Here is a 56,646-nt window from a genome sequence, read left to right on the forward strand (position 1 = left end):
AACGCAACAGGTTGTAAGGGTCGGCGCGGCATAAACCGGAGCGCGGCATTATGGGCCAGCTCATGGGCCCAGACCCCGTAGAAATTGCGCGGGTCCTGGAACCGCGTGATGGATGGCATGTAGACCTTGTCCACGGGGGGCAAATAGTACGCCTCCGTGCCCGTGAAGACGGTCATGATGTCGATGGCATCGAAAAACGCCTGCATGTGCGGGATGGGCTCGGACGGGGGATTTTCAGGCGCTGGAGCGGGGTCCGGATAGAAACTGTCGGGCAGGCCCTCGATCTGGCAGGCATTGAACACGCGGTAGGATTTCTGGAAGCGAAAGACGCGGGCTTCCTCAGAGCTATCATCCCCATCGCTGCGACCGTCCTCATCGGCGGCGTTCGTCCGGCTTTGTCCGTAGTAGACGACGACAGACGACTTCTCGCCCTTGCGGACCTTTGCGTCCAACGCATTGGCCTGCGGCAGCGTCATCCAGAAGGGAGAGCTGTGGCCCGCCATCACGGTCCGCATGGTCAGCAGGAAATTGTTCACGCCCTGGTAGGGTTCCCCGCCCACGCGCAGGGGGCGACAGCTGCCACCTGCGGTCCATGGCTTGCGCCACGGCAGGACGCCGCGCTCGATGATGCGGATGATTTCGTTTGTGATGACCTCGGAGGCATCGAATTTGGGCGTACGGGATCGGGCCATGGCTGGCCTCCTTTTCGAGTTTTGGTGAGAGGGAGTGGTGACTAGGTTGACCGACGGGGCCGCGGATCGTTGGCGATCTTGGCACCGAGGGCTTCGACCATGTCGATGTAGGTGGTCAGCGAGACGGACCTGCCAGGACCGCAAGGGTCAGGGTCGGTCGATCCGTCCCGCGCCACCCGCGGCAGGTTCGCGAAGACGATGACATCGGTGACGGTTCGGATATCGATGAACGGAGTCCCTCGTGCGACCGCAAGAGCGGCCAAGGGAAAGCGCTCGATCGGCGCGAAGGTCGAGACGGTGGTCCAACCGAGATGGAGGAATGTCCCACCCTCCCCGCAGATCACATGCGCGTTTGGCAATGACGCCGCCTGCTTCAGATAGCCGAAATCACGCAGGACGGTCTGGCGTTTGAGCCGCTGTGCCAGCGCCGTTTGGCCAGTTCGGCGCAGCTCTCTATGCCGCCACCAGGAGGCGGCGGTTGCGCGGAGCACGCGCAAGACACCTGATTGCATAGGAATGCCCTTCATCCGGAACGGCAGACCGGAACCCGGCCCGGACCCATCTGCGGGACCCCAAAGGCCCTCATCCGTCAGTCACAAAACCCGAAGAACACTTTCACTTTCCAACCGCCAACTGGACCGCGGAAACTGACAAGGGTCCGACACCACCGCGATTCCCAAGGACTTCATGCAGTCAGTGCCGGTTGGGGTCCAAGATCGGCAAGGTATATCGGCAACCCCAGCCCGACCGCAGCAGTCTTTGGCATATTATCAATAATTTATCTGATGTTCTCGATCGGCAAAAAACGCGCCTACTGCGACTTTTCAGGCCCAAAAATCAGGATTTCCGGCGTTCAGAGCAATGCAGCGTTACGGATTAGCATGGGAAACGAAGGCACAGCGCCTCCTGACAGCTTGAAATTCAGCAATATTGTCGCTATATACCGTCAGTATCACTGTAGGAGCATAGATCATGCACATCACGAACTTTGCTGAAGCTGGGCAATTCGAACCGCGCAAGATCGCCGCGGTGCTACGCACGTCAGCAGAAGAGATCGCATTGACCGTCGGCTTGGGCAAAGACGCGTTGCAGAGGCGAACCCGCATTGGTTCGGACAAGACGCAGCGCCGCCTGCGCGAATTGGTAGAGGTGCTGAACAAAGTCGAGCCCCGCTTCGGCTCAGAACTGATGGCCTATGCATGGTACCGGTCAGAGCCCCTGCCCGGCTTTGATGGCCGGACAGCCATGCAGCTGGTGCAGGAAGGCAAAGCTCAGCAAGTTCTGGAATACATCGATGCGGTCGATGCGGGTGTCTTTGCCTGATGCCGCTGAAAGATGGGCGCTACACGGGGCCACTCTATCGCGCCCTGAACCCGGTCTATGCGCGTGAACCTCTGTCCGGACGAGGCGCTGAACTCTATGGAGGGCGCTTCAATGCCAAGGGCACCCCTACCCTCTACACCTCGCTGGATCCCGCGACCGCTCTTAGAGAAGCCAACCAGGTCGGCAGCCTGCAACCCACGATCCTGGTGTCCTACAAGGCCGACCTTGGGCCTATTTTCGATACCCGCGATCAGGACGGACTTGACCGGTATGGCGCGACCGAGGCGATGCTTGCCGACCCTGCATGGCGCATGAAGATGCTCGATGGCCAATTGGTGCCGACACAGGAGTTAGCACGGGCCCTCATAGCAGATCGGTTTGCGGGGCTCCTGATCAAGAGTTTTGCGAAGGGTGCGTCGTTATCGGACTTCAACATCGTGCTGTGGGCCTGGACTGACAACAACGGTTCTTTGGAAGTGGTGGATGACGAAGAGCGGCTGTCACGCATGTGAGTTGTGAGACTTGGTGCCGGATCTGTCCACCGCGGTGGACATCGGCCGGTCGGAGGAGCACGGAATGACCGCGCAGTATCGCCCTATTGGAATTTGGCTCGGTGGCTTTGATGCATGTGGAGAGACCGCGCGTCATTGGACTAGGTGTTTAGTCCCATCGTGTGCTGGTCTAGTTATCTGTGACCATCAGAAGGACGCACTATGGGACAAATTCTTCACGGCAGCGCCACGACCACGCACGCGATCCGAACAGCAATACAGCGATCGTGCGCTTCGAACGCGGCGCTGAGCCGGGAGTTGGGCATCAACGTCAAGACCGTCGCCAAGTGGCGCAAGCGTCAGACGGTTGAAGACGTGCGGATGGGTCCGAAGGAAGCGCATTCGACAGCTCTCAGCGTCGAGGAGGAAGCCGTGATTGTCGCTTTCCGGCGCCACACGCTGCTGCCGCTCGATGACTGTCTCTACGCCCTGCAGCCGAGCATCCCACATCTGACGCGTTCTTTGCTGCATCGATGCCTGCAGCGCCATGACATCAGCCGTCTGCCGGGCATGGAGGGCGACAAGCCGAAGAAGAAATTCAAACGCTACCCCATCGGCTACGTCCACATCGACATCGCCGAGTTGCGCACGGCCGAGGGCAAGCTTTACATGTTCGTAGCCATATACCGGACCTCAAAGTTCGCCTTCGTGCGGCTGGAGAAAAAGGTCGGCAAGATGGCCGCTGCCCAATTCCTGCGCGATCTCATCGCGGCGCTGCCCTGCAGAATCCACACGATCCTCACCGACAACGTCCTATGTCGGGAATTTCCGGCTGCTTAGGTCAGCAGGTCATGGAGCATCCGGAGCCCCGGACGCCCTGACAGGTTTGCCCAGACGGGCTCTGCCGTCAAGAAATGATCTCTTCCATAGCAAACACAGGGTACGCGCTCCGGCGGCCCTCACCGTCCTTAATACGAGATCCCAAATCCCAAGCAGAAAGCCCGAACATTATCTACGAGGTCAGCGAACTGCCTCCACGGCCATTACAGAGAGAGGTACTTCCGCCTGGGCTCACCCCTCGAAGAAGGGGCGATAAGGTTCACCGTGTTTGACCACAGCGTGAACGGTGCGCGCCATCTTGGCAGCAATCGCGGTATAGGCCTTGCGGCGCAGGTGAGCATTGTGCCGGTCCTTCGAAATGTAACGCTCGAACTTGTCGCGGAAGCTGTTTGTCTTCTTCAACGCGGCCGTCTGACCCGCCATCCAGAGCGTGCGCCGGAGCCGGGCATTGCCATATTTGGAGATCTTGCTTTGTCCGCGGACCATCCCGGATTGCACGGTGGCGAGATCCATGCCGCAGAACTTAAGGAACTGGCGGTGATGCCGGAAGCGGCGCAGATCACCCGCCTCAGCCAGGATGGTCATTGCGTTGATCGGGCCGATGCCAGGGATGGTCGTCAGCAGCTGATAGTCAGGCAGGCCGGACAGGAGTTCGACGGATCTGGCCTCAATCTCATTGCGCTGTCGGATCAGGCTGCGGCCTTCGGCGAGAACGAGGCGGAACATACGCACGGCGTCGGAATCCGGGCCGACAGGAAGCCCGACTGAACCCGCAGCAGTCGTGTAAATGTCTGAAAGCAGGCGTTCTTTGGCAACCTTGCGGCCGACGACTTGCCAGGCATCGGCGATGAATGCCTGTCGGCTCATGGCCGAGATCATGTGAGGGGACGGGTACTTATCGAGAAACGCCAGGAACCAATCCGTCCGGGAGCTTCTGTGAAACCGCTCGGCTTCGGGAAAATAAAGAGGCAGGTAATGGGTCAGGATGCGATGCCAGAGTTCGGTCTTCGACCGCGAAACGATCTCATGGGTCTTTGACAGTTCCTGAATGTCAGCGGTTCCGGTGGCCAGCGGATCATGGAAGAACTGCACGGCTCCGATCTCCAGCATGTGAAGGATGACCTGGGCGTCCTTCGGATCGTTCTTGTCCCAGCTGTTATGCAGGGCCTCGCGTGTCCGGGCCAAACCCACGGAGGACACGAGCTTCAGTTCGAACCCCGCTTGGCCGAGATAATGCGCCAGTGCCCGGTGATAGTTGCCGGTTGCTTCGAACCCGATACGAACCGGCAGGCCGTAACCGGAAAGAGCCGCCACCAAACGTTGAAAATCGTCCAGGGTGTTGGTGATGGTCATGCGGCGGCGGCGTTTCTTGCCGGGAACGCCAATCAGCACTTCATGGCGGTGTTTGGAAATGTCGATGGCGACCAATAAGGTCGAGACGGTAAAATCAAAAGCGGTCATAGCCGGTCTCCTCAGCGGTGTGGTCTACGCAAAACCACTGTTGAGACCTGAGACCCGGTTATGGCCACCCGCTGCGCGGTTTGAGGGCTGCGCGCGTGGCCATAACCTCTCAGCGGCCAATCTTCCCGACGTGCTACGGCATCCAGTTCACAAACCGCAAACAGGATCGCTATGCGATGGAGCACATCTTCGACCGGGTCTGCTCAGAGCACGGGATCGAGCATCGCCTGACAAAGGTGAACCATCCCTGGACCAATGGCCAAGTCGAGCGCATGAACCGCACGATCAAGGAAGCGACCGTCAAGCGCTACCATTATGAGGCACACGCTCAACTCGAAACCCACCTCGGCGACTTCATCGCAGCCTACAATTATGCGCGTCGCCTCAAGACGCTGCAGGACCTAACGCCATTCGAGTTCATCTGCAAAATCTGGACAAGAGAGCCAGAAAGATTCACTGTCGATCCAACCCATCACACGCTGGGACTAAACACCTAGTTGCCAGTCAGACGTCCACCGCGGTGGACACTAGGCGGTTTGCATAGCAGTTTTGGATAGTCGCTTGATCAAAGCCACTGGATCAAACTGGTCTTGACGTTGGCCCAAGGTAATACTGTGAAAATACGCTCCAAAGTCCCTGATGCGTTTTCCAAGTTGTAGCATGATGAAGATCGCGCATGACGCTTTCTGAGCTCCTACTGCATTCATGGCTTTCTCGAATGTATCTGGGTGAATCCCCATCATGGGTGCAAGTGTTCGAGCATGGTTTTCAATGTCCAACCAGTTTCTAAGTCTCTCTGTGGAGAACGATGTCGCTTGATCGCAAACTGAGGTTAGCAAGTCTGGTTTCAGAGCTTCATTGCCTATGTTGCTTTCTAAATCTTTTTTTTCTTCTTCAGACTTAGATTGGTGTCGGACAGTTTGTCCGTCATTGGCGGGCAATTCTACAGTTTCTGGTGGGTCATCTGGGGTATGCAAACTCTGGCATTCTCTGTCTGTGTCTGCGAGTAGCGCGTGGTATTCAGGGAGGCTCAGCTTCCTGCGCAGAGCTTTCCGTGCGTGGTTGATGAATGTGTTGCTGGGATCATGCTCTTCCAAATGGGCGAGCTTTGTAAGGATCTGTTTGCGGGCAAATATCCGATCCCGCCGGTTATTTTCCATCTCATGTGCGATGGCGACAAGCTCGTTCGCGCGTTGGAGGAGGGGGGCTAGAGACAGTCCATAGCTGATGCATTGACCGTCGGATGAGCGAACGCGGTAGCGCTTTCGGTTCGAGCTGTCATTGCGCTTGATGAAACCGAGTTCAACGAAACGGTTGATGTGTCTGCGGAGGGTCCGTTCGTCGATACCGCCGACGCGCTGGCAAATCGAGTTGTTGGACGCGAAAACCGTTTCGCCATGGCCTGGTTTCAAGAAACTGAGCATTGCTTGAAGTGTTTGGATATGGCCAGGACGTAGACCGAACACGCTGCGTGCATCTCTCAGTGCCCTGAAGATGGTCCAAATGTCGGTTTCAGCCGCAGAAATTGGACCGCGTGATGCATCAGCACCAGCGGTTCCGATCGATAGTTTTGTAAATGCCATGGTTTGTTCACGACGACCGTTTGGCCCACAACTTCCCAGTCTCTTCCCAAGATTTCGCTCAGAAAAAGGCAATAAAATCCGTCCACCGAATCGGTGACTCTTGACCGGTTTGCTGGAGGTTGCTACATCATGAGTGCTAATCGAATGATGAGGGCTCTCCAGGGGAAACTTTGGGGGGCTCTTTTCTTTCTGGTCTTCGCTTTTCTCCTCTGCTCGCGTTACTCTGTGTGGCTTGGGTTAGGACCCAGAGCCGCTCTCATTCCGCCACTGTTCGAAGAGCTGCAAAAGCGTTGCCTCCGCGCGCTCTTCGAGCCATCGGCCGAATTCTGGGTTGTCCTTCTTGGCGATCTTGATGGCGATCGTTTTCTGATCGACTGTCAGCGTTCCCACAGAGCTACCGTCCCCATCTTTGACGACGGACGTTAGGCTGCGGTTGGCTTGCTTATTGTCGCTACGCGCCTTGTTCGAGCAAGCCGAGTAGACTGCCTGAAACTTCTCCGCGCTTGGAGTGTCGTCGGGCAGGGCGGCAATCGCCTCTTTGGCCGTGTTCACCAGATCTATCTTTTTCGAGAACGCCGCCAGGTCACCCCATTGCCGTCGTCCGATGCCATGTGCCGGCCCGATCAGCTGTACAAGCCCTTCTGGCAGTTGCTCTATGACGACGCGATGGTTGGATACGCCCTGCCGTGTCAAGCCTAGAGCATCCTGAATAACGTTTGGCTTGTAACCTGATTCCTGCATCTCTTTGATAAAAAGAGATTTCTCGATAAAAGACGGGTCTAGTCGGAGGTTGTTCTCTTGGCCCTGTGCGATCAGAGATGCGTCGTCATCCAAGGTTCGAACGATCGCCTTGACCGTTCCGCCGACCATGCGGATTGCTGCAAGTCTGCGTCGGCCGTAGATGATACGGTATCTGTCCGGTTGGGCCGATGGACGGACCATAATTGGCACTTGTTGCCCATGCTTGCGAATGCTTTCGGCCAACTCATCAATACTGGAATCCTCCAGCACCAACCGATCGCGCAGACCATCCATGTCAATCTGATCGGGCTCGATGTCCCGAATGGAATTCGCGGTGATCTCGCGCAAAGAGTCGCGCAAGCCGCCAACAGATCCTGGCAGTTTTGCCGCTTTTGGCGGGGTAGGGGAGGGGGCCGCGCTCTCCTTCTCGTCCTTTGGAGGCTGATTGAAGATATTTCGGGCCATCAGCGACGCCCCCATGCCATTTGGATTGTTTGCTCCAACTCATCGCCAACGCCGTTCACGCTGGTCAGAGCGCGATCAATCGTTTTCCTGATGAACTGGCTCGGATCAACTTCGTAGACGGTTTGCTGGGTCATACCGGCGTCCGAGATTGCTGTAGACTTCAGCATTGGCTCAGTCATGACCTGTCCGGCCAAGATCGATCTCAGGTAGCCCGCCATCTGGGTCTGAGGCCCGTCCGACGGCTCGTATCTCGTGATCAAGAACTTTACGAAGTCCCATGTAACGCGCCGGCCAATGGCTTCTTCGACAGCCTTTACCGTTTCCGAAGCAAGTTTCAGGAACTGGCTCATTGAAGCAATGTCGAGCATGCCTGGTACGACCGTTACCAGGAGTCCCGTCGAGGCTGCCAACGCCGTTAGGGTCAGAAAGCCAAGTTGAGGCGGGCAGTCGATCAGAACGATGTCGTAACGCGCCTCAACTTCCTCAAGCGCTAAGGCGAGGCGCTCCGCAAATATGGGCTGCACCCGACGGGCGAGGGCGTTTGCCGTCTCAGTTTCGTATTCCGAGAGCATTAGGCCCGCCGGAACCATATCGAGCTTATGGAAGTAGGTCGTTTGGATGACGTCGGCGAGTGGAACTTGCTCCTCATATCTCAGAGCATCATAGATTGTGCCGCCTTCAGCGAACTCGAGCTCAGGCCGAAAACCGAAAAAAGTGGTCAAACTTGCCTGCGGATCGAGATCCAAGACCAACACTCGGTAACCTCGCAAAGCATACCGTTGTGCAAGATGGATCGTCGCTGTTGTTTTTGACGATCCGCCTTTGAAATTGACGACAGATATCACCTGGAGACGATCGCCTTCACGTCGACCGGGGCGGTAGCTTTCTGCGTTCTTTCCGGTGCGCCCCAGAATGTCGCGCAGCTTATCGATCTCTTGGGCTGTGTAGAACCGGTGTCCGCGGTTGTCTGTATGAACTTCCGGGAAGCTGCCGTCCTTGTGCCGGTTGCGCAGGTTAGATGTGCTAACGCGCAGGAGGCTGGCAACTTCGGTAGAACTGAAACGGCGCAGGGACTTTCGTTCTTCGGGCTCGAAAGCGATCTTCATCTGGCGATCCAAAGATTCAGCCAGATTGTCGGCAAATGCTCCGATGTCAGAAGAGCCTATGCCTTGCGCGTATCCAACGTTACGATCATCCATGTCCTGCCGCCCACTCTCGGCCTCTGTTGAGGCTCTTGGTCATTCTGACGGTGTACAGCGCGTCTGACGCGCTTTGCCGTCAGAACGGGAATGCCACGATCAAGTGAGTCCGGCAAGAGGAATCTAGATGTAGTGTGAAAGTTATCCACAGCACCAATACGTACAGTCACATCAAGATAACCGCAAGTTGTTGATTTTATGGCAATAAGTCCACAAGACCGTGCTTCAAGCCACTCATGAGGATTGTTTGGACGGTATTGGCTAAACCCATGCAACCAATGGCACAATTGACCTTCTGACGGTGTTTGGAGCGATAGATCCAGCTGTTTGAGCCTCTGCTAGTTACAGTTGGGAGTGAGCCGATTCTGATGAAATTAGGCCAAGCCGCTCCGCTCGTTCGAGCAACATTTTGACCGAAGACGGCTGCCAGTTGGCACGACCTCGAGGGGTCCGTTCGCGCATCGATTCCAGCCGGTCGCAGATCGCCTGCAGCGTGATCTCGGGGTCCGCGCCTTTGATCGCGGCGACAATCGCCGGCAGGCGGTCGTCGGTGTAGCGGCGCCCGGCGCGGGTCAGCACCTCGGCGGGCAGGAACCCGTCGCGCACATAGGCGCGCACGGCGCGCAGCAGGCGGCCCTGGGTCCAGCGCCGATCCGGGGGCAGGGGGGCGTTGATGATCCGCAGCACGTCCTCCCAGGCCATGTCGGGCCGCAAGCGGCGCACATGGGGCACCCAATCCTGCGCGGTCTCGTTCAGGCGCTCCATGTAGCCGTCCTGCCGCGCCAGCCGCACCTTGCGCAGCGCGGCGGGATCCTTGGCGCGTAGCCCAGGATTGCCACCAACGCGCCCTTTGGCGCGCGCAGAGGCAAGCCCGGCCTTGGTGCGTTCGCGGATCAGAGCGCGCTCGAACTCGGCCGCGGCACCCAGAACCTGCAGCGTGAACTTGCCTTGCGGGGATGCGGTGTCGATGGGATCCTGCAGGGAGCGGAAGAAGGCGCCCTTGGCCTCTAGACGTTCGATCACCTCCAGCAAGTGCGACAGAGACCGCGCAAGCCGGTCGATCCGCACAACGACCAGCGTATCGCCGCTCTGGACGCGTTCGAGCACGCGTGCCAGCACTGGTCGCGCGCGATTGCCGCCCGAGGCGTGCTCTGCAAAGATCTCGACGCAACCCGCAGACTGAAGGGCCTCAGACTGGGGCAGGGGGGTCTGATCCTCTGTGGAAACACGGGCGTAGCCTATCAGGGGCATGAAATCGGGCCGTTTGCAATTTAAGGTATCGCTACTAAACGACCGTTTGTAAGCGAATGCAAGTGCGGGCTCTGTGGGGCTGTTCAATACAAAGCCCTTGGTTCCCTTACGCTGAGCGCGATCAGCGAGCTCTCGCAGACCATTGCGCGCGCGTGCTATATAAGGTGTGCAGGCGCACCCTGACAAAACCCTTGGATAAAACGCAAAAGTACCATATTTTGCACATATGGAGCCTCAAGCATGTATAAATTATAGTATTTTTGATGATCCTCTTGAGGATGCGGAGGAGCTTGAAGAGACTTCTGAGGACGACCTGTGGTTCCTGCCCGGTCCGATGGAAGAGGAGCCGCATTTTCTGCCGCCCGGACCTAGGGCCGAAGTGCGTGAGACCGCTGTTCTCGACGATTGGCGACATGCCGAGGCGGGCCATGCTGCCCGCCTTGCCCGTGTGGCCTGCCGGATCGGGGCGTTAGACGACCGTCTGAAGCGTGGCCCGGAAGGCTGGCGGCACAGGCTTGCGTTGATCGAGGCGGCAGACCTCAGCTGGTTTGCAGGCGACCGAATTGGCCCGGATCGGCTGGCGCTCTGGATATCCATGCGCTTGTCCGGCGTGCAGGACGACACCGCAGCGCTTGCGCGTGTCGGATGGGCGGTGCGGCGTCTTACAGGCGGTCCCGGCCCAGAGGTGGACCTGTCCGCCTTCCTCGATCGCCGTGACCCCGAGAACATGGTGGATGAAGCCGAGCCCTTCGCGGATCGCGCGGGCGGGTGGCTTGACCTGATGGCGCAAGCCGCCGACCTGCACCCGATCACGCGTGCCTGCATGGGGTTTCACCTCTGGAGCCTCGCGGGCCTCGGACAGCAGAGCAACCGCATGGAAGCGGCGGTCACGGCGTCGCGCATTGCCGCGCATGAGGGCGAGGGGGCAATATTCGCACCCCTGGCCATGGGTGGGGCGGGGGCGCTGCGCGCCGGCGGCCCCCCGGCTGAACGTTTGGCGCGATGGCTCGAGAAAATGGAAACGGCCTGCCTGACCGCGATGCGGCACCTCGACGATATCGAGACATGGTCGGCGCTGGCGGAAGCCGAAATGACCCCACTCTCGGGCAAGACGCCGCCAGCCCTGCGCGGAGTGCTGACCGAATGGCCCCTGGTCTCTGCCCCTATGGCCGAGGCCCTGACCGGAGCCAGCCGCGCCGCTGTCCAGCGCAACCTCGCCTGGATGGAAGCGCGGGATCTGGTCCGCGAGCTAACAGGGCAAGGACGGTTTCGAATGTGGCGCGCCACAAACTGATGGTCGAACCGATCTGTGCGGCGGCCATGTTGCGTCTATCCGCAGCGCAGCTGAAACGGTGAGGAGCGCCGTTTTCCAGATTCTCGAGGTCAAAGAGTTCGGCTGATCGGCTGAGACAATTCGGCTTTCGCCGCGTCCCCAACTACCATGAAAGCATTGTCGACTGGGTCGTGACCGGTCTGCGGGTATAAACCGGACAGACCATACAACGCTCCAAGCGACGAACGTGCCGTTGTCGTAACGGCCTGTCTAATGATGTCTTTTTGAAAATCGCCGACGAAAAGAGCAGGGGCAGGACATGAAGCTGCAAAATCTCGAACGCCATCAAGCCTGGATCTATCTCGCTGCCATCCTCTCCGGTCTGGTCTTGGGCGCGCTCGCGCCCAGTATCGCGGGGGTGTTAGAAGCACTGCTGTGGCCGGTGCTGGGATTTATGCTTTTCACTACCTTCGCTCAGATGCCGCTCGCGCACTTGCCGCGCGCGACGCGCGACCGGCGTTTCATCGGCACCCTGCTGATCGGCAACTTCGTCCTGGTGCCGCTGCTGGTCTGGGGGCTGATCGCGTTCCTGCCTGACGATCCTGCGCTTCGGCTCGGGGTGCTTGTCGTGCTGCTGGTGCCCTGCACCGACTGGTTCATCACATTCACCTATCTCGGTCGCGGCGATGCGGTGCGTGCCGCGACCGCGACACCGATCCTCCTCGCGGTTCAGTTCGCCTGTCTGCCGCTCTTCCTCTGGCTCTTTCTGGGCAACGCATTCCTTGAGCTTCTCGCCGCCGATCGCATTGCCGCCGTCTTTGCGGCGCTTATCCTGCTGCCGCTCACAGCGGCTTTCCTGCTGGAGCGTTGGGCAGAGGCGCGCCCGGAGCGGGCCACGATAGTAAATCGCCTCGCCTGGCTGCCGGTTCCGCTTCTGGCTGTCGTGGTGTTCCTGATCGCGGCCTCGCAAGTCGACGTGGTACGGGATGCGCTACCGGTTCTGGCGCAGGTGGCGGGCGTCTACGTCGCCTACCTCGTCGCCGCAGCACTTCTGGGTGCGGCGACCGGGCGGGCGGCCGGATTGCCCACTAGCGTGCGACGAACGGTCATCTTCTCGCTCGGAACCCGCAACTCCTTCGTCGTACTTCCGCTGGTGCTGGCGCTCGGACCGGAGTGGAACGTGGCGGCCGTGGTCATCGTCTTCCAGTCGCTCTTCGAGCTCTTCGGCATGGTCGCCTATCTGTGGATCGTGCCGCGCTATCTGGTCCCCGAAAATGCGGCGAACACGCAGGACTCCGCGGCGAACGAATGATCGCAAACAACGGCGCTGGCACCATTGCCCGCTTGGCTGACATGCGTGGGCGTCCTCAACTATGGCCCTTCAGGTCACCTCCGTCAGCGCGTCGATCACAGGGCATTCAGGGACATCGTCACCGGTGCATTGCGCCACGGTGGAGGACAGCACGCGTTCGATGCGTTTGAGATCGTCGATCTTGGCGCGGACCGAGGCGAGATGCGAATTTGCAAGACCCTGCACCTCACCGCAGGTCTGGACCCCGCCATCGACCAATGCGAGCAGATCGCGGACTTCGTCCAGCGTGAACCCCAGCTCGCGTGCCCGCATGATGAAGCGCAGGCGCCCGACATGGCTCTCGTCATAGGCCCGGTAATTCTTCGACGTGCGCGGCGGCTCGGGCATGACGCCGATGTTCTCGTAGTAGCGGATGGTCTCGAGGTTGCATCCGGTCAGTTTGGCCAGATCGCCGCGCCTGAGGACCTTCACCGATCTGTGATGATTATTCACACCAAACCCCCTTGAGCCTGTACCAGCTACAGACCCTAGATTGAGATCATCATTGAGGCAAGGATGATTCGAACCATGACTGAAACCACATCTGCGGGCCGCCAGACGGCAATGGGCGAAACCCCGGCTGCCGACAAAAAGACATGGGCGACAACCGGGCTCGGCGTACTCGGCGCGCTGGCCATGACCTCCTGCTGTATCCTGCCGCTGGTGCTGGTGAGCTTCGGCGTCACCGGCGTGTTCATCGCGCAGCTCGGCGCGTTCTATCAATACAAGTGGATCACCTTCGCGCTGAGTGCCGCCTTCATCGGATACGGCTTTTACAAGGCGTATAGCCCGATCCCGGCCGAAGCCTGCGCCGACGGCACCTGTGCGCGGCCGATGAACCGAACACTGATGCGATCCATTCTCTGGGTTGCCACCGCGATCGTCGCCGTGGCGATGATCTTCCCCTACCTGACACCCTACCTTCTGTCCTACTGAAAGGCCGTACCCATGAAGTCACTCCATCTTGCCCTTGCGGTCGTTGGCACTCTCTCAGCTTTCCCCGCCAGCGCCGCCGAACAGCGCATCAATATCGGGGTCGGCGAACTGACATGCCCGACCTGCTCCTACACGGTGGCGGCGGCCATGCGGGGCGTTCCCTCGGTCGAGATCATCGACTTCACGGAAGGAGAGGAATTCGGCACCGGCACCTACATCGTCGCCTTTGATGACGAGGCCACCGATCAGGACATGATCGTCGAAGCAATCCGCGCCACCGGCTATCCGGCGGACATCGTCGAGTCCGGTGATTCCTGATCGCATTCACCGACCCGCACCCGGAGCTGGAGACAGCATGACAGACATGAACAATAACAATGAACCCACGACCCTTTTGCGGCGCGGCCTCATCGGCAGCGTCATAGCAGCGATCTGTTGCTTCACGCCGTTCCTGGTGGTGATCGTCGCCGGGGTAGGGCTTTCGGCCATTGTCGGATGGCTCGACTACGCGCTTTTCCCGATGCTGTTCGCCTCGCTGAGTGTGGTTGCATATGCCCTGTGGCTTGAGGCTGGAAAACCCGGGCGCAATCCAAAAATCCCTCTCATCGTCCTGGCCGTTGTTCTTTCGGCACTCCTGTTCTGGCTGGAATTCCGCTTTGCGCTGCGGATATCGGCCGCCGCCGCTTTGGCGGTGGCGGGATATGCGCTCTGGCTCAGAAAATCAGGCAGGTCATCAGTGAGTCAGATCAAGAGAAACTGGCACAAGGAAAGGAACAGGCATGACCAAGACCTATGACCTCATCGTGATCGGCGGCGGCACCGCTGGAAATGGCGTTGCCCGGATGGCGGCGGAGGCAGGCTGGAGCGTCGCCAGCATCGACAGCGAACCCCATGGCGGCACCTGCGCCCTGCGCGGCTGCGACCCCAAGAAAATGCTGGTCGCGGTCACCGAGGGTGTCGAATGGGCCGAAAACATGGAAGGCAAGGGGCTGGAGACGCAACCTTCGGTCAACTGGCCCGACATGATCGATTTCAAGCGCAGCTTCACCGACAACATGCCGCCGCGCATAGAAGGCGGAATGGAGAAGGCGGGGATTGACGTTTTGCACGGAGAGGTACGGTTCACCGGCTCCGATACGATCGAGTTGAACGGCGAAACCCTGACGGCGAAGCATTTCCACATCGCCACCGGCGCGCGGCCGATGACGCTGAACATTCCCGGGGAAGAGCATCTGACCACCAGCACCGAGTTTCTTGAACTCCCCGACCGTCCTGACCGCATCGCCTTTGTCGGCGGTGGCTTCATCGCGATGGAATTCGCACATATCGTCAGGCGCGCCGGGTCCAGCGAAGTGACCGTGCTGGAAATGGCGGATCGCCCCCTTGGCAACTTCGACCCCGATCTGGTCGAAATGCTGGTCGAAGGCACCGAGGCACTTGGCATCGACCTGCGCACCAAGGCGAAGGTCACGAAGATCGAGAAACAGGGCGATGAATTCACCGTCACAGTGGAACGCGCCGACGGCACCGAAATCGTGACCTGCGACCTGGTGGTGCATGGCACAGGCCGGGTGCCGAATATCGACGGGCTGAACCTCGAAGCCGCAGGCGTCGAATACGCGCGCCGCGGCATCAATGTGAGCGACGCGATGCGCACCACCAACCCGGCGATCTTCGCCGCGGGCGACTGCACTGACAGTGGGCCCAAGCTGACCCCGGTGTCCGCCTTCGAAGGGCGTGTGGCAGGCGAGAACCTGCTGGCTGGAGAGGACGAGCGTACCGTGGATTATCCGCCGATCCCGTCGGTAGTCTTCACCCTGCCGATGGTGGCCACCGTGGGCTTGTCGGAAGCGGCGGCCAGGGAACAGGGGCTGAAGTTCGACACCCATTTCGAAAAGACCGGGGACTGGTATTCGTCGCTGCGCGTCGGCGCGAAACATACCGGATTCAAGGTTCTTGTCGAACAGGGCAGCGGGCAGATCCTCGGCGCGCATCTGATCGGACCGGGCTCCGAGGAACAGATCAATCTCTTCGCCATGGCCATGGGTGCCGGGCAGACCGCCAACCAGATTAAGGCGATGATCTTCGCCTATCCGAGCTATGCCTCTGACATCGGGTCGATGGTGTAATTTCAGAATTTTGGCCGGGCGACCGTCGCGATGTCCGGTCGCAGGCCAAGGAAGAAGACATGGACCAGACCGTCAAGAAAAAGGATTGCTGCTCATCGAAAGAGGTGAGCGGCGACCAATATGACCTCATCGTCGTGGGAGCCGGCTCGGCCGGGTTCTCTGCCTCGATCACGGCAGCCGAGGCCGGAAAGCGCGTGGCTCTTGTCGGGCACGGCACCATCGGCGGCACCTGTGTGAACGTTGGCTGCGTGCCATCCAAGGCGATGATCCGCGCCGCCGAGGCGGTCCATGGCGGCGCGTCCGCTGCCCGGTTTCCGGGCATCTCGCCTTGCGCCCATGCCGTGGACTGGGGTGGCGTGGTGAAAGGCACCGCCGATCTGGTCGAGGAGATGCGGCAGAAGAAATACATCGACCTGCTGCCCGCCTATGAGAACGTCACCTATATCGAGGAAGGCCCGGCGCGACTGGTCGAGGGTGGCGTCGCTGTCGGAGGCCGGGTGATATCCGCGCCGCGCGTCCTGATTGCCGCCGGGTCTCGCCCGCATATACCTGTAATTGACGGGATCGAGGCCGTGGAGGCGTTGGATTCCTGGGGACTGCTGACTCTACCCGACCGGCCCGAAAGCATCCTCGTTCTGGGCGGCGGCTATATCGGCTGCGAGCTGGCGCAAATGGCCTCGAGACTGGGGGTGAAGGTCACGCTAGTGACCCGCTCACGCCTTCTGCCAGGCGCCGAGCCGGAGGTGACCGAGGCGCTGACGGAGGCGCTGAAGGCGGAGGGCATCACGGTCGAGACCGGTCTTGCTTACGTCTCGGTCGCGAAAGCTGCGGGCGGCGTCAGTCTGACTGTCGAACGGGGTGGCAAGACCGAGGATCTGACCGCCGAACGGCTGGTTGTGACCACCGGTCGGATCGCCAATTCCGAGAACCTTGGATTGGAAGAGCTTGGCATCGAGACCGATGCGCGCGGCTCGGTCATGGTCGGCCCCGACATGGCGACCACGCGTGCCGGCGTCTGGGCCGCGGGCGATGTCACTGACCGTGACCAGTTCGTCTACATGGCGGCCTATGGTGCCAAGGTGGCGATCAATAATGCCCTTGGATTGGAGCAGATGCGCTATGACAACGCGGCGATGCCGTGGGTCGTGTTTACCGACCCGCAAGTGGCCGGCGTCGGCCTTTCGGAGGTTGAGGCCAAGGCGGCGGGGCACAAGGTCAAAACCAGTGTGATCACGCTCGACAACGTGCCCCGCGCCGTCGCTGCACGCGATACCCGCGGCGTGATTAAGCTTGTGGCCGACGCGAAGACCGACCGCCTGCTGGGCGGTCAGATCGCAGCACCGGAGGGGTCGGACACGATTCAGGCACTGGCAATGGCGCTTATATTCGGCATGACCGCACGGGCGCTCGGAGAGACGATCTTTCCTTATTTGACCACGGTCGAAGGGCTGAAACTCGCCGCACAAACCTTCGACAAGGATGTAGCCAAACTCAGCTGCTGCGCGGGGTGAAAAGACGAGAAATTCCGGCGACACCGACTCATAAGCAGCGCTCATTGTGAACCAGCGCGTACAAAGCCACAAAGTGCTTGTGGCGGTCAGCATTCTCTCGGCATGGAGGCTGACGGCGGTAACGGATAATCACATATTAGAGCCAGCAGTGCACATCCCACGTTTTGTCATTAGGTTGGTTATTGTGGCGGGGTTCATAAACAGACCGATCTCATCAAGATGGAAAGTGATCGGGAGTTGCCGAGAACGTCGCTGGGTCAACAATTGGTCATTACATTAGCCCTGTCTATTTGATCGCCCGCAATACAAAGAAAGAATCGCCATGAATACAGTTGATACTGATTCTCGCACAACAGGTTCACTACCCGCATTCAACGCCCGAACTTTAGGGTTAATGTTCGTCGCAGGTTTCTTTGCAACCGTCGCGTTCGATCTGTTGGGTCAGATCATCAGCCCGGGCTTGGGCTTTTCGCGGTTGTCACCGCACGGGCTAGCGAGGAGCTTACTCGGCAGCCTTGGTCTGCCGAACGGTGACTTCGCGGGATATTTCGTACATTTTTATCTTGTTGGCCTGATTGGCTATCCCGTCGGTTGGTTGTTCGTCTTTAGACCAATTTGGCACCGTATCGCGGGGCAGACGAACTGGCTTTTGCCCTCAGCGATCTATGGATTCGGCCTGTGGGTGTTCGCCATAGGGGGCATTACGTCTGTCGCAGGCCTTCCTTTCTTTCTGAATTTCACCGGCATTACCTGGGTAGCGTTGGTGGGTCATGTCCTATACGGTGTCGTATTGGTTGCGACACTGCGGGTAATTGATCGACCGTAAATCGGATCGTCGGGATGTGATCGGAGCGACGATTTGCCTGTTCGGGGCGGCAAGACCCTCGCCGTATGTTGGTGCCACCCCCGAACAGCCAGACCCGCGTAACGCTCGGGACCGGGATCATGAAAAAGCGTGGCACGCTACAATTTCCGGGCCAACGACCGGTCACTATGGATGAGAAATCACCGTCAGTTGCCAGTAGCCCTATTGCAGGAAATGCAATTCTTGTTGATGGTGATCGATGGACCCACTCCTGATGAGAGCCAAGCGAAAGAACCATCGGCTTTCGTCCGGAAACCTTCAATAGGAAGCGAAAACCGTGCGTATAGTCGAACTCGGTTTCGGATCATCCGAGTTGCTGGGCTGTGTCCACGACAGGTAAACCCCTTCATTCGTTCGCGCCGTGCGCGGGAAGTTGACCGAACCTGCGCCGTTGTTTCGCGCAATCAGTTGCAGGTCCTTACACTGCTGACCGGTTGTGATCTGGCAAGCAAGGATCACCTCGCTCTCATTTGTCCATTCGACCCACGTCACGAACGCAGTCTGAGGGTCCAGCATGAGAACATCTACCCGACCGGCAGCAATGCCCAGGCTGACTTTCGCCGGATCGCCAAAATTCCTTCCGCCGTCGGAAGAGAACGCAACCTTGACTTCCGGCTTGTCATTTGCAGCCGTGAACCAGGCCACGGCGGCTGTTTGACCGGCGGTCGCGATGGCGGGGCCATTGACCGGGCAGCCGGAGATTTCCCAGCCGTCATTGTGGACGTTTGTTGGTTCTGACCACATGCCGCCTTGGTGTCTTACGACAGATATATCCCTGATTTCCGCATCTGTTCTGTCGCGGTATGCGACAAGGACGGTGCCATCGTCCAGCGATGCGGCGGACGTCTGGCAGCATGAACAGGTCTGCGCATCGACAAGAACATCATCGGTTCGCGTACCTTCGGGCGTGATCCGGGTTGCGCGCAACTGCATTGCATCCGGGTAGTTGCTGGCTGCGCTGGTGAAAAGCGGCTTGTCATATGCGCGTCCGTCAAGCCAGACAGACATCAAGGAACCGTCTTCGAGCGGCTGGAGCGTGACAAAACCGTGTTGGCTGACCGACCGATCATCATGTGGCGTTATCGGAGCGCTCCATGTCAGGCCCTCATCCGGCGAAAGAGAGATCTTGACGTCATAGGCATAGTCGTTTTTGGAATTTTCCCACAGCCAGTGAGCCGCAAAGGTACCGTCATCAAGCGCAACAACGGACGGAAAATCGGCCCAGTTCACGAAGAGTTCGTCGGACACGGTAACAGTGCGGGCCGCGCTCCATTCTGCGTTTTCAAGGACCGACAATTTTACCGCAAACCCGTCAGGGTGTGGTTCGGTCCAACCCAGCAGGACCCGATCATCTTGCAGTGCGAACAGGGTGGGTTCCTGCGCATTGTTCCCGACCGGTGGGGCCAGGTCGGAGAACTCCAACGGCTCGGCAAGGGCAATGTTTGCCGTCATGGCCGCAAACAGATACGCAACACTCAAAACAGAATGGATTTTTGATGGCATTGCGCACCTTTCCGATTATCAGACCAGCGTCATTCACAACCTGAGCATAGGCAAATTTTGGCGAGTGCCATGTAAACTTTTGTATGACGGGCCTGTGCTTGTTGTGAAGAGCGATATCCCGTTGTGGCACAGCTTCGCGTCAACGGTTGGCGCAACCACCGCTCCGACCTCAGCTGACTTGCACCCAGGTCGCCATGCCATCAGCCTGATGGCTCAGCATATGGCAGTGCAGCATCCACGCGCCGGGATTGTCGAGTACGCACACAATCGTCATCGCCTCGCCCGGCGCTACGAGGGTCGTGTCGCGAAGGTGGGTTCGCGCACCATTCTGATCGGTTTCCCAGAAATGGTGGCCATGCAGGTGGATACCGTGCGGAAAAGCAGTGTCGTTCACCATCCGCACCTGCACTGCTTCACCACGTCTTGCCGAAATCAGCGGTTTGTTCGGCAGACCGCTCACGTCGTTGAAGGCCCAGCCCCCGAACCCGCCGTGCGCGCCGCCCCCGGCACCGCCTTGCATGAAGAGATCTGCCGTTTGCGTGATCTCTCCGGGCGCGGGCACTGGGTTCGCGGGGAGGGGAGCTATCGGCGCAGACCGGATTTGTCGCTGACCGTTCAACACAATGCGCCCCAGTTCCTCGCCACCCGAAGGCACGGTTTCTCTTAGGATCACATCACCCGTCACATCCGCGATGATGTCGATGCGCTGCGCCGGTGCGAGTTTTAGATTGCCCAGCGAAACCAGCTCGGGCAGCGGCATCCCGTCATAGGCCACACAAAAGCCCGTCAGCCCATCGATACGTATCTCGAAAATGCGATCCGGTGTCGGATTGATCAGACGCAACCGGATGCGATCCCCCAGCCGCGCCTGCTCAGACGACAGGAAGGTGGCCATCAAGTCCCCCAGCCTACCTGCTGTTATGAAATCAGCGCGGTCGAATTCCATGTCGAACTGGCCGGTGTCATCAAGCCGAATGTCGAAGAGGATGGCCGTGATGTCCTGATCCACGTCTGGCGGGGCAGGTTCTTCGACGATCAGGGGGCCGAACAGCCCGCGGGCGACCTGTTCGTAGGAAAGGTAGTGGGAGTGATACCAGTAGGTTCCGGCATCGGGAACCGGAAACCGGTATTCGTAACCCTCATTCGGGATGATGACATCCTGTGTCAGCACGTTTACGCCGTCCATCGCGTTGGGCAACCGAATGCCATGCCAGTGTACGAGGGTCCCGTCCTCCAGCCCGTTTTCCACCCGCGCCCGCAGAATTTCGTTCTGGCGCAGTCTGATTTCGGGGCCGGGACAGGTGCCATTGAATCCAAGCATTGCAATGTCCCGCGACCCGATCCGGGTGAAGGCCGTGCCGGGCGTCAGGGTGACAGGCACCGAAGCCGCACTCAGGGGCAGGGGGAGCGTGGCTGCGCCAAGCGCAACCATCATCTGACGACGCGTAAGCATGGTTTTCCGTGTATTCCTTGTTTGGGGCCTGCAAACCACATCCCCCACCTTTGCGGAAGGGCGCCCCGGCGAGATATTTTGATACATTGCAGATCGGCGTGCCTGTTTGGCAAAGCGCCGTGAAGCACCTAACGTATCTGCAGGTCCTGAATGGCCGCAAGGATCTTTCCGTCGGTATCATCGCTGTCGGCTGTCACAGCAAGACCGACCAGAACCTTTGGCCTGTCCCCGAACGCACGCACGAAATCGCGATCCAGGTTCACATTCTCGGTGAAGTTGCCGGTTTGCGCCGTTTGCAGAATTTTCGATTTGAGACCCGTCGAGTAGGGGCTGTTCAGCAATGCGCCTTTCGCATGATTGCCACCCCAGACATAAACCAGCGCCCGCGTATTGGGATCACGCAGCAATTTGCGCGCCGTTGTTCGGCCAAGCGTGCTTGCGGTCTGCGGATCGACGAACACGAAGTACAAGGCGAGATTGCGATCGTCGCCGCCGCGCCGTGTGAGGTCGGTTCCCTTAACACCCTGCGTGACGGACCACCCCCACATTGCTGCCTTTGCGGTGCCAAGGGCCGCGCTGACAGGGCGCCAGAGAACAGACACCGTGCCGTCGGAAATCACGTCCAGCCGCCGACCTTGCAGGCCGTATTCGTTCGAAAAGAGCCGCAAGAGGCCCTGTTCTTTCCAGTTTCCATCGAATGGGATTGTCTTTCCTTGCGCATAGAGGGGCGGGGCGTTTGCAGCTAATGCAACAAAAGCGATGAAAAGTGTCGCTGCGAGGGACCGTATAAACATCTGAACTCCTATTGCGATGCCGCTGGTCCTGCTTTGGTCCCGGTCATCAGCATTATGTGCCGTCATGATCCGTTGAATTGTGCCGGGCGCGCGCAACTTCAATGAACATATCCGTGATCATAGATGTGGTTGCGCAATGGTCGTTGCAGGACGCGGGAGCGAATTCAGATCATGGAGCGCGACCTTGATCGGCTGATTTCCCGCAACGGACGGATCCAGTAGGCGGCGGAGCTTCCAACCGTTACAAACAAGTACAAAACTCATGGGATACAAGCGCCTGAACACATGGACGCGGGTGCCGATGTGCGTCATCTGTGGTTCAACGGAACCGACTCCCGCACGCAAGGATGGCACATTCACCACAACGCTTTGGGCTGGGGACAACAGGGTTGAACGCGCCAACGTCCGTTGCGGGAAACAACATGTGGCCTTGTGTGAAACAGGTAAAGGTAACAAAGGATGCTGACTTCGATCATCCAATTTCCTGACATCGGAACAGAGATTTTTGCCGTTGATATCGGATCGTTCCGCTTTGCCCTGCGTTGGTATGCGCTGGCCTATATTGTTGGCCTCCTTATCGGCTGGCGCATCTGTGTCGAATTGGTCCGCTCTTCGTCAGTCTGGGGGGCCGGGGCGCCGCCGCTGCAACCCAAGCAACTGGAAGACCTGCTGACATGGATCATTCTGGGCGTTATCGTGGGGGGCAGGCTGGGGTTCGTGCTTTTCTATCAACCTCAGTACTATTTTCAGAACCCCGTCGAAATCTTCATGGTCTGGCAGGGTGGTATGTCATTTCATGGCGGCTTTTTCGGCGTGGTCGTGGCCATCTTGCTTTTTTGCTATCGCAACGGCGCACCCGTTCTATCAACGGCGGATCTGCTCGCTGTTGCAACACCACCGGGTCTTTTCCTCGGACGCCTGGCCAACTTTACCAATAACGAGCTTTGGGGCCGTCCGACAGATGTGCCCTGGGCGGTGGCATTCCCCGGCGAGGCGGCCCAGTCCTGCGCGGGCATCGTGGGCCTGTGTGGCCGCCATCCGTCCCAGCTCTATGAGGCGCTTCTGGAGGGCATCCTGCTTGGGTCAGTATTGATTTTTCTGGCTTGGAGGCGCGGTTGGCTGCGCTTTCCCGGAAGCCTTACGGGCCTGTTCCTGGCGGGATACGGAAGCGCAAGGTTCCTTGTCGAGTTCTTCCGGCAGCCTGATATGCAGTTCGTCACGCAGGACAACCCGATTGGACATGCGGTTCATTGGGCGGGCTATGGGCTGACAATGGGCCAACTGCTTTCGTTGCCGATGATTATCCTTGGCGCGGCCCTGATCGTATGGTCCCGCAGGCGTGTGACGGTTAATTCTGCGGATCTGGTGTCAACGTCAGATTAGATTTGAATATCCGATCGTAGTGTTGGCGAAGTGACCATTGCGGCGGACCCCGGTTGCCTGGGCCCGCATATGAACCTTGGACGCGTGTTCAATGATGGGGCTTGCCGCCTTTCGCAATCATCAGATGGTGCTCTTGATGATGTGCACCGATTGTCATCAGACCAAAGAAACCAAGGCCCTGTATCTGTTCACCATCGCCACCCACGATCAGTGCGACACCATCCTCCATTTCTTCTGACGCAACACTCCAGTCTGTTTCACCGGCAAGGAACGGCGCATGGGCGGGAACTATTGTGTTGATGGCCGACAGAACACGCGGGCTGCCACGCACTTCGAACCGTGCGCCGTCGGGCCGCAGAATGCGGGTGACCTCTGCCTTTCGTGTCAAAAGGTCCATATCGACCAGATGGTCCCTCAGTTTGTCGATATTGACGGCGCCCCAGTCGGTTTCGGGATCGGCCTGGAGCAGCGCAACTATTTCGGCCATTTCGGCGAAGGCGGACTGGCCGGTTTCCTGGGGGGCGTCGGACGCGTGACCCATGGATGAATGCATTTGTTGCGAGGTAACGGGTGTCGCAAGCAAGACAGCGAAGAGAACGGGTATCAGTCGCATGGACCAGCCTTTCCTGGGTGTATTCGGATCCAGGCTAGTACCTGATCGGACCCTGAAATATGATTTGGATCATATGATGCCAGAACCCTATAATCTCATACCGCCCTCCGCCTTGCGTCCGCTGACGAGGGCCGCAGGGGATAAGGTTTTTCGTCAGGGCGCGCGGACCTGCGGCCTTTATGTTGTTAAGTGCGGGCGCGTTCATCTTGAGCGTGTCGGACCGGATGGCGAACGATTTATCATCTACCGTGCCGGGCCCGGGATGAGCCTTGCCGAAGCATCGGTGTTTTCGGATAGATACCACTGCGATGCGGTCGTGGCGGAGGCTGGGGCGTTTGTACAGATCGACAAAGCGGCGGTCTTGTCTGCCTTTGCAGATCCGGATTTTGCACGCGCCTATGCGCGGCAAGCGGCACAGCAGATACAAGCGCAACGTCAGGCGCTTGAGATCGTAGGCATCCGCCGCGCAGAAGAACGGGTCTATGCCGGTATGGTGGCGGACCTGCTTGAAAGCTCCGTTGTCGATTTTGCCAGCGCGCTACATCTTTCGCACGAGGCCACCTATCGGGCCTTGCGAAAGCTTGTGAATGATGGCCGGATCGCAAATCCGACCCGGGGAACGTATCATTTGCGCCCCTGAATGGATCAGCCGGACCATGCCCGGTTCGAGATAACAAAAGGTGCGGTAGCAAAACTTGGCGGGTATTTCGCTTGCCCGATAACAATGAGAATTGCTGCCCGCGGCGATGACCTGTTTTCAAAGATCGCCGTTATGCCCTGTCTTACTGCTCGCCGCTGACAGGTCGATTGCTTCAGCGCCGCTTTCGTCGAGGCACCGTGTTTCGATCTGCAGGGTTGCGAAAAAGAACCCGAAGTCCTTACGCAGCGTGTCATAGGCGGTTTGCAGGACCTTTTCTTGATCTGCTTGCTCTGCGACACGCAGATGCGCGGAGAAGACATGCTTGCCACTTGTCAGCGCCCGAGCATGAATATGGTGAACATCGGAAACCTCGTGCAGTTCTTCAAGGGTACGTTTGATTTCAGGCCGACTCACTTCGGGAGGCGTGCCTTCCATCAAAAGATGCGCCGCTTCTTTCAGCAAGCCCCAGCTCGCCCACAGCAGGACAAACCCGAATGCCATGCCAAGCAGCGGGTCGATCAGCAGAAACCCGGTGAATTCGATTACGAGGGCGGTCACGATGATCGACAGACTGCCAACAAAGGTCTGGATGATATGCCAGAACGCTCCCTTCGTGTTCAGATCTTCCTTGCTTTGCTTCCAGATCAGCGCAAGCGAAATGAACTCAGTAAAGAGCCCCCCGGCAGCCGCAATCAGCATCGGACCCGTTGGAAGATCAATTGGCGCAGACAAGCGCATGGTAGCCATCGCGATGACAACCACCGCCATCGCCAGCAAGAAGCCGCCATTCACAAGGGCGCCGATGATTTCGGCGCGCGCCCAGCCAAAACTCCGCTCTTCATCCGCCGGACGCAACGCCATGCGCGCCGCGACAATGGCGACCAGAACACCGCCCACGGCCGAAAAGGTATGGAACGCGTCGGAGATGACCGCGATCGACCCTGTCCATAGGCCAATCGCCAGTTCGATCACAAAATAGATGCCGGTCAACCAGGCTGATATCGCCAGCCCCTTGCCGCCGGACGGCATATGCCCCTGATGTCCGCTTGCCATCATCTATCTCCTTGGTTTGCGACTAAAGCCGAACCCGTCGCAGCCGCAGTGCATTGCTAATGACGGAGACCGAAGACAGGCTCATCGCGGCGGCGGCGATCATCGGCGACAGAAGAAGGCCGAAAAACGGGTAGAGAATACCAGCCGCGATGGGCACACCTGCGGTATTGTAGGCGAAGGCAAAAAACAGGTTCTGCTTGATGTTTCGCACCGTTGCCTTTGCCAATCGGCGCGCACGCACGATGCCGACAAGATCACCACCCAGAAGGGTGATGCCTGCGCTTTCCACGGCAACGTCGGCACCGGTGCCCATCGCAATGCCCACATCAGCCGCCGCCAGGGCAGGGGCATCGTTCACGCCGTCTCCTGCCATGGCGACCCGGGCCCCTTCTTGTCTGAGGGAGTCCACCAATGCCTTCTTGTCTTCGGGCAAGACGCCTGCGTGGACTTCATCAATACCCAGCTTTGCGGCGACGGCTTCGGCGGTTTTCTGATTGTCACCGGTTGCCATTATGACCCTGAGACCGAGGCGATGAAGGTCATCGATGGCGTCTGCCGTGGACTCCTTGATGGGATCGGCAACAGCGACAATGCCGGCAAAAGTGCCATCTATCGCCACAAGCATTGCTGTCTTTCCAGATTCACGAAGGTCGTCCGCAGCAAATTCCGCAATCGAAGCGTCAACGTTGATCTCTGCCATCATGGCGGGATTCCCAAGTGCCACGACCTGGCCATCGACCATGCCTTTCACGCCCTTGCCAGTCACGGCTTCGAATTCCGTTGCGTTCGGAAGCGTCAGCCCCCGTGCCAGCGCACCCTCGACTATTGCTTCGGCCAGCGGATGTTCGGAGCCCCGTTCGAGGGCCGCAGCCATTGTCAGCAGGTCATTTTCAGCCTTGTCCCCCGTGGGCACCACGTCTGTCAGCTTGGGGCGCCCTTCGGTGAGTGTTCCGGTCTTGTCAACGATGACGGTATCGACACGCGCCATGCGTTCCAGTGCTTCGGCGTCTTTGATCAGAACGCCAGCCTGTGCCCCGCGGCCCGCCGCCGTTGTGATCGAAATGGGCGTCGCAAGGCCCAAGGCACAGGGGCAAGCAATGATAAGAACGGATACGGCTGCCGTAACAGCGAAGGCGAGCGCGGGATCGGGCCCTAAGAACAGCCAGACAACGAAGGATATGATCGCAATGACGACAACCGTCGGAACAAAGACGGACGATACCCGGTCCGCCAGACCCTGAATCGGCGCGCGCGACCGCTTTGCACCTGCCACCATGTCCACGATCTGGGACAGGACCGTGTCCGCACCGACCTGTGTGGCCCGGATCGCCAATGTGCCGTTCTTGTTGATCGTGCCGCCTGTGACCCGGTCGCCTTGTGTTTTCTCGACCGGCAACGGCTCTCCGGTGATCATACTTTCGTCGATAGATGAATGCCCTTCGAGGACCTCGGCATCGACGGGTATGCTGTCGCCGGGGCGTACCCGCAACCTGTCACCCTCAACAATGTGTTCGAGAGGTGCGTCATATTCCGTCCCGTCCGGCAGGATCCGCCGCGCCGTTTTTGGTGCGAGATCGAGCAATGCACGGATGGCATCACCCGTCCGTTCGCGGGCGCGCAACTCGAGCACCTGACCGACAAAGATCAGCGCAACGATCACAACCGCAGCTTCGTAATATGTCCCGACGCTTTGGCCGTTTCGATACGCTTCGGGGAAAATGCCGGGCAGGAATGTTGCGGCAAGCGAATAGATATAGGCAGCCCCAACGCCAAGCGCGATCAGGGTCCACATGTTCGGCGATATATTCCTGATCGATTCCCACCCCCTTTTGAAGAAGGGAAGAGCCGCCCAGAGAATGATCGGGGTTGCGAGGACGAATTCGATGTAGACAGCCGTCTGATGTCCGATCCATTCCCGCACAGGTAGGCCGACCAGTTCACCCATCGTCAGGATAACCAGCGGAACGGCGGCTGCCGCGCTGATCCACATGCGTGTTGTGAAATCGGACAACTCTTCTGACGGCTCGTCCGATGGAAGCATCGGTTCAAGCGCCATGCCGCAGATCGGACAGGACCCGGGCTCATCCTTCAGGATTTGCGGATGCATCGGGCAGGTCCATTGCGTACCGGCCTCGCCATGTGCTGGTGTCTTTTGGGCGTTTCCCGACGCATAGTAAAATGGGTCTTTGCCAAACTTGGTTTCGCAGTTTTCCGAGCAGAAATGAAAGACCTCTCCATCATACTCGGCACTGCGCGTGTCTTCGTCTATCTCGACGGTCATGCCGCACACCGGGTCGGTCGCTGTATCTGGGTCTGATGCGGTCGACGTGCGCGTCATGTCGTGATGATGTTCTTGGTCCGTGGCCATCTTCTAATTCCCGTTTTCAAGACAATTGAACACATAACCCTTCCAGTTACTGGAGGGTCAAGACTCTTCCGACAACGCTGCGTATGAATTTGTATGGGCCTTCGCGATGCGCGAAGCTCCTGTCAGCCCAGGGTCAGTATCATGTCTTCCGAAACGGACATCGTGGGAATATGCAGGTTCTCCGGTGCCGGACCCTTTCGAATGCGTCCTGCTGTATCATAATGGGAGCCATGACAGGGACAGAACCAACCACCAAAATCGCCGGCTCCGTCACCAAGTGGTACACATCCCAGATGCGTGCAAACGCCTATCATGACCAAGAAATTCTCATTTCCCGCCACTGCCCTGTTTGCATCGGTGGCCAAAACATCACCAGAGATATTGGGATTTCTGGCCACGGTATCAGGAAGGGATGACACATCTTCAGAGCGGGCCTGCGCGATTTCCGCGTCGGTCCGGTGCCGGATGAACACCGGCTTGCCGAGAAAACTGACCGTCAACTGCGTTCCTGGTTCCACAGCCGAGATATCGACGCGGATCTGGGACAGCGCGCGGACATCTGCGGATGGGTTCATTTGGTTGATCAATGGCCAGACCGCAGCCCCTACGGCGACCGCTCCCGTTCCGGCGGTGGCGTAGTACAGGAAATCTCGGCGGAATTGTGGTGTTTGTGTATCCATAACGATTCATTGTCCAAGCTTCCCGTGGGGGAAGGTCAATGGCCAGAAGAACCAATCAAGCTTTTCGTTTTCCTGACTCTTTCCGATCTAGCAGACCTAGGTTGCCCCTCTTGTTTGCCAGACACCTGCGACCAGCAAAGGCGCTGCAGTTATCAGTCCAGGACCGATTATGATAGTTCTCATCCAAGACCCTCTTGACCATTTGACTCCGTCCCCGACGGTGCCTGTCAGTCGGGGGCACGAAGTTAAGCGACGCTGAATTGCCCCATCATCCCGCCATCTTCGTGTTCCAGAATGTGGCAGTGATACATGTAAGGCGCAGCCGTTGAGGCAGGTTTTTCGAATTTCATCGCAAGCTCCACTTCACCATCCACCAGCACCGTATCCTTCCACCCCCTGTTCTCTGCGCGCGGTGCCATACCGTTTTCCGACAGTACCTGAAACCGGACGCCGTGAACATGGAACGGGTGCATCATCATGGCCCCACGCACAATCCAACGCTCGATGCTGTTGAATTTGGTGGAAAAATTGAGAGTGTCCGGATCGTATGACGCGTCGTTGATCGAAAATCGGTTCCCGGACCGCGAGAACATCATCCCCATGCCCATCGACATATCCAGTGACAGACGTCGGACTGGCGCGTCCTTGACCGCAAGATCAGGCAACTGCCCGTCCAGAGAGCCGGGCAGGGCGTCGATGCGAACCGGAAGGGTTGTGTCGACAGCGAAAGGCAGCACGGTGAATGGACTGCCGGAACCGCCGCCGCCCATCATTCCGCCCATGGCCGAATTAATGATATCGTCGGACTTCAAAACACTGCCCCGCCCGCTTGTGAAATCCACAAGCACTTCTGCGCGCTCTCCTGGTGCAAGGGTCAGGCGGTTCAGCGCAATCGGTCGATCCAGAAATCCGGCATCTGTCGCGATGAGATGAAGCGACCGGCTGTCAGACATGGACAGGCGGTAAACCCGCGCATTCGAGCCGTTGACGACACGGCACCGCACGATCCCCTTCGGAACCGCTGCCGACGCGCCGATTTGACCGTTCACAACCATTGTGTCGCCCTGAAACCCGTTCATGGACTGGTGCATGCCGGGATCGTATTTCAGGCGTCCGCGCCAGTTGAACTGACGGTCCTGCAACACAAAGGTCAAATCATCGAGCCCATAGGTGGATGGCAATCCACGCTCGTCATCTGCGCCATCGGTCACCTGTAGAACACCCGCCAACCCCAGCATGACCTGTCGTGCCGTCGCGCCGTGAATGTGGCTGTGATACCAGGCCGTTGCCGGGGGCTGATCCAGGTCCAGCATCGGCTTCCAGGTGTCTCCCGGTGCGATGGCCTGATGCGGTCCGCCATCGAACTCACCGGCAACAAGCAAACCGTGCCAATGCGCCGACATCGGCTCGCCAAGCGTGTTGTGCACCTCTGCCCGTGTCTCGACGCCGGTTTGCACCCGGATCGTCGGGCCAAGGTATCCCTGGTTGTAGCCGAACGTTTCGCTGGCGGCACCATCGTCAAAACGGGTCTCGCCAGTGCGGGCTTTCAGCTGAAAGAGCCGGGATGTCGTCGCATCGAGAAGCGAAGGGTACGCGAGCCTTATGTCGGATGCCGAAAATGCCGCCGATGGCAGGACGGATGCAGCCCCAAAGCCTGCGGCATAGCCAATCAAATCGCGGCGGTTCAACAGTTTCATCTCAGGATAATTCCTCTGGCAGCGCAGCCAGGGCAGCATCGACACCAACGACCGGATAACCTCCCGCGATCCAGCCCGGTCCGGCGGCAGAACCGAGCATGCCTTCGGATACGTCAAGAAAGCCGCTGTAGCCAGCCTGCCGAAGACTTCGCATGACGCGGCCAGACCGCCCGCCTGTCGCACAGATGAGCGCGACAGGCCGCCCTTCGGCCCGTTCCCGGGCGGCAAAAAGCCGCTCGGCGAAACGGTCCTCATGCAGGCTGATGGGCCAGGCATCGCCTGCAACGCCGGTGTCGGTCCATTCCGGTCGCGACCGAACGTCGATCATCCGGATCAGGTCCTGTTGCAGCGCATCTGCTGCCATGTCCGCCGACCAGACCTCGGCGGTCTGGCCCATCACCGGGAAGGGTGCGAAGGAAACTGCCAACATAGCAAGTGTCGCACTGCGCCGCGTCAGAACAATACCCATCATGTTTCTCCGTCAGGCTGCCTTGCGGGTCCTTGCCCGTTATTCGCTGTCATGATGACCTTCCATGTCCGTTCTGCTGGATGTGCCTTTCATTTTGCTCATGCGCATTCCGGCATCTTCCATCTCGTCTTGAGAGATCTGACCGTTCCCGTCCGCATCAAGGTGCTGAAAGCGATCAACCATGCGCGCCCGGATGACGCTCATGTGCAAGGCTTCGAATTCGTCAAGTGTCAGCTCGTCGTCGGAATCCGCATCAAACTCCCGCATTTTTTCGGCCATCTGTGCGGCCATTTCATGAGGCTGACTGCCGGACAACATCGTCGTCATCATGTCGCGGTCCATCATTTCCATCATGCTGCCCTGGCCGCCCATCATGGAGGCATGCATCTTCATCATCCTCTGCATCATCGGCATCATATTGCCGTCCATCATGCCCATCTGCTTGTCGCCATCGCCCATCGCCATGTCGGACATATTCCCGCTGTCAGCCTTGCTATCGGCAGTCCCATCGGATTCCGCTAATGCTGTTTGTCCCATGCCAACAGCGATCACCACGCCAAGCGCAAGAATTCTTTTGTTTTCCATCTCTCATTCCTTTCAGGTTAATTCTGGAAACATCGGCGTTATAGCGCTTCGATTAAAGGCCGAGGGCTGGCGGGTTTGTAATCATTTGTCACAGCCTCCCGTTACAAACGGTGACAAAGCAACCACTCACGGTCCGCCGGACGATTTGCTAGACAGACGTTAATCCAGTGAATTCATCGAAGAGGCTGATGATCCCTTGACACCTGAAATCGGTCATTTCGCCCTGGCCCTGGCCTTGGCCCTGGCGCTTGTTCAAAGTGTGCTGCCCATTTTTGGTGCTGCACGCGGAAACATCCTGTGGATGCAGTCGGCGAGATGGTCATCACTAGGACAGGCGTTCTTTATGGGCTTTGCGTTTCTCGCGCTCATGCAAGCCTTCATCACCAGTGACTTCACGGTCAAGAATGTGGTTGAGAATTCCAATTCACTCAAACCGATGCTGTTCAAGGTGGCCGGCACCTGGGGCAGCCACGAAGGATCCCTGTTGCTGTGGACCCTTATCCTGACGGTGTTCGGTGCGGCGGTCGCTCTCTTCGGATCGAACATTCCGCTGGCGCTGAGAGCAAGGACGCTGTCGGTGCAGGCCTGGATCAGCGTTGGCTTCCTGACTTTCATGCTGCTGACGTCCAATCCCTTCGACCGCGTTTTCCCTCCGCCAGGCGACGGTCAGGACCTCAACCCATTATTGCAGGATGTCGGTCTCGCCATGCACCCGCCGCTTCTCTACTTCGGGTATGTTGGCTTCTCGATTGTCTTCTCGTTTGCGGTCGCCGCCCTGATCGAAGGGCGGGTGGACGCGGCCTGGGCACGGTGGGTACGTCCGTGGACGCTGGCTGCCTGGATGAGCCTGACCGCAGGCATCGCGCTGGGATCCTGGTGGGCCTATTATGAGCTTGGCTGGGGCGGCTGGTGGTTCTGGGACCCCGTTGAGAACGTCAGTTTCATGCCATGGCTGATGGGCACTGCCCTGCTGCATTCCGCAATCGTGACGGAAAAACGGGATGCGTTCAAAAGCTGGACAATCCTTCTGGCGATCCTGACTTTTTCCCTATCGCTCTTGGGCACGTTCATTGTCCGATCGGGCCTGCTGACGTCTGTGCATGCGTTCGCGGTCGACCCGGAAAGGGGACTTTATATCCTTGGATTGCTGGCCGTTTCGATCGGCGGTTCCCTTGCTCTGTTTGCCTTGCGCGCGCCGACAATGGAGCCCGGCGGCCTGTTTAAGCCGATCAGCCGGGAAGCGGGGCTATTGGTGAACAACCTGCTGCTGGCCACGGCCACCGGCATTGTGCTGTTCGGCACCTTGTACCCGCTCTTCTACGAAGCCGCGACGGGCGGTGAAAAACTGTCGGTAGGGCCGCCCTTCTTCAATGCGTCCTTTATTCCCGTGATGCTGCCGCTCGTCTTTGCGATGGGGCTGGGGCCTTATCTGTCCTGGAAACGTGCCGATCTGGCGGGCGTTCTGCAACGGTTGCGTTTCGTGGCCGTTCTGGCCGTGCTCGCGACATTGGTGACCTGGTATCTCGCCGAGGGCGGTCCGGTGTTGGGGTATCTGTCGCTGATGCTTGCATTCTGGCTGTTTTTCTCAACCCTGCGGGAATGGGCGATGCGCATAAAGCTGTTTGAGGCACCGTTCCCGGAATCGCTGCGGCGGGCACGCAACCTGCCCAGATCCTCTCATGGGATGACACTGGCTCATGCGGGGCTCGCGATGGCGATGTTCGGGTTCATCGGATCAACGGTCTGGAAATCCGAGGAAATCGTCTTTGTCCGGCCCGGCACAGAGATCAGCATTGCCGGGTTCGATGTCACCTTTGAAGGGGCCGAACGTGTGCGCGGACCAAATTACTTCGCGGATCGTGGCACGCTTCGTGTGGTCCGGGACGGGCATTATGTCACCGATCTTTTCCCGGAGCGGCGCACCTATCCGGTCGCGCAAACCACCACCACAGAAAGTGCCATCAGGTCCACAATGGCCGGTGATCTCTATGCGTCCATCGCAAATCCGGCAGCAGAGGACGAGAGCGCACAAGGGGCCTGGACCCTGCGCATTCTGTATGAACCATTGGTCAACTTCATCTGGATCGGATCGGCGATGCTTGTCCTTGGTGGCGGTCTTTCGCTGTCTGACAGGCGGTTGCGCGTCGGGGCACCTCGTCGCAAGGCGGCAAAGCCCTTAGCGCTTCCTGCGGAGTAGGCATGGGACGGCTATTGGCATTCATTCCGCTGGCAATCGCAGCCGTCTTTGGTGGGTTCTTCCTGTGGGGTCTGAACCCGGACCGGGACCCGAACAACATTCCGTCGGTTCTGATCTCGCAGCCAGCGCCGGAATTCGACCTGGCCGCTGTCAGCGGGCTGGAAACGCCAGGGCTTTCCCGCGCCGATCTGGTCGGAAACCCGGGACCGGTCATCGTGAACGTGTTCGCCTCGTGGTGCGTGCCCTGCCGGGCCGAACACGGGGTATTGACCCAAATGGTCGAAAGGGACGGGCTGACGTTGTTCGGGATCAACTACAAGGACAAGCCGGAGGATGCGACGAAATGGCTCGCTGAGCTTGGCAATCCCTACGAAAGGATCGGGTCGGATCTGAGCGGAAGAGTGGGGATAGAATGGGGCCTTTCGGGCGTACCAGAGACATTCATTGTCGGGTCTGACGGGACGGTCTTGTTCAGATATGTCGGACCCGTCGTGGGCGATACGGCGATCTCCACATTCAGGGAAGCGTTGATCCAGGCTGGCGCGTTCCCAAGAGGCCAGAACGGATGAGACTTGTCGCATTTGCATTTCTAATGCTGCTGCCCGTGATGGCCTTCGCGGTCGAGCCCGACGAGATGTTGCAGGATCCTGTACTGGAGCAACGCGCCCGTGAAATTTCTAGGGAACTGCGCTGCGTTGTCTGCCAGAATCAGGACATCGACAGCTCCAACGCCGGGGTTGCGCGGGACCTGCGCATACTGGTGCGCGAAAGGCTTGTTGCCGGTGACAGCGACAAGGAGGTCATCGCGTACATCCACGCCCGGTATGGCGATTATGTCCTGATGCGCCCGCCCCTGAATCGCGCCACTCTCGCGCTCTGGATGGCGCCCTTCGTGTTTGCGCTTGTTTCGCTGCTTGTCGGCTGGACCGTCATTTCGAGAAGCCGGCGCAGGGCTGCCGCAACGGGATTTTCCGATGACGAAAAAGCGGAAATTGCGCGTTTCATTGAAGAGAACGCTTCAAAGGACGGTTCATGATCTGGTTGGTTTTCGCCCTGTTATCCGTTGTCGGTCTGCTTTTCATGGGCCTGCCGCTGCGCCATCGGTCGTCGCGGACACCCGTCCCGGCTGACGCCACGGATGCGGTCCTCATGGATCAGTTGGATGAGGTTCGGCGGGATCTTGAGCGCGGTGTCATTTCCGACCCCGAGGCCACGGCGGCGGAGCAGGAGATCAAGAGACGGATCCTCGTGCAGTCGCGCCGGTCCGTTCTGTCAGATGGGAAACCGGCGGCAGGGGGCCGCTTGATGGTCGTTCTGAGCGCAGTGTTCGTGCCGGTCTTCGCTTTTGGATATTACTCCGCAATGGGCTCGCCAGAGATCCCAGGTGTCGCCTTTGCCGAACGTGCCACTGAACGGCAGGAAGCGGCGGAAATCGCCGAATTGACAGATCGTCTGTACGTCCGGCTCAGTTCAGACCCCGAAGGCGGGCCTTCGGAAGGCTGGATGCTGCTGGGGCAAACCTATTCGAAAATGGGCCGGTATGCGGATGCAGCCGATGCATATAGAGTTGTCGCACAACGACCGGAGGCCGATTCCGCCGTCTTCTCCATGTTGGCCGAGGTTCTGATCTACGCAGAGCAAGGTGTGGTGACACCTGAAGCGGACACCGCGATTGATCGGGCGTACGAACTGGATCCTTCCAATCCCGGTGCTGCCTTTTTCAAGGCAGTCTCGCTCGAGCAGAAGGGCGATGAGGCTCGGGCTCACGAAACGCTGGTGGCCCGGCTGGACGATGCGGATAGGTTTTTCCCGTGGATGGAAAGCTTTGTTGGCGAAGCCAACCGGATTGGCGCGAAGATCGGCAAGGCTCCGATCTCGCTGGCCGACTATGCCCCGAAGACCAGTGCGTCCGGCCCGACACAGGAAGACATCGAAAACGCGCAGGACATGAGTGTGGAGGAACGACAGGATTTCATCCGCTCGATGGTCGAACGGCTGGCCACGCGGCTGGAAGATGAGCCTGACGATCTTGATGGATGGATGCGGCTTGGCAATGCCTATTCGGTTCTGGGTGATACCGCGCCGGCAATCGCGGCGTTTGAACACGCTGAAATCCTGTTGTCGGAGGTGCCGGGAGATGACCCGCGCCGTCAAGCCGTGCAAAGCGCGTTGGAACGGTTGCGCCCGTAGTGGCGTGGGCGACCGTCGCTGTGCAGGTGAATGTGAGGCAGGATCAAGGTTTGGCGCTTAATCGAAAGCCCATCCGGTCCGGCCGTCGTCACAGACTATTTCGTGGGTAGTACCTTCAGACTGACCGACCAAGCGACATCCTACGGGAAGCATGACGTCGTGTGCCGCATCCCGTGTCACGGAAGGGGGCTCAAGTGGGCAAAGCTTGCCCGAGGCCGACTGGGCACAACCGCCGAGGGCCAGAATACCTGCAATCGGAATTCCGATTGTCAGCCGCGTTCTAGCGGGCGCGTACCAGTTCTCGTTCGGGAGCTTGGCCATCTTCAAATTCTGCATCCACAGTCGCCTCGTTCGCCTGTTCAACTCTTGACCCGTGACACGACTTTCCCATCATCCTGTGCATGACGACATGCGCACCAAGACAAAGTGCGAGCGGCGCAAAAAGGCCGACGTTGCCCCACAGACCCGCGATCGTGCCGCCTGCAATAAAGAATGCGGCGACTGGAAACAACATAACGGCACAACAGGCCATCATACCATACTGCATCAGTTTCGATGAACCGGTGGATTTTTGACTTTGATTGTCAGACATGTAGCTCTCCAGAATATGCTCGTGTTCTTCTGCGACATTCCAGTGAGGCAAGGTCAAGGGTACATTCGGATACAATTTGATCAGATGACAGCCTGCGGGTCGTTGACCAAGTTGGCCCGTCAGGTTGCCAGATCCAACGCATAGGACAGGAATGTGACGAGGGGGATCGGGGTCAGGCTGAACAGCAAGGCCATGCTCATTGTCCTGAACATGGTAGGCTTCGATGCCTCGCCAGAAGGTTCTGTCAGAACCACCAGAAGCGCGATGAAGGTGCCGGGCGCCAGGGCATAGAGATATACGCCCGAGATGTTCCCAAACATGAACGACCGCTCGAGCGTTGGTCCGACCACGCTCAAAGCTGTTGCACGGCTGCCGTTGAACGAGCCGAACAGATCGGCCGACATCACATAGACGGCAATGTGAACCCCAATGAATGCGACACTCCGCAGCGGGCCATCTAAAACCAGGTAAACAATCGGCCGATGCTGGTACTGCTTCAGCGCGACCGATGCGGAAACGAACCCCAAGTAATTCACGAGGAAAACGACCACAAACCCATTGGTAAAGACCTGCCGGAGGAAGCGCGAGAGCGCGGTCCCATTCGTCAGCAGCAGCGTCGCAAAACCAGGCGTTGCGAGGATGTAGACAAGCAGGAACGGCAATATGCTTGCCAAGCTCAGAACGGATACGTTCCAACAAAATCTGCCGAATGGTAAGGTCGGCGAAAAACTTTGTCGGAACGTATCGCGGGCAAACACGTCAGCCGTGGGTTGCGAAGACTTGCGTCGACCCGTCCATCAGTACAAGCAGCACGTCATAGGGATCACCCTGGGTGCCCATGCCGGGCGACCCCATCGGCATTCCCGGTGCTGTCAGTCCGCGCGCGACAGGTTTTTCGCTCAGCAACCGCCCGATGTCAGCCGCAGGCACGTGACCCTCGACGAAATATCCGCCCATGGACGTCGTGTGACATCCTGCCAGTTCCGGCGCGATGCCGTGTTTCTGCTTCAGCACCTGAAGCGTGTCGTAATCGACGTCTTCGACCGATGCCTTGAACCCGGCAGAGATCATCTCATCAACCCAGGCGCCACAGCAGCCGCAGGTCGGTGTCTTTGTCACCTGCAACGTGGGTGCGGCGGTTTGCGACAAAGCAGGCCCGGCCAAGGCCAGGCTGAGTCCCGTAAGGACGAATTCGCGTCTGTTCATTTCAAACTCCTTGATGTTCTTCCTTAAATAGTTGCTCGGTATCCCGAAGTCGACTGCCCGCGCTGTTACATTTGGCTACAAACACGGGATGGGCGTCCCTTGGTGAAAATGACTATGTTGGCGGCATGAGCGATCTGCCACGCATCCTTGTCGTCGATGACCATTCAGAGATTCGGAAATCCGTCACCAGTTATCTGGAACGCAACGGCATGCGTGCTTCAGCGGCGGAAAATGCAGTTGAGATGCACGCAAGGCTGGCGGAAGCGCATTTCGATCTGATTGTCCTCGATGTGATGATGCCGGGGGAAGACGGGCTGTCCGCGTGCAGGCGATTGCGCAAGGAAGGGCATATTCCGATCCTGATGCTGACCGCATTGGGTGACGACGAAGACCGCATCGCGGGTCTGGATGGCGGGGCAGACGATTATCTCGCCAAGCCGTTTAATCCCAAGGAACTGGTGGCGCGGATCAACGCGATATTGCGTCGGACGCAGCTGATCCCAAAACCGAATGGTTTTGCGGGGAAAACGTTGAAGTTTGCACACCTAAAGCTGGATTTCGATGGCCGCACACTGATTGACCAAGGCGGTTCGCGTACGCAACTTACATCCGGTGAACTCAAACTCCTGACCCTGTTCCTGCAAAGGCCAAGGACGGTCATTGGCCGCGACGAGCTGCTCAAATTGAGCACCGGCCGGGTCGCCGGTCCATTGGACCGAACCATCGACAATCAGGTGAGCCGGTTGCGCCGGAAGATGGAAGAGGACGTTTTGCGCCCGAAGATCATCGCGACTGTCCGGCATGGGGGGTATAGTCTTTCCTGCGATGTCGAGATTTGCGAATGAAGCTGCTTCCGCGGACGTTGCGTGCACAGATTGCCCTTCTGGTCCTCGGTGTCTTGATCCTCGCGCAAGCTCTGAGTCTTTGGTTTTTCGTTGATGAACGCTCGTTAGCCATTCAGGCCGCCATCGGTGCCGAAGCCGCCGGAAGGGCCGCAAATGTCGCACAGTTGATTGAAGGCGCACCCCCGGAATTGCATGCCCAGATCGTCCGCGCGGCAACGTCTCCGCTCGTACGGTTCGACCTTACAGACGAGCCGTCGGTTGCACACGGACAACACGATGACGGTGGAGCGGTCGAAGCGCGGATACGGGCACTGCTTCAGGAAAGCTACAGCCGGGATATCCGGGTTGAGGTTCATGAAATCGAGGGAGGTCTGCTGCCCCTTCCGAACCTGTCACCGGAAATGGCGCAAATGCACGCCGAAATGATGCAGGGCAGCCTTGCGGCCATCGAGATGGAGTTGTCCATTGCGCTGTCCGGTGGGAATTGGCTCAACATCGAGACGCGGTTCGAACGGCCGCCTCTGCAACGGTCGCAGGCATCCAACATATCCTTCGCGCTGACTGCAGGCCTGCTGCTGGTGGCAAGTTTCTGGTTTCTTCTTTCAAGATTGACCGGACCGCTCAACAATCTCGCGACTGCGTCGGAACGTCTCGGTCGAGGTGCTGCAGAGGGCGATTTGCCGGTTGTGGGGCCTAAGGAAGTTCAGGACCTGACCCTTGCATTCAACATCATGCAAGACCGGCTAACGCGATTTGTCAGTGACCGAACCCAGATGCTTGCGGCACTTGCGCATGATTTGCGCTCGCCGCTGACTGCTCTCAGGGTGCGGGCCGAGATGGTGGACGAGGAAGACACGCGCGCGTCCCTGGTGGCGTCAAGCGAAGAGATGCAGCGGATGATCGATGCAACACTCGATTTCGCCGAGGGTGTCGGCCAGCATGAAGAGGTCCAATCGGTTGATTTGCACGATCTGATCACCGGTATGGGGTCTGACAAGGTTCAGGCGGGCAGCCAGGGACCGCTGATCGTATCCGTGAAACCAAGTGCGATGGGACGGGCCTTGAGAAACCTCATTGAAAACGCGATCCGCTACGGGAACGAGGCCAGGGTGTCCTGGGAACGTGCCGGCGGTGAGGTGGTAATCGCTATCGACGATCGGGGCCCCGGCATTCCCGACGATCAGCTGGAGGCTGTCTTCGGGCCCTATGTCAGGCTTGAGGAGTCGCGATCCCTTGACACTGGCGGGCATGGTCTGGGGCTGTCAATTGCGCGCAGTATCATCCTTGAGCACGGCGGCTCCATTCGACTGAAAAACCGTACTGATGGGGGCCTGCGGGCTGAGGTCACGCTGCCGGTAAGGCCGGGTGCCGACCCACCCGGGTAAGAGGAAGGCTCGCCACATATGGCGCGGGTTGTTCGTCACCTCAAACCCGACTAGTTTAGTGAGGCAAGTATATGAAACGAAGATATTTCCTGACTTCTGTTGCAGCTCTTTCGGTGAGCGGAAAAACAGCATTCGCGCATAGTGACGCAGAGCACGACCGGCGCGTCGGGCCATCTGTGGTGCCCCCGGAGCAGTTGCCGCGCCAGGTTCCGTTCACCGAGGCAGACAAACCGGGAGAAATACATGTCGATCCGAACCAGTTCGCTTTATTTTGGACTTTGCCGAACAATCGGGCAATCAGGTATACCGTCGGAATTGGCCGCGAAGGTCTGTATGAATCCGGCGAGTTCTATGTCGCGCGCAAGCAAAAGTGGCCGCGGTGGACGCCCACACCCGCCATGATAGCCAGAGATCCTGACCGATATCTTCGTTTTGCGGGCGGTGTGCCCGGTGGGCTGAACAATCCACTCGGTGCCCGCGCCTTGTATCTTTACCAGCCAGGGCGTGGGGACACCTACCTGAGAATTCACGGCACAACGGATCCGAAGACGATTGGTCGACGTGTCTCAAACGGCTGTGCAAGGCTTACCAATAATCAGATCATCGAACTCTATGAGAAGGTCCCGCTCGACACGCGTGTTGTCCTGAAACCCATCGAGGTTTGAGGCAGCAGCGCGAAGACGTGTCCGTTGGCCGGGATACATATCGTTACATAATATCAGGCCCCGGACTGTTCATGAAATGCGACCAGGCGGGTAGTCTAGTGGATAGGCAGACAACAACATGAGGCCATATGATGACCCGCAAGCAAACACGTGTAACGCGTCGAGCATTCACGGCAGGTGCCGCATCGGCAGCTTTCGCGGCCCCGTCCATCCTGCGTGCGCAGGTGGATCAAACCAGTGTCCGAAGGAATATCTCATCGTTTCGTACACACGCTTGGCAAGACCACTTTGACGCTTTGGACAAGGGTATCATCATCGCAGACACCGTTACCCGCGTGATGCAACACTGGACGGCCGATGGCGAAATGCGCATTTATCCGACATCGGTTCCCTTGACTGACGAGCTGACAAAGCGCGGCTACACGACAGTCACGTTCAAGGACCCCGAACCTGACTGGACCCCTACACCCTCCATGCGCGAACGTGACCCGTCTTTGCCAGCCTATATGCCGCCCGGGCCGGATAACCCGTTGGGCGTCCGTGCCCTGCACCTGAGTTGGACGTACTACAGGATTCACGGCACCCATGATACGCGCAAGATCGGAAGACGCTCTTCAAGCGGGTGTATCGGTCTCTACAACGAGCAAATCATCGAGGTGTTCGAAAGGACACCGGTCGGCACGCAGGTACGATTAATCTGATGTCGAAGTCCGGCATCCTGATTGCGGCGTTTTTTGTCGTCGGTGGCGCGGTTGTGATCTGGCAGCAATTGCAGCCATCGTCTTTGATGCCCGGCCACACAATGACAACGCCTGATCTTTCGCAGACGGAAGAGGGCGCGCCGATTGCAGACGTGGTTGTGCCTGCTGAATTCTCAGCAAATGCCCAATTGGGAAAGCGTGTTTTCGATGGCGCTTGCGCCGCTTGTCACGGTGCGAATGCTGCCGGACAGAATGGCGTGGCACCGCCGCTTGTCCACAAGATCTATGAACCGAGCCATCACGGTGACGCCGCTTTTTTGCTTGCCGCGAAACAAGGTGTCAGAGCGCACCATTGGAAGTTTGGCAATATGCCGCCAGTTGAAGGCGTCACACCCGGCGATGTGAAGATGGTTGTTGCATATGTGCGGGAACTTCAGCGCGCCAACGGGATCAATTGACAGGAATGACCAACATGAACATGAAGATATGGATTACTGCCATTGCGATCGGGACGACCGGCGTTGCTGCCTTGGCGCATTCCGGAGCAACCGGCGTGGTGCTGGAGCGGATGCAGGGCATGTCCGCGATGGCCAAAACACTCAAGACGCTATCACCCATGATGCGGGGTCAGGTACCTTATGACGCCGATGTCGTCCGCAGGGAAGCTGGCGCGATGATCGGCCATGCCGGTGAGCAAATGACGCGACTGTTTCCTGAAGGCTCGGGTGGCGGAGTGTCCAAGGCGTTGCCGTCGGTCTGGGAAAACAGCGAAGAGTTCGCGGCCCTTGCGCAAGAGTTGAGAACAGCCGCCGAAGGATTGAAGTTGAGCGCAGGCAATGGGTTGGCCGCAGCACAGGGCAACGGTAGCGAATCAATGATGGGCGGCGCCACTGACGGGATGATGGGTGGCGGGTCCGCGCCTGCAATGGGAGGGGGCATGATGGGATCGGACCTTCCCATGACGACCGAGATGTTTGCGGACATGCCGACCGACCGTGCGTTCGCGATGGTCGCCCAGACCTGTTCGGCCTGCCACCAGAAGTTCCGCAAAGAGGACAAGTGATCAGATGCGGTGGTGGCGTTGGATCATCGGTGCGGGGGTCGTCGGCGGCATCGGCGTTGTCGCGGCAACGATAGCCTGGCCGATCGGTGCGCCAGTCTCGGACCTGACCCTGCAAGGCGATGCCCAGCGGGGGTCGTATCTGGCGCGCGCCAGTGGATGCATTGCGTGCCACACCAACTTTGAAGCTGGCGGGGCGCCATTGGCAGGAGGAGCGCCGCTCCGGACCGATTTCGGTACGTTCTATCCGCCAAATCTGACCACCGATGTCGAACACGGAATGGGGGGCTGGACCGTAGAAGACTTTGCAAGGGCCGTCCGGCAGGGTGTTTCCCCGGATGGTGATCCTTATTATCCGACCTTCACCTATCCGTTTTACGCGAACTTCACGGATCAAGACATTGCCGATCTGTGGGCCGCGTTCCAGACCGTGCCAGCCGTGAGCGTGTCGGCCCCGGCGCACGAGGTGCCATTCCCGTTCGATCAGCGGTGGGGAATGAAACTTTGGCGGGCGGCTTTTCTAACGAAGCCTGATACAAAACCAGTGGCGGACAAAAGCGATGCATGGAACAGGGGCAAGCTGTTGGTCAACGGGGCCGCGCATTGCTCTGCCTGCCACACGTCGCGAAACTTTGCAGGTGCGCGCATCGTGGCGGAACGGTTTTCCGGCAACGACGCCTTGCCCGGAGGCGGCAAAGCGCCTTCGATCCGGTCACGCGACCTTTTGTCAGAAGGCTGGACGGTGGACGATATGGCTTATGCTTTGCGATCTGGAATAACTCCTTCCGGCGACGTCTTTGGTGGTTCAATGGCCGAAGTCGTGCGCTATGGCACAGGCTTTCTGAGCGATGCGGACTTGAACGCGATGGCCACCTACCTGCTGGACAACAAATCATAATCTTGGGAACCCACGAATGATCACGCTCAATCGCCGCCAGTTTCTGGCAACATCTGCTGCGTTCAGTGGTCTGTCGGCCAGCACTGGATTTGCGGGCACGCCATTCGCGACCCTGACAGCCCAGCAAAGCGACGTGCAGCTGCTGCCCGGCGACTATGGCAAGACATCGCTTTGGTGCTTTGACGGCGGCTCACCCGGTCCGGAGATTCGCGTGGCGCAGGGGGGGCGTGTCCAGCGCAGGTTGGTCAACCGGTTTTCTCAGGGAACGTCGACGCATTGGCACGGCATCCGCATCAACAATGCAATGGATGGCGTTTCCGGCCTGACCCAGGACGCGGTCCAGCCGGAGGAAACATTCGACTATGATTTTACCGTCCCGGACGCCGGGACCTATTGGTACCATGCCCATAATAGGTCGTTCGAGCAGGTGGGCAGAGGGCTTTACGGTGCACTGATCGTGGAAGAGGCCGAGCCTCTCGACATTGATCGCGAGGAAGTCCTGATCCTGGATGACTGGCTTATTGATCCCGAAACCGCGCAAATCAAGGACGACTTCGGCGCGTCTCATGATCTTAGCCACGCAGGGCGCATCGGAAACCTGCTGACGACCAATGGAACCTTCAATCTGGGCCTGCGTGCCCGAAAGAACGAAAGACTGCGTTTGCGGCTGATCAATGCTGCCAATGCGCGCAATTTCCAGCTGGGCCTGGAAGGCCTGGACGGTTGGGTGGTCGCGCTGGACGGCATGCCCTTGACGGCACCCGTGAAGGTGACAGAGGCGATGATCCTCGCTCCGGCACAACGGATTGACCTGATCGTCGATGTGGTCGCGGATGTTGGTGAAGCGGCTCATATTCTTCAATTCGGCCGGGAAGAAGCCTTCAGCCAGGTTGCATTCGAGGTTGTTGAGGGGGGCACGACAAACCGTCGCGACGCGCCCTTGGCCTTGCCGCCGAACGACCACAGGATGGTCGACCTGAAAGAAGCCACGACGCTCAGCCTCAGCATGGAAGGCGGTGCCATGGGTCGCATGAGGTCCGCCTCCCTAGGAGGTGAGCTCAAGCCGATTGGCGAGATCGTCGAGGCCGGGTATTTCTGGTCGTTCAACGGCAGAGTGGATGGCATCAACGGTGATCCCCTTGCGCGGCTGGACCGCGGCCAGAATGTACGATTGAAGATGGTGAACGACACGGCGTTTCCGCACGCGATGCACCTGCATGGCATTCACTTCCACGAGGTCGCCGAAAACGGCACCCTTGGGCCACTGCGTGACACGACCCTTCTTGAACGGGGTCAGACGCGCGAGATTGCCTTTGTGGCGGACAACCCGGGCCAATGGCTGCTACATTGCCACATGCTGTCGCATGCGGCTTCGGGCATGATGACCAAGATCGTCGTTGGATGACCCCGCGATCCGTCTATCTTGCGTTGGGCGTAGTTACCGTTGCGGTGGCTACCATATTCCTGTGGACCCGGTCCGGCGGAACCGACCATACGGCGGAAAACCTCATCAACTCCTCAGCCGATGTGGCCGCGGGCGAAGTTCTCTATGCCGAAAATTGCGCCGCGTGCCATGGCGCAAATTTGGAAGGTGAAGAAAACTGGCGCAGTCCGCGTGATGACGGAAGCCTGCCCGCACCGCCGCATGATGCAAGCGGCCACACTTGGCACCACGCGGACAGCATGCTGTTCGCCTACACCAAGCTGGGGGGCGCCGAGGTTCTCGCGGCGCAAGGCGTTGACTTCAACAGCGGCATGCCCGGTTTCGGCGACCAACTGAGCGACGGGGAAATCTGGGACATCCTCGCATACATCAAGTCAACATGGCCGGAGCGTGAACGCGCCACGCAAGCCGAGCGCACGGCCCAGGATATTGCCTCACAAGGAGACGGATAATGAAAAGATTCTTGGCTACCACCGCACTGTTAATGCTTCCCATCGCTGCGACGGCAGACGGCATGGACGAAGACCGGATCAAGGAACTGGTGCTGGAAGCCATCCGCGAGAATCCGGGCATCGTGTTCGAGGCCGCGCAGTTGTTCGAACAGCAACAGCAGGCGTTGCAGGCGCAAGCCGCAGCGCAGGTTCTCGATACGGAAAAAGCCACGCTTGAAAATGATCCCAATGCGCCCGTTCTGGGCAATCCGGATGGCGATGTCACGGTTGTCGAATTCTTCGACTACAACTGCCCCTATTGCCGCCGGGTTAAACCTGAAATGGAGGCCCTGCTCGCTGCTGATCCCAACGTCAGGGTCGTTTACCGGGAATGGCCCATTCTGGGGGACGGGTCGGTTTTTGCCGCCCGCGCGGCGCTGGCGTCCCGAAACCAGGGCAAATATGAAGAGTTTCATTGGGCCATGATGCAACTGAAGGAACGCGCAGAGGAAGCATCGATTCTCCGCACTGCGGAAGACATCGGCCTCGATGTTGCACAGTTGCGTCGCGACATGAACGGACCGGAAATAGAAGAACACATACAGACTTCCATGCGGCTTGCGCAATCTCTGGGGTTCAGTGGCACACCTTCATTTGTGATCGGCGACAGTCTTGCGCCGGGCCTGATCCAGGCGGACCAGATGATCGAGCTTGTCGATCAGGCACGGGCCGCCGAATAAGGACAAGCTTACGCGGCTGAAGCGTCGTAGCCAGCGTCAACGATGGCTTGCCGCACAGCGGCCTGTTCCAATGTGCTTTGGACAGTGACAAGGCGAAGGTCCAGATCGGACGTGACAACGGCTGATGGATCCTTTGCCTTGATGCCGCTTTCGATAGCGGATGTACAGTGTCCACAGCTCATTTTCGGGACGGAAAAAGCCATGAAGGCCTCCATTTTTGGTACAACCTCAGACTTGGTTGTTCCATCGGGAGGAAGGTCAAGCAAATATCAGAAAAATAAATGAGATACTCTCTTGAGCTTCCAGCAACTGGAAGCCCTATATCAGGGTAAGTTCAACCGAGGAGGCTCTCATGACCGACCCCAATACGATACGTCTATCCGTTTCCGGCATGAACTGTGCGTCTTGTGTGGGCAGGGTTGAGAAGGCTTTGAACGAGGTTCCGGGCCTTTCGAACGTCAGTGTCAACCTTGTGAACGAAACGGCTCAATTTCAGATGGATGATCCGGCCACCACGGGCGTGGCGGTCACGGCCCTCTCGAACGCCGGATACCCTGCACGGACGGCGCGCGTAATATTGAACGTGGACGCCATGTCCTGCGCGTCCTGTGTCGGTCGGGTTGAACAGGCGCTTGTACGGACACCCGGCCTATTGAATGCGGCGGTCAATCTAGCAACCGAAACTGCTGTGGTAGAGTATCTTTCAGATGCCATCACCCCGGAAGAGATTGCCCGGATCAGTACGGAGGCGGGATACCCGGCCGAGATTGCGCAGAGCGATGCGCACGAGGACCGATCGGACCGCAAGGCAGAAGAAGCCGACGCGCTGGCGCGCCGTGTCATCCTTGCCGCGATCCTGACCGTGCCGGTGTTCGTTCTGGAAATGGGAAAACATACCATACCCGGCTTTGAGGGCCTGATTGAGAGCACAATCGGCATTCAAACGTCATGGCTGATCCAATTCGCGCTTGCCACGGTGGTTCTTTTCGGACCGGGTTGGGGGTTCTTTGCGAAGGGCATTCCGGCGTTGATCAAGCGTGCCCCGGATATGAACAGCCTTGTCGCACTGGGAACCGGGGCGGCGTGGACTTATTCCGTAGTCGCGACCTTCCTGCCTCAGGTGCTGCCTGACGGTGTGCGCGCCGTCTATTTCGAAGCAGCGGCGGTTATTGTCGTTCTGATCTTGTTGGGTCGCTGGCTTGAAGCGCGGGCCAAGGGCAAGACCGGTGCAGCCATTCAGGCCCTTCTTGGTCTGCAGGCAAAGACAGCCAGGGTCCTGCGTGACGGGCAGGCGACCGAGGTTGACATCAAGGAACTGCGGATCGGCGATCAGATCCTCGTGCGTCCCGGTGAAAGGCTGCCTGTCGATGGCGAGGTCACAGAAGGATCAAGCAACGTCGATGAAAGCATGATCACCGGTGAACCCCTCGCCGTGCCAAAGGCTGCTGGCGAACCGGTGACCGGCGGCACGGTGAACGGCACCGGGAGCCTGACCATAACGGCGACGCGAGTCGGGGCGGATACCACGCTGGCGCAGATTATCCGCATGGTCGAAGATGCTCAGGGGGCCAAGCTGCCGATCCAAGGCCTAGTGGATCGCGTGACCATGTGGTTCGTGCCTGCCGTTCTGGTTCTGGCGCTTGCGACTGTGGTTGTCTGGCTGCTGGTCGGTCCCGATCCGGCTCTGACCTTTGCGCTTGTGGCGGGTGTCTCCGTTCTGATCATTGCGTGCCCCTGCGCCATGGGGTTGGCCACGCCCACCTCGATCATGGTGGGGACAGGACGCGCGGCCGAGATGGGGGTGTTCTTCCGCAAGGGAGATGCGCTGCAACATCTGGATGAAGTTGGCGTTGTCGCATTGGACAAGACCGGGACGGTCACGCAAGGGCAACCCAGTTTGACAGACCTCATCACGGCCGACGGCTTTGACCGGGCAGAGACACTCGCCCTCATCACATCTGTCGAGGCGCAGTCTGAGCACCCGGTGGCAGAGGCCATTGTGCAGTCCGCAAAGAGCGAAGGCCTGTCCTGGCCCGATGCGACGGAATTCCGGTCCGTGACCGGCTACGGTGTCGAGGCGCTTGTCCAGGGCCGCAAGGTTCATGTCGGTGCGGATCGCTTCATGGTGCAGCAGAGCATTGACACCAGCCCGCTGGAAGACCGCGAAAGGGCCTTGGCCGAAAAGGGACGCACCGCGCTTTATGCTGCGGTGGACGGATCCCTGGCGGCCGTGATTGCCGTGGCAGACCCGGTCAAATCCTCCAGCGCCGAAGTGATCGCAGCTCTGCATGATCGAGGGATCAAGGTCGCGATGATCACCGGAGACAAGAAGGCCACGGCAGATGCCATCGCCCGCGAGGTCGGGATCGACCATGTCATTGCAGGGGTGTTGCCGGATGGAAAAGTCGCCGCCCTGGACGAATTGCGGCAAGGGAACAGCAAGATCGCCTTTGTCGGAGACGGCATCAACGACGCGCCAGCGCTGGCCCATGCCGATGTCGGCATCGCCATCGGAACCGGCACGGATGTCGCAATCGAAAGCGCCGACGTGGTGCTGATGTCGGGCGACCTGCGCGGCGTGGTGAATGCCATCGACGTGTCGCGCAAGACCATGCGCAACATACGGCAGAACCTTATCTGGGCCTTTGGCTATAACGTCGCGCTGATCCCTGTGGCGGCGGGCGCGCTTTACCCGGCCTTTGGATTGCTCCTGTCGCCGGTGTTTGCCGCCGGGGCCATGGCGCTGTCCTCCGTGTCGGTTCTGACCAACGCGCTGCAGCTGCGACGAATCAAGGCGACGATGTCGGAACAGGATCCGCCCCACGACGCGGAGACGAAATTCGCAACGCAGCCCGCAGAATAGGAGACAGGTGTGAACATCGGAGAAGTATCAGAACGCGCGGGTTTGCCAGCGAAGACAATCCGCTACTACGAAGACATCGGCCTTGTCCGGCCTTTGCGCAGCGACAACGGCTATCGCGCCTTTCGCGACAGCGACATCCACAAGCTCGCATTTCTCGGTCGCGCCAGGACGTTCGGGTTCTCGATCGAAGACTGCCGCACGCTGCTTGATCTCTATGAAGATGAGACGCGGGAAAGCGCACAAGTAAAAGCGGTCGCACAAGAACACCTGGCGGCCATTGACGAAAAGATTGCCCAGCTCAGGTCGATGCACGATACGCTGTCACACCTCGTTGACGCCTGCCATGGCGATCACCGCCCGGATTGTCCGATTCTGAAAGATCTGGCCAAAGAGCCGTAGCGCATGATGCTTGGGGCCGACATTCTTCGGATTTTCGCACCGTAGCGTTGGAGTTTGTTGGAGCCCTCCCCCGCTGGAATGTTGTTTCTTCAGCAATTCAAGCCAAGGTGGAGGGATCAAATGTCTGAAGATACGACCGGGAAATCTAGCGGCGGGTCCCACGCCCGTTCAAGTGAAGATGCAGCACATTCGGGGGGCCATTCAGGTTCATCCTATGGCCGGTTTCTGGCGATGGTTGGCACGTCGACAGCGATCATGTTCGGCCTGATGTACATCAACTCGTACTCCTTCGAACATGTCTACTGGAGCGAAACCCGATTTTACATGACGTTCATCATGGGCGCGACGATTGCGACCGTGATGCTCCTTTTCATGTTGAACATGTACAAGAACAAGGGCGTCAACGCCGCGATCTTTCTCGGGTCTGTCGTGATGTTTGCCGGCGCGCTCTGGCTCGTGAGAAGCCAGGAGACCATTCAGGACGAAAGCTGGATGAGCGCGATGATCCCGCACCACTCCATCGCGATCATGACAAGCGAACGGGCCGAGCTGACAGATCCACGGGTCAAGGCTCTGGCTTCGGAAATCGTGACGGCGCAAAAATCGCGAAATTTCCGAAATGCGTTTCCTCATAGATGACATTGAGGCAAATGGCGAAGCCGGTCCTGAATGGCCACTTGGTGAAGCGGACGGTCCGGCTGAAATGGAGGGGCTTCAAGAAGCGATTGCAACCCCGGTGATTGCCGGAATCCGTCCTGCACCGCTCAAAGCCGAAGAAATAACACGCGCACTGGGGTCCGACGGACAATGCCGTTTCATTCGCGCCGTGAACGCCGATCCCATTCTGGTCACGGACGGGGCGGGGAACGGCGTCGCCAAGATATCCGGATCGCTGGTCAACTTCACGTCGCAAGACACAGTGACGTCCGGTGGCGTCCTGTCTGCCGATGGTGGCCAATTCACGCTGGCGCCGGGTGACGCCGACGGTGAAGACGCCACCCTGCTGTTTGAATTGACGGGAGAGACGCCTCTGACTGTCGGATTTACCGGGTATTGGACCTGCAACGGTTAAAGGATTTAAAGGAACGCGTCATGACGAGAGAGGCAAAATCCACCCCGAAGACGGCGGTTTTGTACCGAATGGTGATGGAGGAGCATGTTTGTCCCTATGGGCTGAAAATCGAAGGACCTGCTTGAGCGGGAGGGGTATTCGATTGAGGACCGGCCTCTGAACACCCGCGAGGAAACGGATGCTTTCATGGAAGAACACAGTGTCGAAACGACTCCGCAGACCTTTATCGGCAATGAAAGAATTGGTGGCTATGACGCGCTGAGGGAATTTTTCGGCCAGGACGTAAAGGATGACGACGAGACGACTTATCAACCCGTCATTGCGATATTCGCGGTCGCATTCCTTATGGCGCTTGGTCTCAGTTGGGCGTTTTACGGTTCGATCCTGACGCTGCGGGCATTCGAGTGGTTCATCGCGATCTCGATGAGCTTTCTTGCTGTTCAAAAACTGCAGGACGTCGAGACGTTTTCCACGATGTTTCTGAACTACGATCTGCTTGCCCAGAAATGGGTGCGCTATGGCTATGTCTATCCCTTCGGCGAAGCACTTGCCGGTATTCTCATGGTCGCCGGTGCCTTGGTCTGGATCAGCGCGCCTGTTGCACTGTTCATCGGTACGGTCGGAGCGGCTTCAGTTTTCAAGGCCGTCTACATCGATAAGCGCGAGATCAAGTGCGCCTGCGTGGGCGGCGGTTCAAACGTGCCGCTGGGTTTCGTGTCCCTGACCGAAAACCTGATGATGATATTCATGGGCGTCTGGATGTCGGCGCGTGCGATGGGCCTCTTTTAGGCCTAACCATCCGTTTTCAAAGCGGTCACAGGGTCGCCAAGTGCGGCCCTGCTCAGCGCGTCGAGAACGGCTTCGGACGTCAGAACCTCGGACAGGATGATCCCGTCTGGCGCGTTTGGCCCGTAGACGATGTTGAACGGGATGCCAAACCTGTTGTGGCTTTCCAGATACCGGGAAATGTCAGTGCTGGGCCTAGTCCAGTCTGCCCGCATCGCAACGACATTATCACCCCGCAGTTGGTCGACCACGGGCGCACGGTCCAGCACCAGCGTCTTGTTGGCCTTGCACGTCAGGCACCAGTCTGCGGTCACGTCGACAAAGACGGTTTTTCCCTGCGACACCAGTTTCGGTATCTCGGAGCGATCGAACGCGACCCAGTCCTGGCCCACCGCTCTCGTCTGCGGCGGGATTGTCAGCGCCGTCGGCACCAGAAGGCTGAGAACAGCAACCACCACCAGCGCTGTCGGGCGCGTCAATCTGCCCGGCAAACGTATTGTTGCGAGAAGAATGAAAAGGCTCGTCATAAGCAGCACGGTCATGGCCACCCGGCCACCCGCCACCCCTATCAGTACCCAGAGCAGCCAGATCGCGGTCCCGGCCAGAAGACCGGCAAGCACCCATTTGACGACAACCATCCAACGTCCCGGCCTGGGCAACAACCGGACCAGACCAGGCTTCCCCGCCAGAACCAGATAGGGCAGGGAGAGCCCAAGCCCCAGAGCCGTGAAAACGAGAATGACATCAATCGGGCGCCCGGACAGGGCAAAGGCAACCGCTGTCCCCAAAAACGGGGCCGAGCAGGGCGTGGCCAGCACCGCCGCGAAGGCGCCTGTTGCAAAATCTCCGCCATACCCGTCGCGACCGCTTGATCTGGCCAGCCGTGACTGCAACCCGGAGGGCAATGAAACTTCGAACACCCCGAACAGATTGGCAGAGAACACGGCAAGCACCAGAAACATGACGGTCAGGAAAACAGGGCTTTGGAATTGCAGGCCCCACCCAACGGTGACGCCGACGGATTGCAGAACCAGAATGATTGCGGCGAGGGCCCACATGAACACCAGAACGCCAAGCGCCGACATCAGGAACCCATTCCGGACCTCGTGCGCTGGCTTGTTTCCATGATTGAGAACCGATGTCAGCTTGATGGACAGGACAGGCAGAACACAGGGCATGACATTCAGGATCAGACCGCCAAGAAAGGCAAAGGCCGCAATCGCCAGGATTTGCGTCAGATCCGGCAGGTTCGCCATAACCTCGAATGGTGCACCCGGGATGCGGTCTGACCAAGCGGGCTGCGCTGTCACCGCGCGTGATCCATCGGTCACAGTCAGTTGCAGGGGCGGCGGATCCTCCCCTTGCGCGAGAAGAGGCAGCTTGGCCCAAAGGGCTGTTCCCGCATCATCGGTTCGGATGTCCGGTTTGCCAAAGGTGAATTCCGGCCCCAGTTCCGGAAAGATATCCGGCTTCACAAAGGCATTCGCACTGCGCGCCGTCACATAAAGCGCATCATCCGCGATCACCGCCGTTTCGACAATGATGTCGCTCTCTTCGGGACCAAGCGGCACCCGCTGGGCATACTCCGAAATCAGGCCCGCCGCCTTCGCGTCAATCCCGGTGCCCGCCGGAATTGTCAGTGCGAGATCGAAATCATGCGGCACACAGACAGTCGAGCACGCCAGCAATGAAACACGCGCCTGCAATGTTGCGGACTGGCCCGCAGTTTCGAGAACTGCCTGAATGGGCAGGACGACACGGGTCTTGTAGCCAAAATTCTCGATGCCGAATGCCGTGAAGCGCTCAGGCGCGGGCCAGAGCATCTGTGCGCTCACCAGATTTTCCGATCCATCCCATGAAATTTCAGGCGGCAGACCCACCTCGCCGGGCGAACGCCAATAGGCTTTCCAGCCCTCGGCCAGCTCGACATCCAGGCCAAGGGAAAGGGTTCTGGAGGTTTCCGCGACCCCATTTTCAACGGAGATGAGCCGGGCCGTGATTGTTGAATTCTCGTAGGTATCGCTCGATGCAGCAAAGCCCATGGAGGCCCAAAGGCAAGCCATGAGAAGGAAGAATAGGCGCAACGTGGTTCGCATCATCTTTTGGCTCGCTTCCACCCTTGTCCCGAGATCGAAATCCGAAGCACCTCTATGGCTGCATCTCCCGGTTGGTCAACTTTACAAACGGATACAATGTCGTTTGTGAAGCCATCCCGCTGCGAGAATAACGCGACGAAGTCCGCGTTCGTAGCAGGAAGGCCAATAGAAGCTTTTTTCTTCATTAAACATTTCAATCGCAACCGCGGCCTCCAACCTTCCAGCGCTGGAAATTGAAACCAAATGCGGATGACTTAGTTGAACGCTTAGCAATTGAGAGAAGGAAGAAGATCATGATGGATGGTGGAATGATGGGCGGCGGTATGATGATTGGAATGGGACTTGTCTGGCTCCTTGTCATCGTGGTGCTGATTCTCGCAGTTATTGCGCTGGTGAAATACCTGCGTACGTAGCGGAAGGCCGGAGCGTCGCCATGGCAGATGAAAGCAAGCCGGTCGTTATAGTTACCGGGTCGAGCGGGTATCTCGGGGCCGCGGTGGTGCGACGGCTGCACGGGTCCTACCGCGTCGTCGGACTTGACCGGTATTCGCCGCCCCATCCGCCGCATCAGGCCGAGTGCGTCTGTTTCGACATCACCGATCAGGCAAGTGTCGATACCGCGCTTGATCGTGTGCGGCTGGCTTACGGCGACAGGATTTCCGCCTGCATTCACCTTGCGGGCTATTTCGATCTCAGCGGCGAGGATGATCCGGCCTATGATGCGGTTACCGTCGAAGGGTCGAAACGTCTTCTGAAGGGCCTTCAGGAATTCAAGCTGGAACAGTTCGTCTTCGCGTCCACCATGCTGGCGCATGCGCCGACCGAGCCTGGCGAGCCGATAGACGAAGATCATCCTTTCGATCCCAAATTGCCTTACCGGGCGTCGAAGGTGCGTACCGAAAGAATGCTGCGCGAAGAACGGGGTGACGAGAAACTCGTGCTGATGCGCCCCGCCGGTATCTACGATGACAACGGGCAGTCGACTTTTCTGACCCACCAGATCGCCCGCATTCACGAACGACGATTCAGCGGCAAGGTTTATCCTGGCGATCTGTCGCGCGGGCAGGCGTTCCTGCATCTCGACGATTTTCTAGACGCGGTGGAACGTATCGTTGATCGGCGCGTCAAGCTGCCGGACGTTTTTCCGGTGCTACTGGGGGAGAGCGATCCGATAACCTTCGGCGAGTTGCAGCGCCTGATCGGGCGCGAACTGCATGGAGAGGACTGGATCACCTGGAACGTGCCGTCCCAACTGGCCAAGCTCGGCGCCTGGGCGGAAAACAAGATATTTGGCGAGGACGCCTTCATTCGGTCCTGGATGGTCGATATTTCCAGCGATCAATATGAACTCGACCTTTCGGCGGCGAAGAAGCATCTGGATTGGACGCCTCGGCACAGCCTGCGCGAGGACATGCCGGGCATCCTTCAGCGCCTGAAGGACGATCCCTACGAATGGTACGAAGCGAACGGGCTGAACACCGCACGGGTCTCGGCGGCCAAGGTCGAAAACGCCGTGGCGGAAGAGGCTGCAGAGCATGCACCGACGGAGGCCGAGGCGAACGCGGATCGGCGCGAGCATGATCAACACATGCGGCAGATGCATTTTTCTATGCTCTGGGTGCATTGGCTGGTCATGGCGCTCGGCCTGTGGTTGGCCACCGCGCCATCGGTTTTCGGCACCTTCGATCAGACCGAATTCAGCGCGGCGGTCCAGCGCGTGACGGAGGATCGCGGGCTGTGGTCCGCCGCTACACGCAGTTGGCTGACCGCGTGGAACAATGTCTTCACCGGACTTGCCATCATGGTCTTTGCCGCCCTGTCGCTGCGCCATGGTAACGGCTGGGCGCAATGGGTGAATGCCGCGCTCGGCGTCTGGCTGCTGGCCGCGCCGCTGGTGTTCTGGACGCCGGACGCGGCCGTCTATGCCAACGACACGCTGATCGGCGCGCTGGTGGTCGCGCTGACAATCCTGATCCCGATGATGCCGGGCATGTCGCGCGAGGGGATGATGGACGATACCGATATCCCGCCCGGCTGGACCTACTGCCCCTCCACCTATGTCCAGCGCCTGCCGATCATCGCGCTCGGTGTCGTGGGCTTCATCCTGTCGCGCATCCTGTCGGCCTACCAGCTCGGCCATGTAGACGGCGTGTGGGAGCCGTTCTTTTCATCGCCGGTCGCGCTGAATGGCACCGAATACATCATCACCTCCGATGTCTCGAAAGCCTGGCCCATTGCCGACGGCGGCCTTGGCGCAATGAGTTATATGTTTGAGATCATGATGGGCGTGATGGGCAGCCGCCTGCGCTGGCGCACGATGCCCTGGATGGTCGCACTTTTCGGCATCGTTGTCGGGCCGCTTGGCGTGATCAGCATCTATTTCATCATCATTCAGCCGATTGCCATCGACACCTATTGCACGATCTGCCTGATGGCGGCGCTGGCCATGCTGATCATGATCCCGTTCTCGCTCGATGAAATCGTCGCGATGGTGCAGTTCATGGTCTGGAATACGCGCCGGGGCAGACCGTTCTGGCGCGCGTTCTTCAGGGGCGATGCGCTGCCCGGTGGCACAACGGGGGGCGAAATGAGCTTCGACGCGCGACCGATGCAGATCTTTCGACAAAGCGCACGCGGCGTCACCGTACCATGGACACTCGGGCTGAGTGCTGCGATCGGGGTCTTCCTGATGTTGTCGCGCGCGATCTTTGGCAATGAAGCGGCCATGGCGAACAGCGATCACCTGCTGGGCGCACTGGTCCTGACCACTGCGGTCATCGCCTGGGCCGAGGTCGCGCGCCCGTTGCGGTTCCTTAACATCCTCTTCGGCCTCTGGCTCATTGTCGCGCCTTGGTTCCTGGGCGGAGGCACGGTGGCAGGCAGCCTTGTCGGTATCCTCGCCGGGATCGCTCTCATCGCGCTCAGCCTGTCGCGTGGGAAGCGCAGCGAGGAACACTATGGGAGTTGGGACAGGTTCATTTTTGAAGGGGCGTCACAAAAAGATTGCCAAGCGTCCTTGACCTTCCAGTAGGTGGAAGGACTATCTGGTGTTTCAAGGAGAGGGTTGCCAGCTATGAACATTGGAAATGTTTCGGAACAGAGCGGTTTGCCCGCAAAAACAATCCGGTATTACGAGGATATCGGACTCGTGCAACCGTCGCGGCGTGAAAACGGGTACCGCGATTTCGCTGTTCAGGATCTGCACAAGCTGGCGTTTCTCGGCCGGGCGCGGTCGTTGGGTTTCAGCATCGATGAATGTCGCACGCTGTTGTCATTGTACGAGGACCGCGAGCGGTCCAGCGCCGACGTCAAGGCGATCGCACAAAGCCATCTCGCGCGGGTGGATCAAAAAATCGAGGAGTTGCAGGCGCTTAGCGCGACGCTTCGTGATCTCGTTGTTCGGTGTCATGGCGATGATCGTCCCGACTGCCCGATAATGGATGATCTGACGCCTTCCGACCTCGCGGGGACGCGAAAACATCCCGCTGGAACAACCCTCTGAACACTGGTAAATTAGCCGCATGCACTTTGTCGCCCGCCTCATCATGATAGCCGTCCTTGCCGCCTTCGCGGCAAGCTCGGTTGTGCATGCGGCCGGTTCGGCCAGAATGGCATCTGAAATGATCGCAGCCGGAGCTGAAATGCCAGGTGCCGACTGTGAGGCGTGCGATGGTTCGGCGGGACCCTCAGGCATCGCTTGCGATTTCGTGTGCAACTCGGCGACCGC

Annotated in this window: 54 protein-coding genes and 4 pseudogenes; 35 read left to right on the forward strand and 23 right to left on the reverse strand. The window is 58.8% G+C overall.

Features of this window, described 5'->3' with window-relative positions; translation table 11 throughout:
* On the reverse strand, positions 1-692 hold a 692-nt coding region (locus TRIHO_RS07220), incomplete at its 3' end, for an ArdC family protein (RefSeq protein WP_068241704.1).
* Positions 693-733: 41 nt separating this feature from the next.
* Positions 734-1,219, reverse strand: coding sequence for a hypothetical protein (locus TRIHO_RS07225; RefSeq protein ID WP_040641957.1), 486 nt, complete (start codon positions 1,217-1,219; stop codon positions 734-736).
* A gap of 445 nt (positions 1,220-1,664) precedes the next feature.
* Between TRIHO_RS07225 and TRIHO_RS07230 the strand changes: the two genes are divergently transcribed.
* The 3 genes and pseudogenes from TRIHO_RS07230 to TRIHO_RS07240 all read left to right on the forward strand — a co-directional run.
* Positions 1,665-2,015, forward strand: coding sequence for an MbcA/ParS/Xre antitoxin family protein (locus tag TRIHO_RS07230; protein WP_005617048.1), 351 nt, complete (start codon positions 1,665-1,667; stop codon positions 2,013-2,015).
* Positions 2,015-2,527 carry an RES family NAD+ phosphorylase gene (locus TRIHO_RS07235; protein WP_005617050.1) on the forward strand — a complete coding sequence of 171 codons (513 nt, stop codon included), beginning with the start codon at positions 2,015-2,017 and terminating at the stop codon, positions 2,525-2,527. Before TRIHO_RS07230 ends, TRIHO_RS07235 begins: the two co-directional genes overlap by 1 nt.
* Before the next feature lie 201 nt (positions 2,528-2,728).
* Positions 2,729-3,316 (forward strand): annotated as a pseudogene (locus TRIHO_RS07240) (IS481 family transposase); the annotation flags it as partial.
* Positions 3,317-3,518: 202 nt separating this feature from the next.
* Here the strand turns inward: TRIHO_RS07240 and TRIHO_RS07245 are convergent.
* Positions 3,519-4,807: pseudogene (locus TRIHO_RS07245) on the reverse strand (IS110 family RNA-guided transposase).
* A gap of 137 nt (positions 4,808-4,944) precedes the next feature.
* On the opposite strand from TRIHO_RS07245, the pseudogene TRIHO_RS07250 reads away from it, so the two are divergent.
* A pseudogene (locus tag TRIHO_RS07250) lies at positions 4,945-5,304 on the forward strand (integrase core domain-containing protein); the annotation flags it as partial.
* 30 nt (positions 5,305-5,334) lie between these two features.
* Here the strand turns inward: TRIHO_RS07250 and repC are convergent.
* From repC to TRIHO_RS07270, 4 genes are all read right to left on the reverse strand, one after another.
* A complete protein-coding gene (gene repC / locus TRIHO_RS07255) occupies positions 5,335-6,390 on the reverse strand; it encodes a plasmid replication protein RepC (protein ID WP_005617058.1) in 1,056 nt (351 codons plus the stop codon).
* Between the two features lie 237 nt (positions 6,391-6,627).
* Positions 6,628-7,596: a plasmid partitioning protein RepB gene (gene repB / locus TRIHO_RS07260; protein WP_227511963.1), complete on the reverse strand. Its 969-nt coding sequence runs from the start codon at positions 7,594-7,596 to the stop codon at positions 6,628-6,630.
* Entirely contained in the window at positions 7,596-8,795 is a 1,200-nt protein-coding gene (gene repA / locus TRIHO_RS07265) for a plasmid partitioning protein RepA (protein ID WP_005617064.1), read from the reverse strand. Before repA ends, repB begins: the two co-directional genes overlap by 1 nt.
* Before the next feature lie 342 nt (positions 8,796-9,137).
* Positions 9,138-10,046: a recombinase family protein gene (locus tag TRIHO_RS07270; protein ID WP_046002650.1), complete on the reverse strand. Its 909-nt coding sequence runs from the start codon at positions 10,044-10,046 to the stop codon at positions 9,138-9,140.
* Between the two features lie 226 nt (positions 10,047-10,272).
* Here TRIHO_RS07270 and TRIHO_RS07275 point away from each other — a divergent pair, with 226 nt between their 5' ends.
* Both TRIHO_RS07275 and TRIHO_RS07280 read left to right on the forward strand, forming a co-directional pair.
* A complete protein-coding gene (locus TRIHO_RS07275; protein WP_046002651.1) occupies positions 10,273-11,340 on the forward strand; it encodes a hypothetical protein in 1,068 nt (355 codons plus the stop codon).
* Positions 11,341-11,638: 298 nt separating this feature from the next.
* Entirely contained in the window at positions 11,639-12,631 is a 993-nt protein-coding gene (locus TRIHO_RS07280; protein ID WP_046002652.1) for an arsenic resistance protein, read from the forward strand.
* Between the two features lie 69 nt (positions 12,632-12,700).
* Here TRIHO_RS07280 and TRIHO_RS07285 read toward each other — a convergent pair whose 3' ends face one another.
* The gene (locus tag TRIHO_RS07285; protein ID WP_064260196.1) at positions 12,701-13,102 is read right to left on the reverse strand and encodes a MerR family transcriptional regulator; all 402 of its coding nucleotides are present in this window, start codon (positions 13,100-13,102) and stop codon (positions 12,701-12,703) included.
* A gap of 96 nt (positions 13,103-13,198) precedes the next feature.
* On the opposite strand from TRIHO_RS07285, the gene TRIHO_RS07290 reads away from it, so the two are divergent.
* The 6 genes from TRIHO_RS07290 (at position 13,199) to TRIHO_RS07315 (ending at position 18,072) form a co-directional block, all read left to right on the forward strand.
* Entirely contained in the window at positions 13,199-13,606 is a 408-nt protein-coding gene (locus tag TRIHO_RS07290) for a mercuric transporter MerT family protein (protein ID WP_005611032.1), read from the forward strand.
* A gap of 12 nt (positions 13,607-13,618) precedes the next feature.
* The gene (locus tag TRIHO_RS07295; protein WP_005611036.1) at positions 13,619-13,924 is read left to right on the forward strand and encodes a heavy-metal-associated domain-containing protein; all 306 of its coding nucleotides are present in this window, start codon (positions 13,619-13,621) and stop codon (positions 13,922-13,924) included.
* Between the two features lie 37 nt (positions 13,925-13,961).
* Positions 13,962-14,402, forward strand: coding sequence for a mercury resistance system transport protein MerF (merF, locus tag TRIHO_RS07300; RefSeq protein ID WP_046002653.1), 441 nt, complete (start codon positions 13,962-13,964; stop codon positions 14,400-14,402).
* Positions 14,386-15,735, forward strand: coding sequence for a dihydrolipoyl dehydrogenase family protein (locus tag TRIHO_RS07305; protein ID WP_005611040.1), 1,350 nt, complete (start codon positions 14,386-14,388; stop codon positions 15,733-15,735). Before merF ends, TRIHO_RS07305 begins: the two co-directional genes overlap by 17 nt.
* 59 nt (positions 15,736-15,794) lie before the next feature.
* On the forward strand, positions 15,795-17,246 hold the full coding sequence (gene merA, locus TRIHO_RS07310; protein WP_046002654.1) for a mercury(II) reductase: 1,452 nt from the start codon (positions 15,795-15,797) through the stop codon (positions 17,244-17,246).
* A gap of 322 nt (positions 17,247-17,568) precedes the next feature.
* Entirely contained in the window at positions 17,569-18,072 is a 504-nt protein-coding gene (locus tag TRIHO_RS07315) for a hypothetical protein (RefSeq protein ID WP_005619239.1), read from the forward strand.
* 297 nt (positions 18,073-18,369) lie between these two features.
* Here TRIHO_RS07315 and TRIHO_RS07320 read toward each other — a convergent pair whose 3' ends face one another.
* From TRIHO_RS07320 to TRIHO_RS07330, 3 genes are all read right to left on the reverse strand, one after another.
* Complete coding sequence (locus tag TRIHO_RS07320) at positions 18,370-19,614, reverse strand: sialidase family protein (RefSeq protein WP_005619237.1); 1,245 nt, start codon at positions 19,612-19,614, stop codon at positions 18,370-18,372.
* A gap of 169 nt (positions 19,615-19,783) precedes the next feature.
* Positions 19,784-21,067 carry a multicopper oxidase family protein gene (locus TRIHO_RS07325; protein ID WP_082705057.1) on the reverse strand — a complete coding sequence of 428 codons (1,284 nt, stop codon included), beginning with the start codon at positions 21,065-21,067 and terminating at the stop codon, positions 19,784-19,786.
* A gap of 128 nt (positions 21,068-21,195) precedes the next feature.
* The gene (locus tag TRIHO_RS07330; RefSeq protein WP_005619231.1) at positions 21,196-21,861 is read right to left on the reverse strand and encodes a DUF3047 domain-containing protein; all 666 of its coding nucleotides are present in this window, start codon (positions 21,859-21,861) and stop codon (positions 21,196-21,198) included.
* A 459-nt stretch (positions 21,862-22,320) separates the two neighbouring features.
* Here TRIHO_RS07330 and lgt point away from each other — a divergent pair, with 459 nt between their 5' ends.
* Complete coding sequence (gene lgt, locus TRIHO_RS07335) at positions 22,321-23,244, forward strand: prolipoprotein diacylglyceryl transferase (protein WP_005619228.1); 924 nt, start codon at positions 22,321-22,323, stop codon at positions 23,242-23,244.
* Positions 23,245-23,332: 88 nt separating this feature from the next.
* On the opposite strand, the gene TRIHO_RS07340 is transcribed toward lgt, so the two are convergent.
* Positions 23,333-23,857: a hypothetical protein gene (locus tag TRIHO_RS07340; protein WP_068241707.1), complete on the reverse strand. Its 525-nt coding sequence runs from the start codon at positions 23,855-23,857 to the stop codon at positions 23,333-23,335.
* A gap of 76 nt (positions 23,858-23,933) precedes the next feature.
* On the opposite strand from TRIHO_RS07340, the gene TRIHO_RS07345 reads away from it, so the two are divergent.
* Positions 23,934-24,497: a Crp/Fnr family transcriptional regulator gene (locus TRIHO_RS07345; RefSeq protein WP_227511961.1), complete on the forward strand. Its 564-nt coding sequence runs from the start codon at positions 23,934-23,936 to the stop codon at positions 24,495-24,497.
* 117 nt (positions 24,498-24,614) lie between these two features.
* Here the strand turns inward: TRIHO_RS07345 and TRIHO_RS07350 are convergent, their stop codons facing one another.
* The 6 genes from TRIHO_RS07350 to TRIHO_RS07375 all read right to left on the reverse strand — a co-directional run bounded on the left by TRIHO_RS07350 (position 24,615) and on the right by TRIHO_RS07375 (position 31,349).
* Entirely contained in the window at positions 24,615-25,553 is a 939-nt protein-coding gene (locus TRIHO_RS07350; RefSeq protein ID WP_005619220.1) for a cation diffusion facilitator family transporter, read from the reverse strand.
* A 19-nt stretch (positions 25,554-25,572) separates the two neighbouring features.
* Positions 25,573-27,918, reverse strand: coding sequence for a heavy metal translocating P-type ATPase (locus TRIHO_RS07355; RefSeq protein ID WP_005619218.1), 2,346 nt, complete (start codon positions 27,916-27,918; stop codon positions 25,573-25,575).
* 122 nt (positions 27,919-28,040) lie between these two features.
* Complete coding sequence (petA, locus tag TRIHO_RS07360; protein WP_005619216.1) at positions 28,041-28,598, reverse strand: ubiquinol-cytochrome c reductase iron-sulfur subunit; 558 nt, start codon at positions 28,596-28,598, stop codon at positions 28,041-28,043.
* Between the two features lie 245 nt (positions 28,599-28,843).
* Entirely contained in the window at positions 28,844-30,295 is a 1,452-nt protein-coding gene (locus TRIHO_RS07365; protein ID WP_005619214.1) for a multicopper oxidase domain-containing protein, read from the reverse strand.
* Between the two features lies 1 nt (position 30,296).
* Positions 30,297-30,767, reverse strand: coding sequence for a rhodanese-like domain-containing protein (locus tag TRIHO_RS07370; protein WP_227511960.1), 471 nt, complete (start codon positions 30,765-30,767; stop codon positions 30,297-30,299).
* Positions 30,768-30,803: 36 nt separating this feature from the next.
* Complete coding sequence (locus tag TRIHO_RS07375) at positions 30,804-31,349, reverse strand: EF-hand domain-containing protein (RefSeq protein WP_005619211.1); 546 nt, start codon at positions 31,347-31,349, stop codon at positions 30,804-30,806.
* Between the two features lie 196 nt (positions 31,350-31,545).
* Here TRIHO_RS07375 and TRIHO_RS07380 point away from each other — a divergent pair, with 196 nt between their 5' ends.
* From TRIHO_RS07380 to ccmI, 4 genes are read left to right on the forward strand one after another with little or no spacing between them, the layout of a single operon-like run.
* Entirely contained in the window at positions 31,546-33,546 is a 2,001-nt protein-coding gene (locus TRIHO_RS07380; protein WP_068241709.1) for a heme lyase CcmF/NrfE family subunit, read from the forward strand.
* 2 nt (positions 33,547-33,548) lie between these two features.
* On the forward strand, positions 33,549-34,115 hold the full coding sequence (locus TRIHO_RS07385) for a DsbE family thiol:disulfide interchange protein (RefSeq protein ID WP_068241711.1): 567 nt from the start codon (positions 33,549-33,551) through the stop codon (positions 34,113-34,115).
* Positions 34,112-34,582, forward strand: coding sequence for a cytochrome c-type biogenesis protein (locus TRIHO_RS07390; RefSeq protein ID WP_068241712.1), 471 nt, complete (start codon positions 34,112-34,114; stop codon positions 34,580-34,582). The genes TRIHO_RS07385 and TRIHO_RS07390 overlap by 4 nt, the downstream gene beginning before the upstream one ends.
* Positions 34,579-35,736: a c-type cytochrome biogenesis protein CcmI gene (gene ccmI / locus TRIHO_RS07395; protein WP_068241714.1), complete on the forward strand. Its 1,158-nt coding sequence runs from the start codon at positions 34,579-34,581 to the stop codon at positions 35,734-35,736. Before TRIHO_RS07390 ends, ccmI begins: the two co-directional genes overlap by 4 nt.
* 280 nt (positions 35,737-36,016) lie before the next feature.
* Here the strand turns inward: ccmI and TRIHO_RS07400 are convergent, their stop codons facing one another.
* The 3 genes from TRIHO_RS07400 to TRIHO_RS07410 all read right to left on the reverse strand — a co-directional run bounded on the left by TRIHO_RS07400 (position 36,017) and on the right by TRIHO_RS07410 (position 37,534).
* Positions 36,017-36,328, reverse strand: a complete 312-nt coding sequence (locus TRIHO_RS07400; RefSeq protein WP_037953520.1) for a DUF2933 domain-containing protein — start codon at positions 36,326-36,328, stop codon at positions 36,017-36,019.
* 119 nt (positions 36,329-36,447) lie between these two features.
* Complete coding sequence (locus TRIHO_RS07405; protein WP_068241717.1) at positions 36,448-36,990, reverse strand: hypothetical protein; 543 nt, start codon at positions 36,988-36,990, stop codon at positions 36,448-36,450.
* Positions 36,991-37,087: 97 nt separating this feature from the next.
* The gene (locus TRIHO_RS07410) at positions 37,088-37,534 is read right to left on the reverse strand and encodes a DUF411 domain-containing protein (protein ID WP_068241719.1); all 447 of its coding nucleotides are present in this window, start codon (positions 37,532-37,534) and stop codon (positions 37,088-37,090) included.
* 125 nt (positions 37,535-37,659) lie between these two features.
* Between TRIHO_RS07410 and TRIHO_RS07415 the strand changes: the two genes are divergently transcribed.
* The 10 genes from TRIHO_RS07415 (at position 37,660) to TRIHO_RS07460 (ending at position 45,703) form a co-directional block, all read left to right on the forward strand.
* Complete coding sequence (locus tag TRIHO_RS07415; RefSeq protein ID WP_068241720.1) at positions 37,660-38,379, forward strand: response regulator; 720 nt, start codon at positions 37,660-37,662, stop codon at positions 38,377-38,379.
* Entirely contained in the window at positions 38,376-39,764 is a 1,389-nt protein-coding gene (locus TRIHO_RS07420) for an ATP-binding protein (RefSeq protein ID WP_068241723.1), read from the forward strand. The genes TRIHO_RS07415 and TRIHO_RS07420 overlap by 4 nt, the downstream gene beginning before the upstream one ends.
* A gap of 71 nt (positions 39,765-39,835) precedes the next feature.
* Positions 39,836-40,429, forward strand: coding sequence for a L,D-transpeptidase (locus TRIHO_RS07425; protein ID WP_005619183.1), 594 nt, complete (start codon positions 39,836-39,838; stop codon positions 40,427-40,429).
* Between the two features lie 128 nt (positions 40,430-40,557).
* Positions 40,558-41,130 carry a L,D-transpeptidase gene (locus tag TRIHO_RS07430; protein ID WP_068241725.1) on the forward strand — a complete coding sequence of 191 codons (573 nt, stop codon included), beginning with the start codon at positions 40,558-40,560 and terminating at the stop codon, positions 41,128-41,130.
* 101 nt (positions 41,131-41,231) lie between these two features.
* Positions 41,232-41,588, forward strand: coding sequence for a c-type cytochrome (locus tag TRIHO_RS07435; RefSeq protein WP_441351078.1), 357 nt, complete (start codon positions 41,232-41,234; stop codon positions 41,586-41,588).
* A 5-nt stretch (positions 41,589-41,593) separates the two neighbouring features.
* The gene (locus TRIHO_RS07440) at positions 41,594-42,193 is read left to right on the forward strand and encodes a c-type cytochrome (RefSeq protein WP_106406159.1); all 600 of its coding nucleotides are present in this window, start codon (positions 41,594-41,596) and stop codon (positions 42,191-42,193) included.
* A gap of 4 nt (positions 42,194-42,197) precedes the next feature.
* Positions 42,198-43,088 carry a c-type cytochrome gene (locus TRIHO_RS07445; RefSeq protein ID WP_068241730.1) on the forward strand — a complete coding sequence of 297 codons (891 nt, stop codon included), beginning with the start codon at positions 42,198-42,200 and terminating at the stop codon, positions 43,086-43,088.
* A gap of 16 nt (positions 43,089-43,104) precedes the next feature.
* Positions 43,105-44,493, forward strand: a complete 1,389-nt coding sequence (locus TRIHO_RS07450; protein ID WP_005619171.1) for a multicopper oxidase family protein — start codon at positions 43,105-43,107, stop codon at positions 44,491-44,493.
* Positions 44,490-44,984: a c-type cytochrome gene (locus TRIHO_RS07455; RefSeq protein ID WP_005619169.1), complete on the forward strand. Its 495-nt coding sequence runs from the start codon at positions 44,490-44,492 to the stop codon at positions 44,982-44,984. Before TRIHO_RS07450 ends, TRIHO_RS07455 begins: the two co-directional genes overlap by 4 nt.
* A complete protein-coding gene (locus TRIHO_RS07460; protein ID WP_005619167.1) occupies positions 44,984-45,703 on the forward strand; it encodes a DsbA family protein in 720 nt (239 codons plus the stop codon). The genes TRIHO_RS07455 and TRIHO_RS07460 overlap by 1 nt, the downstream gene beginning before the upstream one ends.
* A gap of 8 nt (positions 45,704-45,711) precedes the next feature.
* Here the strand turns inward: TRIHO_RS07460 and TRIHO_RS07465 are convergent, their stop codons facing one another.
* On the reverse strand, positions 45,712-45,906 hold the full coding sequence (locus tag TRIHO_RS07465) for a heavy-metal-associated domain-containing protein (RefSeq protein ID WP_068241763.1): 195 nt from the start codon (positions 45,904-45,906) through the stop codon (positions 45,712-45,714).
* Positions 45,907-46,055: 149 nt separating this feature from the next.
* Here TRIHO_RS07465 and TRIHO_RS07470 point away from each other — a divergent pair, with 149 nt between their 5' ends.
* From TRIHO_RS07470 to TRIHO_RS07485, 5 genes and pseudogenes are all read left to right on the forward strand, one after another.
* Entirely contained in the window at positions 46,056-48,566 is a 2,511-nt protein-coding gene (locus TRIHO_RS07470) for a heavy metal translocating P-type ATPase (protein ID WP_068241732.1), read from the forward strand.
* Between the two features lie 9 nt (positions 48,567-48,575).
* On the forward strand, positions 48,576-48,965 hold the full coding sequence (gene cueR / locus TRIHO_RS07475; RefSeq protein WP_068241734.1) for a Cu(I)-responsive transcriptional regulator: 390 nt from the start codon (positions 48,576-48,578) through the stop codon (positions 48,963-48,965).
* A gap of 120 nt (positions 48,966-49,085) precedes the next feature.
* Positions 49,086-49,604, forward strand: a complete 519-nt coding sequence (locus TRIHO_RS24150) for a DUF305 domain-containing protein (protein ID WP_232367730.1) — start codon at positions 49,086-49,088, stop codon at positions 49,602-49,604.
* The gene (locus TRIHO_RS24155; RefSeq protein ID WP_232367731.1) at positions 49,585-50,037 is read left to right on the forward strand and encodes a hypothetical protein; all 453 of its coding nucleotides are present in this window, start codon (positions 49,585-49,587) and stop codon (positions 50,035-50,037) included. The genes TRIHO_RS24150 and TRIHO_RS24155 overlap by 20 nt, the downstream gene beginning before the upstream one ends.
* Positions 50,038-50,105: 68 nt before the next feature.
* Positions 50,106-50,826, forward strand: a pseudogene (locus tag TRIHO_RS07485) (MauE/DoxX family redox-associated membrane protein).
* Between the two features lie 2 nt (positions 50,827-50,828).
* Here TRIHO_RS07485 and TRIHO_RS07490 read toward each other — a convergent pair.
* Positions 50,829-52,919 (reverse strand): protein-disulfide reductase DsbD family protein, encoded by a 2,091-nt coding sequence (locus tag TRIHO_RS07490; RefSeq protein WP_082705060.1) that lies wholly within the window; start codon positions 52,917-52,919, stop codon positions 50,829-50,831.
* Between the two features lie 433 nt (positions 52,920-53,352).
* Between TRIHO_RS07490 and TRIHO_RS07505 the strand changes: the two genes are divergently transcribed.
* Both TRIHO_RS07505 and cueR (TRIHO_RS07510) read left to right on the forward strand, forming a co-directional pair.
* Positions 53,353-55,950 carry an NAD-dependent epimerase/dehydratase family protein gene (locus TRIHO_RS07505; protein WP_068241740.1) on the forward strand — a complete coding sequence of 866 codons (2,598 nt, stop codon included), beginning with the start codon at positions 53,353-53,355 and terminating at the stop codon, positions 55,948-55,950.
* A 42-nt stretch (positions 55,951-55,992) separates the two neighbouring features.
* Positions 55,993-56,421 (forward strand): Cu(I)-responsive transcriptional regulator, encoded by a 429-nt coding sequence (gene cueR, locus TRIHO_RS07510; RefSeq protein WP_068241742.1) that lies wholly within the window; start codon positions 55,993-55,995, stop codon positions 56,419-56,421.
* Positions 56,422-56,646 lie beyond the last annotated feature (225 nt).

The organism is Tritonibacter horizontis, from assembly GCF_001518015.1.
Classification (GTDB): Bacteria; Pseudomonadota; Alphaproteobacteria; order Rhodobacterales; family Rhodobacteraceae; genus Epibacterium; species Epibacterium horizontis.

Bases quoted from the DNA above. Each gene is read 5' to 3' on its own strand.
- TRIHO_RS07225 (WP_040641957.1), bottom strand. From the start codon at position 1,219: ATGAAGGGCATTCCTATGCAATCAGGTGTCTTGCGCGTGCTCCGCGCA.
- TRIHO_RS07230 (WP_005617048.1), top strand. From the start codon at position 1,665: ATGCACATCACGAACTTTGCTGAAGCTGGGCAATTCGAACCGCGCAAG.
- TRIHO_RS07235 (WP_005617050.1), top strand. From the start codon at position 2,015: ATGCCGCTGAAAGATGGGCGCTACACGGGGCCACTCTATCGCGCCCTG.
- repC (WP_005617058.1), bottom strand. From the start codon at position 6,390: ATGGCATTTACAAAACTATCGATCGGAACCGCTGGTGCTGATGCATCA.
- repB (WP_227511963.1), bottom strand. From the start codon at position 7,596: ATGGCCCGAAATATCTTCAATCAGCCTCCAAAGGACGAGAAGGAGAGC.
- repA (WP_005617064.1), bottom strand. From the start codon at position 8,795: ATGGATGATCGTAACGTTGGATACGCGCAAGGCATAGGCTCTTCTGAC.
- TRIHO_RS07270 (WP_046002650.1), bottom strand. From the start codon at position 10,046: ATGCCCCTGATAGGCTACGCCCGTGTTTCCACAGAGGATCAGACCCCC.
- TRIHO_RS07275 (WP_046002651.1), top strand. From the start codon at position 10,273: ATGGAGCCTCAAGCATGTATAAATTATAGTATTTTTGATGATCCTCTT.
- TRIHO_RS07280 (WP_046002652.1), top strand. From the start codon at position 11,639: ATGAAGCTGCAAAATCTCGAACGCCATCAAGCCTGGATCTATCTCGCT.
- TRIHO_RS07290 (WP_005611032.1), top strand. From the start codon at position 13,199: ATGACTGAAACCACATCTGCGGGCCGCCAGACGGCAATGGGCGAAACC.
- TRIHO_RS07295 (WP_005611036.1), top strand. From the start codon at position 13,619: ATGAAGTCACTCCATCTTGCCCTTGCGGTCGTTGGCACTCTCTCAGCT.
- merF (WP_046002653.1), top strand. From the start codon at position 13,962: ATGACAGACATGAACAATAACAATGAACCCACGACCCTTTTGCGGCGC.
- TRIHO_RS07305 (WP_005611040.1), top strand. From the start codon at position 14,386: ATGACCAAGACCTATGACCTCATCGTGATCGGCGGCGGCACCGCTGGA.
- merA (WP_046002654.1), top strand. From the start codon at position 15,795: ATGGACCAGACCGTCAAGAAAAAGGATTGCTGCTCATCGAAAGAGGTG.
- TRIHO_RS07315 (WP_005619239.1), top strand. From the start codon at position 17,569: ATGAATACAGTTGATACTGATTCTCGCACAACAGGTTCACTACCCGCA.
- TRIHO_RS07320 (WP_005619237.1), bottom strand. From the start codon at position 19,614: ATGCCATCAAAAATCCATTCTGTTTTGAGTGTTGCGTATCTGTTTGCG.
- TRIHO_RS07325 (WP_082705057.1), bottom strand. From the start codon at position 21,067: ATGCTTACGCGTCGTCAGATGATGGTTGCGCTTGGCGCAGCCACGCTC.
- TRIHO_RS07330 (WP_005619231.1), bottom strand. From the start codon at position 21,861: ATGTTTATACGGTCCCTCGCAGCGACACTTTTCATCGCTTTTGTTGCA.
- lgt (WP_005619228.1), top strand. From the start codon at position 22,321: ATGCTGACTTCGATCATCCAATTTCCTGACATCGGAACAGAGATTTTT.
- TRIHO_RS07340 (WP_068241707.1), bottom strand. From the start codon at position 23,857: ATGCGACTGATACCCGTTCTCTTCGCTGTCTTGCTTGCGACACCCGTT.
- TRIHO_RS07345 (WP_227511961.1), top strand. From the start codon at position 23,934: ATGCCAGAACCCTATAATCTCATACCGCCCTCCGCCTTGCGTCCGCTG.
- TRIHO_RS07350 (WP_005619220.1), bottom strand. From the start codon at position 25,553: ATGATGGCAAGCGGACATCAGGGGCATATGCCGTCCGGCGGCAAGGGG.
- TRIHO_RS07355 (WP_005619218.1), bottom strand. From the start codon at position 27,918: ATGGCCACGGACCAAGAACATCATCACGACATGACGCGCACGTCGACC.
- petA (WP_005619216.1), bottom strand. From the start codon at position 28,598: ATGGATACACAAACACCACAATTCCGCCGAGATTTCCTGTACTACGCC.
- TRIHO_RS07365 (WP_005619214.1), bottom strand. From the start codon at position 30,295: ATGAAACTGTTGAACCGCCGCGATTTGATTGGCTATGCCGCAGGCTTT.
- TRIHO_RS07370 (WP_227511960.1), bottom strand. From the start codon at position 30,767: ATGATGGGTATTGTTCTGACGCGGCGCAGTGCGACACTTGCTATGTTG.
- TRIHO_RS07375 (WP_005619211.1), bottom strand. From the start codon at position 31,349: ATGGAAAACAAAAGAATTCTTGCGCTTGGCGTGGTGATCGCTGTTGGC.
- TRIHO_RS07385 (WP_068241711.1), top strand. From the start codon at position 33,549: ATGGGACGGCTATTGGCATTCATTCCGCTGGCAATCGCAGCCGTCTTT.
- TRIHO_RS07390 (WP_068241712.1), top strand. From the start codon at position 34,112: ATGAGACTTGTCGCATTTGCATTTCTAATGCTGCTGCCCGTGATGGCC.
- ccmI (WP_068241714.1), top strand. From the start codon at position 34,579: ATGATCTGGTTGGTTTTCGCCCTGTTATCCGTTGTCGGTCTGCTTTTC.
- TRIHO_RS07400 (WP_037953520.1), bottom strand. From the start codon at position 36,328: ATGTCTGACAATCAAAGTCAAAAATCCACCGGTTCATCGAAACTGATG.
- TRIHO_RS07410 (WP_068241719.1), bottom strand. From the start codon at position 37,534: ATGAACAGACGCGAATTCGTCCTTACGGGACTCAGCCTGGCCTTGGCC.
- TRIHO_RS07415 (WP_068241720.1), top strand. From the start codon at position 37,660: ATGAGCGATCTGCCACGCATCCTTGTCGTCGATGACCATTCAGAGATT.
- TRIHO_RS07420 (WP_068241723.1), top strand. From the start codon at position 38,376: ATGAAGCTGCTTCCGCGGACGTTGCGTGCACAGATTGCCCTTCTGGTC.
- TRIHO_RS07425 (WP_005619183.1), top strand. From the start codon at position 39,836: ATGAAACGAAGATATTTCCTGACTTCTGTTGCAGCTCTTTCGGTGAGC.
- TRIHO_RS07430 (WP_068241725.1), top strand. From the start codon at position 40,558: ATGATGACCCGCAAGCAAACACGTGTAACGCGTCGAGCATTCACGGCA.
- TRIHO_RS07435 (WP_441351078.1), top strand. From the start codon at position 41,232: ATGACAACGCCTGATCTTTCGCAGACGGAAGAGGGCGCGCCGATTGCA.
- TRIHO_RS07440 (WP_106406159.1), top strand. From the start codon at position 41,594: ATGACCAACATGAACATGAAGATATGGATTACTGCCATTGCGATCGGG.
- TRIHO_RS07445 (WP_068241730.1), top strand. From the start codon at position 42,198: ATGCGGTGGTGGCGTTGGATCATCGGTGCGGGGGTCGTCGGCGGCATC.
- TRIHO_RS07450 (WP_005619171.1), top strand. From the start codon at position 43,105: ATGATCACGCTCAATCGCCGCCAGTTTCTGGCAACATCTGCTGCGTTC.
- TRIHO_RS07455 (WP_005619169.1), top strand. From the start codon at position 44,490: ATGACCCCGCGATCCGTCTATCTTGCGTTGGGCGTAGTTACCGTTGCG.
- TRIHO_RS07460 (WP_005619167.1), top strand. From the start codon at position 44,984: ATGAAAAGATTCTTGGCTACCACCGCACTGTTAATGCTTCCCATCGCT.
- TRIHO_RS07465 (WP_068241763.1), bottom strand. From the start codon at position 45,906: ATGGCTTTTTCCGTCCCGAAAATGAGCTGTGGACACTGTACATCCGCT.
- TRIHO_RS07470 (WP_068241732.1), top strand. From the start codon at position 46,056: ATGACCGACCCCAATACGATACGTCTATCCGTTTCCGGCATGAACTGT.
- TRIHO_RS24150 (WP_232367730.1), top strand. From the start codon at position 49,086: ATGTCTGAAGATACGACCGGGAAATCTAGCGGCGGGTCCCACGCCCGT.
- TRIHO_RS24155 (WP_232367731.1), top strand. From the start codon at position 49,585: ATGCGTTTCCTCATAGATGACATTGAGGCAAATGGCGAAGCCGGTCCT.
- TRIHO_RS07490 (WP_082705060.1), bottom strand. From the start codon at position 52,919: ATGCGAACCACGTTGCGCCTATTCTTCCTTCTCATGGCTTGCCTTTGG.
- TRIHO_RS07505 (WP_068241740.1), top strand. From the start codon at position 53,353: ATGGCAGATGAAAGCAAGCCGGTCGTTATAGTTACCGGGTCGAGCGGG.
- cueR (WP_068241742.1), top strand. From the start codon at position 55,993: ATGAACATTGGAAATGTTTCGGAACAGAGCGGTTTGCCCGCAAAAACA.